The sequence below is a fragment of the Shimia aestuarii genome, assembly GCF_022814865.1.
In the GTDB taxonomy this organism is placed as follows: domain Bacteria; phylum Pseudomonadota; class Alphaproteobacteria; order Rhodobacterales; family Rhodobacteraceae; genus Shimia; species Shimia aestuarii_A.
In genome coordinates this window covers 56,769-114,221 of record NZ_JAKVRD010000009.1, presented here as the reverse complement: position 1 = coordinate 114,221, position 57,453 = coordinate 56,769, and the positions used below count along the sequence as shown (strand labels likewise).

Genomic DNA, 57,453 nt, shown 5'->3' with positions numbered 1-57,453 from the left:
TGGAAACGGCAGAGAATTGGGAAACCGGTGCAATTCCGGTACTGCCCCCGCAACGGTAACGAAGGTCAGGTTTCGACAGTCAACCACTGGAACGAGGATTCCGGGAAGGTGTCGCAACCGGGCGTAGGCCCCTTCCAAGTCCGGAAACCAGCCTCATGCATATGTCAAACCGCGGGTGGCGGTGGGGGCACCTGTTTCGGGCGGCGTCCTCACGCCACCGAATGGCGTCTCCCTGTCATCCGCCCAGAAATCGCCGCGGGGCGCGGCAGGAGAGCCAGAAATGAATTCAGCAACCGAGCTTCTTGCGCGGCGCAGGCCGGGCCATTCCCTTGAACAGGCGTTCTATATCGACCCGGACATCTTCCAACTAGACCTCGAGACCATCCACTATCGCGATTGGCTGTTTGCCATTCCTGCCTGCGAATTGGAAAAGCCGGGCAGCTATGTAACGCACAAAGTGGGTGCCTACAGAGTGATCATCGTGCGCGGTGCGGACAATGAGGTCAGGGCCTTTCACAACACCTGCCGACACCGCGGCTCAGTGATCTGCAAAGCGCGCAAAGGCAACGCTCCCAAACTGGTCTGCCCGAATCACCAATGGACCTACGAACTCGACGGCTCCTTGCTGTGGGCCCGAGATATGGGTTCGGATTTCGACCCGAGCCAGCATGGGTTGAAGACAGTGCATTGCCGTGAACTGGCCGGCTTGGTCTATATCTGCCTTGCAGATGAGGCACCTGATTTCGACACCTTCGCCGAGATCGCGCGCCCCTATCTTGAACCGCACGATCTTGCCAACGCTAAGGTCGCTCATGAAAGCTCAATCATTGAAAAGGGCAACTGGAAACTGGTCTGGGAAAACAACCGAGAATGTTATCATTGCGGCGGCAATCACCCTGCCCTTTGCCGCACCTTCCCGGATGATCCCACTATCACAGGGATTGAAGAGGGTGCGACACCGCCGCACCTAAAGACCCACTTTGATCGTTGCGAGGCCGTGGGTCTACCGTCGCAGTTCTACATGCACGACGACGGCCAGTTCCGCTTGGCACGCATGCCCCTAAAGGAAGGCGCTGAAAGCTATACAATGGATGGGAAGTCGGCTGTACGTCGCTGGCTTGGACGCGCGCCTTTCGCGGATGCAGGCTCTTTGTTGAAGTTCCACTACCCGACAACCTGGAACCACTTCCTTGCCGACCATTCCATCGTTTTCCGCGTGACCCCGATTAGCCCCACGGAAACTGAAGTCACGACCAAATGGTTGGTCCACAAGGACGCAGTCGAAGGTGTGGACTACGATCTGAAACGGCTCACCGAGGTCTGGCAAGCGACGAATGACGAGGACCGTCAGGTGGTCGAGGATAACCAACAAGGCATCGATAGCCCGGCCTATGTTCCCGGTCCCTATTCCGCAATTCAGGAATCCGGCGTTCTACAGTTTGTCGATTGGTATTGCACAACGTTGGCCGAACGCCTGCATTCTGATGCTCTGGCCGCGGAGTAGAAAAATGATCTCATCTTCCTCTTTCTCCTCTGCGCTCTGGCTGGACAACGAGATGCTGGAATGTGTCTCGGTCGTGCCCGAAATGGCGGACACGGCTAGCTTCTCATTTCGTTCGCCTTCCGGAGCACAGTTCTCCTATGATCCGGGTCAGTTTTTGACCCTGGAAATCCCTGCGCCGGAACAGCCAGGTGGCGTTGTGCATCGCACCTATACGATCTCGTCTTCGCCTTCGCGCCCGCGTACGATTACCATCACCGCGAAGGCGCAAACCGATAGTATCGGGACACGCTGGATGCTCGACAACCTGAAACCGGGAATGCGACTCAAGGCTATTGGGCCTGCGGGTTTGTTCTCGAACGCGGACAGTCAGGCAGAGAAATTTCTGTTCCTCTCAGCGGGATCGGGGATCACACCGATGATGTCCATGACCACCTGCATGTGGGATGAAGGGCGCGATCTGGACGTGGTGTTCATCAACTGCGCCAAACGTCCTTCCGAGATTATCTATCGCCAACGCTTGGAACAGATGGCCAGTCGAACCTCCGGCTTGGATCTGAAGTTCGTGGTTGAAGAACCCGATCCCTTCCGCCCTTGGACCGGCTATCAGGGGTTCTTCAATCAACTTATGCTCGGTCTCATGGCGCCGGACTACCTCGAGCGCGAGGTCTACTGCTGCGGCCCTGAGCCATTTATGACGGCGGTGCGCGAGGCTTTGGTAGGGCTCGGGTTCGATATGGAGAACTACCATCAGGAGAGCTTTGGTGCGCCGGTCGAAACTGTCGCGGAACAACCAGAGCTTGACGATGTAATTCCGGATGATGACAGCAAGGCCGAAATCACCTTCAGCAGTTCAGGTGTGACGGCAAAGGTGGTGGAAACCGACACAGTCCTCGCGGCCGCACGTTCGGTCGGGCTGAACATCCCCTCCGGCTGTACGTTCGGGGTCTGTGGCACCTGCAAGATCAAGAAAACCGAAGGCGAGGTCCATATGGTCCACAATGGCGGTATTTCCGAAGACGATATCGAGGCCGGGTATATTCTAGCCTGCTGCTCAAATCCAATCGGCAAGGTCACAGTTGATGTTTAAGAAAGGGGCGCGCAACCTGCGCGTCCCTCCTAGTTTATTGGCACCTTTTAGAAATCCCAATCCTCATCCTCGGTCGCGACCGCCTTACCGATAACATAGGAAGATCCAGACCCAGAGAAGAAGTCATGGTTCTCACTGTCCGGACTCAGAGCCGCCAGGATCGCAGGATTGACCTCAGAGACTTCGGGTGGGAACAACGCTTCAAAACCAAGGTTTTGCAGGGCTTTGTTTGCGTTGTAGTGCAGAAAAACCTTCACATCCTCGGTCAATCCGATCTCGTCATAGAGCTCTTCGGTATATTGGTTCTCAATCCCATAGAGCTCGAACATCAGCGAGAAAGCATAGTCCTTCAACGCCTGTTGTTCTGCGTCGTCCAACTTCTCATAGCCTCGTTGGAATTTGTAACCGATGTAATAACCGTGGACGGCCTCATCGCGAATAATCAAGCGGATCAGATCGGCCGTATTGGTGAGCTTTGCGCGGCTCGACCAATACATCGGCAGATAGAAGCCCGAATAAAACAGGAAACTCTCAAGGAACACCGACGCGATCTTGCGTTTCAAGGGATCATTGCCCGGCGCATAGGTCTCGAGGATTGCCTTTGCCTTGGCTTGCAGGTGCGGGTTTTCCTCGGACCAACGGAATGCCTCGTCAATTTCTTTCGTCGAACACAGCGTCGAAAAGATCGAAGAATAGCTACGGGCGTGTACCGCTTCCATGAAAGCGATATTCGTCAGCACGGCCTCTTCATGTGGCGTGACCGCATCAGGCATCAGCGATGGCGCACCGACCGTATTTTGAATCGTATCAAGAAGCGTCAACCCGGTGAAAACCCGGATCGTCAGCTCCTTCTCGTGATCCGTAAGTGTGGCCCAGCTCGGAATATCGTTGGAAAGCGGGACTTTCTCCGGCAGCCAGAAGTTCACCGTGAGGCGGTTCCACACCTCGAGATCTTTCTCATCGTCGAGGCGGTTCCAGTTGATCGCGCGCGGGATCGTGACGGTTTGCGGCAGGTCTTTCATCATCTCTCTCCAATCACAGGCTACAGGACACGCAGCCCTGAACCTCAGTCCCCTCTAGGGCCTCTTGGCGCAGACGCACGTAGTAAATGGTTTTGATACCCTTCTTCCAGGCATAGATTTGCGCCCTGTTTATATCGCGCGTCGTCGCCTCAGCAGGGAAAAACAAGGTGAGAGACAGCCCTTGATCGACATGTTCCGTGGCCGCTGCGTAAGTATCGATCAAGCGCTCCGGCCCGATCTCATACGCATCCCGGTAGTATTCGAGGTTGTCATTGTTCATGAAGGCGGCAGGGTAATAGACGCGCCCGATCTTGCCCTCTTTGCGGATTTCGATCTTCGAGACGATGGGATGAATCGAAGAGGTCGAGTTGTTGATATAAGAGATCGAGCCCGTGGGCGGTACGGCCTGAAGATTGCGGTTGTATAGCCCGTGCTCCATCACGTCGGCCTTCAATGCCTCCCAATCCGCGCGGGTCGGCAAGGTGATACCCTCGAACAGCCGCTTAACCACATCGTTTTCCGGGAGCCAGTCCTGCGTGGTGTACTTTTCGAAGAACGCGCCCGACGCATAGTCTGATGCCTCAAACCCTGCAAAGCTCCGCCCACGCTCCTGCGCGAGTTCGCAAGAGGTACGAATGGCGTGGTAGGCTACAGCAGCGAAATAGACAGACGTGAACTCAACCCCTTCCGCGCTGCCATAATGGACATGTTCACGCGCGAGGAACCCATGCAGGTTCATCTGCCCAAGGCCAACAGCATGGCTTTCGTCGTTCCCCCGCCGAATAGACGGCACGGAATCGATCGCAGACATCTCCGACACCGCAGTCAGTGCGCGGATCGCAGCGCCAACCGTCTGGCCCAGATCCTTGCCATCCATGGTCTTCGCGATATTGAGAGATCCGAGATTACAGGAGATATCGATGCCGAGCTTGGCGTAGCTCAGGTCATCGTTGAACTCGGACGCTTCGTTCACCTGAAGGATTTCCGAGCACAGGTTCGACATGTTGATCCGACCCGCAATCGGGTTCATCCGGTTCACCGTGTCCTCGAACATCACATAGGGATAACCGCTCTCGAATTGTATCTCCGCGATGGTCTGAAAGAACGCGCGCGCGTTGATCTTCTTCTTGTGGATACGCTTGTCATCCACCATCTCCTCATACTTCTCGGTGATGGAGATTTCGGAGAAAGGCACACCATAGACTTTCTCAACGTCATGCGGCGAGAACAAGTACATGTCAGCGTTCTTCTTGGCGAGTTCAAAGGTGATATCCGGCACCACCACACCGAGAGAGAGCGTCTTGATACGAATTTTTTCGTCTGCGTTCTCGCGCTTGGTGTCGAGGAACCGCATAATATCAGGATGATGGGCATTGAGATACACGGCTCCTGCCCCCTGCCGCGCGCCCAACTGGTTCGCATAGGAAAAGCTATCCTCGAGGAGTTTCATCACCGGGATCACACCGGAGGATTGGTTCTCAATTCCCTTGATCGGAGCGCCATGTTCCCGAATGTTGGTCAGCAGAAGCGCAACACCGCCCCCGCGCTTGGAAAGCTGCAATGCGGAATTGATGCCCCGCCCAATGCTCTCCATGTTGTCTTCGAGCCGCAGAAGGAAACATGAAATCAGCTCGCCGCGCGATGCCTTGCCTGCGTTCAAGAAGGTAGGGGTGGCAGGCTGAAAGCGCCCGGAAAGGATCTCATCCATGAACGACATGGCAAGATCCTCATCACCGCGCGCCAACGCCAACGCGGTCATGACCACCCGGTCTTCATAGCGCTCAAGGAACCGCTGCCCGTCCCGGGTCTTTAGCGTGTAGGAGGTGTAGTATTTGAACGCGCCAAGAAAGGTCGGAAAGCGAAACTTGCGGGCAAACGCGGCCTCCCAGATTTTGCGCATGAAGTTCTTGGAATACTGATCCAGCACCGCCGCTTCGTAGTATCCTTCATCCACCAGATAGCCGAGTTTCTCATCCAAAGAATGGAAGAAAACAGTGTTCTGATTCACATGCTGGAGAAAGTACTGGCGTGCGGCCAATCGATCCGCGTCAAAGCGAATATTTCCCTCTGAGTCATAGAGGTTCAGCATCGCATTCAGCGCGTGGTAGTCCAGCGTATTCAGATCGCTGTCGAGCATAGTTCTTCCCCTAGCGTCACGAGCCCAGCGCGCACGCGGGCAATGTCGGTTTGCGTGCCCGCCAACTCAAAACTGTATAGCTGAGGCACATTGCATTTCTGTGAGATGATGCGACCCGCAAGGGCGTAGGTCGCACCGAAATTTCTGTTTCCGCTGCCGATCACCCCGACAAGCAGGCCGCGTCGCTGCGGGTCATTCAGGAACCGGATCACTTGCTTGGGCACTGCACCACGCCCCTCTCCATCCGCATAGGTCGGGCAGATCAGCACATAAGGCAAAGTGGGTTCCTGTAGCGAGGCCTCTACCTCGACCGGAATTCGTAGGGCCGGCCACTCAAGCTGCGACACGAACCTGTGGGTATTTCCCGATGCCGATGAATAGTAAACAAGCATCGGTGGCCGCTCAGACACCCCCTAGGCCAAACGCGCGATCATGTCGGGACGAAACCCGGACCAATGATCACCGCCCGCGACGACGACTGGCGCCTGTCGATATCCCAGTTCGGTGACATGCGTCATCGCGGCGTCATCCTGCGTCAGATCGACAACGTCGTAGGAAACCCCTTTGGCATCCAGCGCGCGGGTGGTTGCGGTGCACTGCACACATGCGGGTTTGGAATACACAATGATGCTCATCTGTCCTCTCTCTCTTTTTTGTACGAGTCGAGGACGCAGTGCCGGGCATCCGCCCAATGCACGCCCCCGAACCCTCCGTTCGTGGTCATCAAGTCGTGCTTGCGGCAGGTCTCCTGACTCGTGGATTTATGCTTGGCTGGCCTTCCCGAAAGCGTACTTTCAGTGGCGTATTCAACCGCGCTCTCCACTTACAGTTGCGGGGGCAGTGCCGGCTTTGAACCGTCTTCCCTCTTAGCCTCCGATCAGAATCGAAGGAACCGAAGCAACACCATATAGGGGGTGATGGCGGGTTGGTGTCAATATATGGAGGGCGCCCGGCGCAAATTTCTTTCTGCGCTGACGTAGATCAGAGCACTTTCACCTCACGAAAGCGGGCACCCTCCCTCTTGGGATGTTCGATCATTCGGCCTGCGCAGGTGTTCGCAGCACCTATTGCATCTAGGCCGAGAGAAGATCGGCCATCATGTCGCGCATTATGTATTTCTGAGGTTTGCCGGTGATCGTCATGGGGATCTCGTCAACGATGCGAAAGTGCCGCGGAACCTTGTAGTGCGCAATTTGCCCCTTCAACGCCTCGCGAAGTTCCTCTTCGCTCAAATCGGTGCCGGGCTTCGCAATCGCCCAAGCGCAGACTTCCTCGCCAAATTTCTCATCGGGAATCCCGAAGACCTGCACATCACTCACCTTCGGGTGCCGCATCAAGTATTCTTCGATCTCGCGCGGGTAGATGTTCTCTCCGCCCCGAATGATCATGTCTTTCACGCGGCCGACGATGGAGCAGAAGCCCTCTTCGTCGAACACGGCAAGGTCGCCGGTATGCATCCAACCGTCCACGATGCTCTCGCCGGTTTTGTCCGCATCTTCCCAGTAGCCCTTCATGACCGAATAGCCACGGGTGCAAAGTTCGCCCTGGCTGCCGACTGGGACAATCCGGCCCTCCGGATCGACGATCTTGACCTCGAGGTGGGGATGCACGCGCCCAACAGTCTCGCAGCGCTTCTCTGTCGGATCATCCACGAAGCTCTGAAACGAAACGGGCGCGGTTTCCGTCATGCCATAGCAGATCGTCACCTCATCCATGTTCATTTCAGAATTCACGCGCTGCATCACTTCGACAGGGCATGGCGCGCCCGCCATGATGCCTGTGCGCAGATTGGAAAGATCGCGCGGAGTATGATCGAGGTCTTCTAGCATCGCCACAAACATGGTCGGCACCCCATAGACCGCCGTACAACGCTCCTTGGACAGCGCATCAAGCGTCTGCGCCGCATCAAACCCTTCGCTCGGGAAGACCATGGTGGCTCCTTTGCTGACCGCGCCAAGGACGCCCATCACCATACCAAAGCAATGATAGAGCGGCACTGGAATCGCGAGCCGATCCGCCTCGGAGAGGCGAATACGGTCGGTCACGTAGCGAGCGTTGTTGACGATGTTGTAGTGCGACAGCGTCGCACCCTTCGGCATCCCAGTCGTGCCAGACGTGAATTGAATGTTTATCGCGTCATCGGGGTCGAGCGTCTTGTCGATTTCGGGGATGCGGAGTTGCTGAGCCGGGCCGCCTAGTTTCCTCAAATCCTCAAAAGCGTAAGCTCCGGCACCGGGGGTGTCATCCATGATGATGACATTTCTCAAATGCGGCAGTGTCGCTGAACGCAGACGCCCTGGTGCGCAGGTCGCCAATTCAGGGACGAGATTGCGGATCATACCGGCATAGTCGGACGTCTTGAAGGACTTGGCCGCGATAAGGGCTTTGCAGGCCACCTTGTTCAAAGCGTATTCCAACTCCCCCAAGCGATAGGCCGGGTTGATGTTCACAAGGACAAGGCCGACACGGGCAGTCGCGAACTGCGTCAACACCCACTCAAAGCGGTTGGGAGACCAGATCCCGACCCGGTCGCCCTTTTCAAGACCGAGCGCGAGCAGCCCGGAGGCCAACTCATCCACGGCGCGGTCGAGATCGTAATAGCTTAGCCGGATCCCCTGTTCGCAGAAAACGACGGCATCGCGGGGGCCGAACCTAGAAACCGCATCCCGCAAAAGCTGCGGGATGGTGATATAGGCCAATGGCGGGGTCGCCGGACCACGGACATAGGACTGCCCGTCTTGGGGAGCGATGCTGTGCACCGCCGCCCCGCTCTCTGATGACCAATCAGAGATGCGCGTCGCCAGACTTTCGTTCAAGATGGACATGTCGATCCTCCCTTACATGCTGCGCCAATCGCCCGATTTTTCGAAGGCATCCGCTGCTTGGTAGATCTTCATTTCGCCATAGTGTGGACCGACCAACATCATGCCGATGGGCAACCCCTCGCTCAGGCCGCAGGGGATGCTCATAGCAGGTAGACCACCGTTGAACGGTGCGGTGTTGGCGACCATTTCAAAAGCGCGCTGCACATATAGGCTTAGCGAGCAATCGGCGGGCGGATGCGGCTGCGGCTTGATCGGCAAAGTCGGCATCAGCAGAAGGTCGTATTGCTTGAGCGCCGCCATATAGCGGTCGTTGCAAAGCCGCATGATGTTCTGCCCCTTGCCGTAGAAGCGCCCCCGATACTGGCGCTGGAAATATTCCCCGACGAACATACAGGCTTTCAGAGAGTGGCTAAGCTCATCCGCGCGGCCCTGCCATTGCGACATGTGATCGGTCATGGAGGGCAGGAACAGACCTTTGTAGTTGGTGCCCGTCGAATTGCCCCACATCATCCCGTCCTGAAGCCCCTCAAGTGTGATCGCTGTCCAGGCATCCATGGCGGTATAGTGTTCTGGAATCGACACCTCCTCAATGCGCGCGCCCAGCTCGCGAAAGCGGTCAGCTGCCTGCATGACCTTGGCATCCACGTCGGACTCCGAGTTGTCGTGGGCGAACCCTTCCTTGAGGATACCAATACGCAACCCATGCGCTCCACGTCCCAGCGCCTCGGTATAACTATAGAGCGTGGGTTTGTACTGGCGCGGGTCAAGACCGTCCTCACCGGCAAGCACTTCGAGCAGGAGCGCATTATCGGCAACCGTGTTGGTGACCGGGCCGAGGTGGTCAATGGTTTGCTCAATCGGCATCGCACCAGTGTAAGGGACAAGGCCATGGGTGGGTTTCATGCCGTAGACGCCGCAATTCGAAGCCGGAATGCGGATCGAGCCACCCTGATCACCGGCAATGGCCATGTCGACCTCGCCCGACGCGACGAGCGCGGCAGATCCACCAGAAGAACCGCCCGCCATGTAACCACGCTTCCACGGATTATGGATCGGGCCTTTGGCGTTGGTGTGAGACCCACCCGAGAGGCAGAAATTCTCGCAATGTGCCTTGCCTGCGATGACGGCCCCGGCGTCGAGCATCCGGGTGACGATGGTGGCGTCGATTTCGGGCGTATAGCCTTCCATGATGGAGGAACCGTTCATCATCGGCACCCCCGCGAGGCAGATCGTATCCTTTAGCGCAATGCGTTTGCCGCGCAGTTTGCCATCCGGAGCGCCCCGTACTTCGGTCTTTACATACCAGGCATTGAGGGGGTTCTCCGATGGGTTCGGAAAATGACCGGGGCTGCGAGGGTAACGAACCTCGGGCAGGTAATCCGGCATCGCGTCGAGCCGGTCATAGGCCTGCATGTAGGGTTCGATGATCTCGCGGTATTCCTCGAGGTCTGCATCCGAGAGGTTCATTCCGAACCGGCTGGACATGTCGCGCATCTGCGAGAGGGTCGGTCGTCTAATGGTCATGTTGGTCACCACAGTTGCGGCAGCCGGCTCGGTCGCTTGTGCCGCCTGATATTGAGAAGGTGTTGTCGGAGTGGACTTGATTTTCTGAGAGCCCCCTGCCTGGCCACGGGTGGATCGCGCGGCGCCGAAGCCGAGGAACTGATCGACCTTGGCTTGATCCGAGAGATCGACCTTGCTCAACGCGCCGGTGATACGGCCACGCTCAAGAACGAGCACGCGGTCAGAAAGGTCAGCGATAAAATCGAAGTTCTGTTCAACGAGGAGGATGGAAAGGCCACGGCTCTTGCGCAGCGCAAGGAGGGTTTCGCCCATCTCCTCGATGATCGAGGGCTGAATGCCTTCGGTTGGCTCGTCCAACAAGAGGAAGTCCGGATCGCCCATCAGGCAGCGGGCAAGCGCGAGCAGTTGTTGCTCGCCCCCTGAGAGGGCACCTCCATCGCGATCGAGAAGCGGGCGCAGGCGCGGAAAATCCGAGAGCACGGCCTCCATGACATCCTGCTCGGAGGCACCTGCATACTCGTGCCAGGCAAAGCGCAGATTGTCGCGCACCGAAAGCTGAGGGAAGATACCCCGCCCCTGCGGTACATAGCCGAGGCCAAGCCCTGCGCGTTCGAAGGGCGACATGCCGGTGATGTCAGTGGAGTGGAACCGGATCGCCCCAGACCCTGCGGGCAGAAAACCCATGAGCGTCTTCAACAGGGTGGTCTTGCCCATGCCGTTGTGGCCAAGGATGCCCACCACCTCGTTTTCGCCGACGGCGAAGTCGATCCCGTGCAGGATCGGCACTTTGCCATAGCCGCCGGAGAGGCTTTTGACCTTTAGAATCTCTGTCGCGTCTTCCGTCATCTCAGGCCTTCTTTCCAAGATAGACATTGCGAACCGTGGGGTCCGACATGACACGGTCTACGTGATCTTCCATCAACACTTCTCCCTGGTGGAAAACCGTCACCATTTCGGCAATCGAGCGAATGAACTGCATGTCATGCTCGACAATGATGATCGCCGCGGTCTTGTTGAGTTCGTGGATGATGGCCGTCATACGTTCCACGTCCTCGGCGCTCATCCCCGCAGCAGGTTCGTCGAGCAACACCAGCCACGGATCGCCGACCGCCACGAGGCCAAGCTCGACCCGCTGCCGTTCGCCATGGGCGAGACGTCCAAGATCATCCCGTGCGATTGATCCAAGCGCGAGACGATCAATGATTTCCTGCGTCTTCCGGTTAGCGTCTTGCACATCATGAAACCTGCGCGCGGCGAGCCAGATATTCTCGAACACGCTCAGGCTATCCATGACGTTCGGCGTCTGTGTCTTGATGCCAACACCGAGCGAGGCGATTTGATGCGGCATCCATTGGGTCGTTTCGATGCCGCGCATGTAGACTTCGCCCTCGGTCGGGGTCTGTAATCCGGTGACGCATTTGAAGAAGGTGGATTTCCCGGCTCCGTTCGGGCCGATCAGACAGCGCAACTCCCGCGCGCGGAGTTTAAAATCAACATTGTTGGATGCGACCACGCCACCAAAGCGCATCGTGAGGCCATGGGTTTCGAGAACAGTTTCAGCCATTCTGACGCTCCCTGTTTCTCATGCGGCGTTGCTGGTGGATGCGGCCCAGGGGGCGGCGGCCAAAGCTCACCTTCCACAGACCTGCCAACGCCGGGACGACGCCTTTGGGCAGGAAGAGAACGAAAAGGACGAGGATCAGACCGGTGATCAGCGTGTTGTCGATCATGGATTGTTGCCCCAAGAGGAATTTCAGGTAGGCCAGCCCGGCGGCACCAAGGATCGGGCCAAAGCGCGTGCCAAGCCCGCCGACGATGCACCAGATGATGATCTCGGCGGATTGGCCGAGGGAAAACAGGCTCGGGGTGACGATCTCGGCCCAGTTGGCGAAAAGCGCGCCCGCCAGTCCCGCGATGGCTGCGCCGGTCGCGAAGAGAACGGTTTTGCGAATGCGCACGTCATATCCCATGAGGGACATGCGGGTTTCGTTCTCGCGGATGCCAACGGCGATGCGGCCGAAGCTCGATCGCAGCAGGGCGGATACGAGGAAGAACACCAGACCGAGCAGGATTGCACAGACATAGAAATAGCTATCGCCCCAGATGTAGGCATCCGGGCGACCGGGAATGTTCAGGGTCTGGAAGCCGGGGATGCCGTTGAACCCACCAAGACGCGCGTTGCCGATCACGTATTGCGGTCCCGCGGTCGAGTTGATGAACTTGAAAAGGATCAGCGTGACCACCAGCGTAATGACGCCAAGGTAAACGTCGTTCAGCCGTCCATAGAACATCATCGCCCCGAGAAGCGCCGCAAAGAGCCCCGGCACGAGTACGGCGAGGATCATCGGAAGCGTCCTTTCCCCGATATTGATCGCGGCGATGGCATAGGTATAGGCACCCAGACCGAAGAAGGCAGCCTGACCAAAGCAGAGGATTCCGCCGAAGCCCCAAATCAACCCGAGGCTCAGCCCGAGCATTCCATAGACGATCAGGACGGTCAGCGTATAGGTGCCGATGAGGAACGGCATGACCCAGATCAGGACCGCGGTGACGAGGATGGTGGTGATGGCGTCTCTTGAAAGGCTCCCTTGCATCACAGCTTCCCCTTGAAGAATTTGCCGGTAATGCCCTGCGGCAGAAGACGCAGAAGGACGACGGCGGCCACGAGAAGGGCGACTTCGCCGATGACCGGAGAGACGGCGAAGGTGAAGACTTGGTTCACGACACCGAAGATGCCCGCGCTCGAGAAGAGTCCCGCGATGAGGGAGGGACCACCCGCGATCACCGTGATGAAGGCCTTGGCGATATAGGCCCCGCCCGATGTCGGGACGAGGCCGACCAGAGGGGCTAGGACCGCGCCCGCCAGCCCGGAGAGGGCAGAGCCGCAGAAGAAGGTCGCCATGTAGATGCGGTCGGGGCTATAGCCCAGCGCCGCCGCCATGTCGGAGCGTTGCATCGTGCCGCGCGCGATCAGCCCGGCGCGTGTCGCCTTGAGGATCGTCAGCATCCCGATCAGGAGCAGGATGGCGACCACGATGATGAAGAAGTTGTAGCCGTTGATCTGGTAGTTGCCGATGGCAAAACCGGGGATCGGCGTCGAGATGCCGGTCGTCGTATTGCCGAAAATCATGGTGGCAAGGCCGATGAAGAAGAGGCTCAGCCCCCAGGTGGCCAGCATCGTATCGACGAGCCGCCCGTAGAGATGGCGGATCACCAACCGTTCCACCACGAGACCGATCAACCCAACGACGATCGGCGCGATCACAAGCATTGCAATAAAGATGTTCACACCGAGGTTCACGGCGGTGATGGTCGCGTATCCGCCCATCATCATGAACTCGCCATGCGCGAGGTTGATCACTTTCATCATGCCAAAGACAACCGCGAGACCGGCGCTGATGAGGACCAGCGAGGCCACCGCGTAGAGCATTTCGACAAGTATGACGACGGTTAAATCCATGGGAATGAGAGTCCGTTGGAATAGGGGAAGAGCAGCCAAGGTCAGCGGGGCGACGTGGCCGCCCCGCCAAAATCTGTGGGAGGTCAGATTTCGATCTCGTATTGCGTATTGTCGTTCGGATTGGCCTCGAGATCGCAGACGGCCTGGGTGTCGATCGGCTGGCGTTGCGGAAGCGTTTCGACGACTTTCATACCTTGGTTCTCGAACTCCATGAGATGCACGTCGAGAACGGCGTGGTGTGTCTTGGGATCGACCGTGACCTTGCCTGCCGGGCCATTGATCGAAAGGCCCGACTCAAGCGTTTCGATCACGGCGTCGCGTTCGTGCGAGCCCGCTTGCCGGACCGCTTCGGCCCAGGTCAGGATGCCCTGATAGTGCGATACAGAGATCTCGTGGATCAGGTTACTATCGCCATAGGCGGCGGCCCATTTCTCTTTGAAGGCGGCGTTCTCGGGGGTGTCGAGTTCCTGGCTGTAGTTGTAGGCGACCATGATGCCGTTGCCCTCTTCCGGGGTCAGGACCTTGTGCTCGTTGCCGACGCCGAGCGTCGTCGAAGCGAGAGGAATACGGTCCTTCATGCCAGCGGCGGCCCATTGGCGGAAGAACGACAGGTGCGCGCCACCAACAAGGGGGGCAATAACGAGGTCGGGGCCGACCGACTGGATCTTCGCAATAGTCGAGCCAAAGTCGCTCACATCCAGCGGGAAGAAATCGATGCCGACGGTCTCGCCGCCATTGTCGGCCACGAATTTCTGAATCCAACGCGCCGTGATTTGACCATAGTTATAGTCGGCCGCGAGGATGTAGACCTTCTTGCCGGATTTACCCATGGCGTAGGGCACGAGGGCCTCGACCTGTTGGGCCGGGGTGACACCGTTGATAAAGATGTTCCGGTCACAGACACCGCCCTCGTAGAGCACGTTGTAGAAATAGAGCGTCTTGGTCTTGCGCATCGTCTGGCGAATGGCCTCGCGCGAAGCGGAAAGAATACCGCCATGCACGACATCGACCTTGTCCTGGCGGGTCAATTGCTGGCCGTATTGCGAGTAGAGCGCCATGTCCGATTGCGTATCGTAGGCAGAGACCTCGACCTGCTTGCCGAGAAGGCCACCAGAGGCATTGATCTCATCGACGGCGAGGCGCATCGCCATGTCCATCGGTTTGCCATAGGCATCGAAAATACCAGAGGTGTCGAGGATCGACCCCATCTTGATCGTGTCAGCGGCAAGGGCCACTCGGGGCAGTATCGTTGCGCCTGCGAAGGCCGCGGTGCTTGCCAAGAAGTTTCGGCGGTTCAGTGACATTTCATTTTCCTTCCTGTTGTAGGTCCGGTTGGGGTTCTGGACGGTTCGCCCGTCACTTCTCGGTCTTTGGTTTGTCTTTGATACGGTTGGCGTAGTCCGCGGTCCGCCCGGCGAGGTTGGCATCGAAATCAAGCCCGATCTCCTCGCCCATCTGTTTCATCGCAGGCAAGCGCACGGCCATGCCTAGGATCTGGTCCATGGCGGCGCCGAATGCGCCATCAACGCCTTCGCCCGATCCATTAGACACACTGCCCGCGCCGGAAATCTGGTTGATCTTGATCGAGTCGATCTTCTCAACCGGCTTCATCATCTGGGTCATGATCTCTGGGAGGCGATCGAGCTTGCGCTCTTCGAGACGCATCCGGATCACGGCGTCACCAAGCGTATTCTCGGCCTGGTTCAACGCCACACGTCCGGCGGCCTCCGCTTCCATTCGGGCACGCTCAGCCTCGCTGGCCTTGGTCTTCACTGCGGCGTCGGCCTTGGCCTTCTCAAGAAGCGTCTCGACATCGCGCTTGACCTTGGCACCTTCGAGCGAAAGCTCTTTTTCCTGCTTCATGTGGGCGATCTCGCGTTCGCGCTCTGCAATGGCGCGCTCCTTCTGGGCCTGCACACTCTCGGCGGCAAGGATGACCTTTGCCCGCGCCTCTTCTTCTTCGGCGCGTGCTTCGGCTTCTTGGGCACGTTTCTTGGCGATACGGATGTCGTTGTTGATCTTCTCTTCCTCGAGCATCCGAATAGCGGCCATCTCGGCCTTGCGCAGCGCTTCGTCGCTTTCGACCTGCGTTGCCTTCATGCGCTTCTCATTCTCAATCCGGGTTGTCTCGCTGGCGAGCTTGGCTTCATCGCGCGCCCGGTCTTCTCGGGACTTGGCGTCGGCCTCAAGCTTGGCAAGATGCTCTTGAAGGGCGATCTCGGCTTCACGCTCAGCGCGTTGCAGTTCGAGTTGTCGCTGATGCTGGGCAAGGTGGCTTTCGCGCACGGCGACTTCGGCCTCCGTCTCGATGCGAATGCGTTCCTTGCGCTGATCCGCCACCAACTCCGCCAGTTGCCGCATCCCTTGTGCGTTGAAGGCGTTATTCTCGTTCCACTGGCTCAGGTCGCTCTGATCCACGGCGAGGAGGGAGGCCGACACAAGCGTGAGGCCGAACTTGGCCGCCTGAGCCTCAATCGCCTTGGCGACGTCATCGGAGAAACCAGAGCGGTCGAGGTGAATCTCTTCGAGGGTGCGCACCGCGGCGGCCCGTTGGATCGCATCGACAAGAGAGCCGGCAAAGACATCCTTGACCGTGTCGCCGCCACGGGCAATCCGCGATCCCAACGCCTGCGCCGCGGTTGAGATGCCCTCCTTGGTCGGGGCAACGCGAAGCTCGAATTCAAACTGAACATCGGCCCGCATCTTGTCGCGGGTCAGGACGGCATCACGTCCCTCGCGGTTGATACCGAAGGTGAGCGCGCCCATCGAAACTTTCTGCACCTGGTGCAAGATAGGCAGCGACAGGCACCCGCCATCCGTAATGACACGCGATCCGCCAAAACCCGTTCTCACCAGTGCGGTATCGAGAGTGGCTTTTGCATAATAGCGTTGAAGAAACCAAATCGCGACCAACGCGACGATTACCAGCAGAACCAGCAGGACAACCCAAAGCAAGGCATATCTCCCCATGTGACCGATCGTCGGCCAGAGCGGTCCGCGATCCATTCGTTCTGGAAAGCGTGGGAGAATTTGATTTCCATTTCAAGTAAATAATTTGAATTGGAAATCTTTAACGTTTAAATATATGTTTTACAACTCTTTTATAACTTCAAACTGAAGCTCATCCGCCCGCGCAAGATAGATCGGAGCCCGTTCGCTCTTGTTCGATGACGCGCGCTTGCGACCGCTTCTGTGAATCACTGGCAAGGAAGGTGAGACGCTATGTTCGCGCCAAACGGTAGCATGGCCCTGCATCAATCCTGCGAGGAAATGCACCCCTTCGTATGTTGACTGTCCGAGGGCGTTCAGCACAGGGGCCTGATCTCCGTGGACGCGGTAGTATTTTTCCTTGAAGGCGAGGTTCGCATCCGTCGGTAGAGCCCCAAAGTAGGACGATGCCGCGAACAATCTCTTACTGTTCTGTGCACCGCAACCAAGCAACCCGTTCTCTTCGATCGCGCAGGACAATCGCACCATCCGATCGTGCAACTTGGCCTTTCCGAAAGCCCGATTAAAGGCGACAGCATCTTGTCCGACGAGGGAGATCAGCACGGCTTCCGCGCCGGATCGGGAGATCTCCTCGACGAACATACTCATACTCTTGAGGCCAAACGGGAGGTACTTTTCATATGCGAGACCGACCGACATTTCCTGAATCTTGGCCTTGGCATAACTATGCGATGTTCTGGGCCACACGTAGTCATTTCCGATCAAGGCCCAACTGCGCGGGCGATACTCGTTCTGAATATGCTGCATCGATGGGCCGAGTTGCTTTTGCGGTGTTTCACCAATAGCAAACAAACCGTCCGTACGCTCTCCGCCTTCATATAGCGGCGTATAGATGTAGGGGATGCGCTGGCGAACAATCTTGCTGAGACGTTGACGGATCGCGCTGATGTGCATTCCGACAATCGCATCTATGGAATTCGTTTCGATCAGGTCGTTGACGGTCTCTTCGATCGAGATACTCGCCTCCATGGCCGCATCAATCATAATGAGCTGGACCTTGCGGCCATCAATCCCGTTCGCCCTGTTCAATTCCTCGACGGCGACCTGCGCGCTCGAGATACAGGACGGGGCCCAAAGGCCGGCTGCACCACAAAGGGGAATGAGGAGCGCAATGCGATAGGTGCCCTTGCCGCGCAACACTGGATCATCGCGCAGCTCCTCAAGCTCGGTTGGAACAACTGGTAGCGTGTTCAAACTGGTTCAACCCTTCCCTAGCGGATCAGGAACCGCTACATACCAATTGATCTTAGTTTCCAAGTCAAATAAATTCCGAGTATCGTGGAGAAGTGACCACCATGGAATCGAGCGCAAACCCAATCCAGGATTATCTGTCGTATGCTCTGGCTGCGGCACATCGAAAGATGTCCGCCTCCTTGAATGCCCGCCTAAAGGAACACGGCATCCAGATCGAAGCTTGGCGGATTCTCGAAACGCTCGAGACGGACCAACGGCTTACGATGGGGCAGCTCGCAGAGATCGTGCTGATGAATCCCCCTACCCTGACAAAGCTGGTCGACCGCATGGTCTCGGATGGTCTGGTACACCGTCAGGTCGCGCAGGCGGATCATAGACAAATCAATGTGCTCGCCACGGCGCTTGGCAAAAAGCGGATGCTGCAGGTGCGCCAAGAGGTTCAGGACCAAGACGCAGCATTTGAATCTCTGCTCGGCAAAGCTGACGCAGACAAACTCATCGAGCTTCTGCGCGGCATCGCGTAACGAGAACCGGGTGAGCCGCCCGCGCGCTTTTCGTTTCTGAGCACAAAGCACAGTTCGGTCACGGCTAGCCACCTCACCCACGCGTGCGGCGTGACGCGACCCTGCGCAATGCGAGATGAGCCGCTTTCAGAACCTCGACAAACGGGATCTAGTTGCTGTGGAGCGCCTGACCCACGTCGAGGAATTCATCCATGAAAACACTCATCAGCTCCATCCGTGAGGTCACACCCGTCTTGCGAAAGATGCTAGACGTCTGCGCCTTGACTGTGCCTTCCGCAGTGGATCGCGCGACAGCGATCTCCGAAATGCTAAGCCCTTTTAGCATATACATCGCAATATCGCGCTCCGCCGGGCTCAAGGCCCAACCCTCAAACTTCTCGCGCACAAAAGCATCCATCTCGCCGCGTAGAAACTTGAGGGACTCGGCCTTTTCCTTGTTCTGCGCACTCAGCCAGAGCATCCGCTGCACAAGGATCTTGATCGCCACCAAAAGCGCCACCGCCGAGAAGATCTCGAAGGCAAGATGGATCAGGTCGAGCGCATTGGTTCCAGTGTTTGCGATCACCCGATCGTAGATATCGCTTGCCACATCAAACAGGAAAAAGATGACGCTACTGACAAGGAAGAGCGTAACGAGTTTGAGTGTCCTGTCCTTCATGGACCTATCCCTTCGCGCGAAATGCCTTGGGTCTTTGGCATCGGAAATACGACGCCCCAAGAGATGTGCGCCATTCCTTCCCCAGGGGCAAGCAGAACAGGCCGCCCATGGGCGACCTGAGTGGTTTCTTGCCAGTCGGCAAAATCAGACCGTGTTACTGCACGCGCGCCCAATGCCCACCATTGCGACAGATCAGGCCGCCGAGGACACAACCGTTGACGGAAATTCGGTCGCCCGCAAGCTCAACCTTCGACATGTATTCCTTGTCCCGGTCCGGGGCATAGATGCGTCCCTCATATTGACCGCCCTTCGTCTCAGACAGATCCCACACGATCTTGCGGCCAATCGTATCTGGCTGAATGGCGTCACCTTGCGCATTCTCCGCACGTTCAAGCGTGCCGCAGAAGGTCAATCCGCACTGCGCCACGCGGATATAGCCGATATCGCCGTGATCGTCGGGGGCCGTGCGCCAAAGCCCTTCAATCGGGTCGGCGACAGCCGCTCCAGCAGCGAATACCGCCATCAGGATAAGCGAAGTGATACGTGTCATCTGTCTTGTCTCCAGTCTGCTATTGGAAAGTCGCTGCACGGGATCAGAGGTTGCCCATGCCAATGAAAAGTTGGCGATTGTTGTCGACGATGGCGCGGCGGCCATGCATCACGCGGGTATTGTCGAGCACGGCGATATCCCCGTCCTGCCAGTTGATCTCTTGCGTGTAGGTCTCGGCAAGCGAACGAAGCTCTTCGATCTCATCCTGCTCAATGATCTCGTCCGGGCCAAAGCTATACCGCGGCGGCGCATAGTTGTGCGATGGACCAAGCACCGCATTGGCAAAGCCCTGCCCTCCGGAAAGCGACGAGGCCCGCACAGGCGAAACCGTCAGTCGGTAGTTGATACCGCCGTCTTCGAGCAGGTCGAAATCCTGGTTCGGGATTGCTGCGCGGAACTCCTCGATATGGCGCGGCGTGACCTCCTCTGGGCGCGTGATCGCCGGGTGCTCATTCGCAAGATAGCGTTTCCAAAGGTCTTCGGGCAGGTAGCGTTCAACCATCATCGGCTGTTGCCAGCGCGTCTTCTGCGCCTCATCCATAGCCTCATAGACTGCGCGCCCGTCGCACACCGTCGTCTGCGACCCCTCAAAGGCGGCAACGGGGCTATAGAAGGCGACGATGTCGGGGCAGACTGGCGTGTTGCCATTCTCAGTATGAAGCCCGATCGGACCTGTGCCAGCATCGACCTTCTGGGTCTGTGCGTCGCCATATTCCCGCGCCGGATCAAAGGTGATCTTCTTACAAAGCGCCGTAGTCAAAGCGCTGAACGCCGCCATATCTGGATGAAACCCGCGCAATAGGGTCCATCCATCGCGCTCAAGGTCGCCGCGTATCTTCGACAGGACGCCGGCCTCGGTTGGCGATTGTGCGTCATGCTCTGGGCGAATGATATTGTAACTCATAGCTCAGGTTTCTTTCTGTGTGTTGAAGGTATTAAGAGCGGCCTGCGCACGTGGCGTGCCCGCCTTGTGGGTCAATGCGCGATCAATGAGAGATGGGAATAGCGCCTGCACATAGGCAAAGAGGCGTTCGCCAAAGCCGGGATAGACCATGTTCTTGCCCGCCATGACCCCATCCCACGCACGCTTTGCGACATGCTCGGGATTGTCCATCTTCATGCCAAAGGGTTCGACAAGATGGGCAAACTGGCTCTGGGCCGGGGTGCGGGTCGCACGCGGCGCCACGTAGGTGACCGCGATCTTATACTCCGCAAGCTCTCGACGAAGCGCATCCGATAGCCCCCGCAAGGCGAACTTGGTCGCGGAATAGGCCCCGAAATAGGGAAAGCCGATCATCCCGAACATCGATCCAATATTGACGATCCGCCCACGCGCCGACGTCAGGGCGGGCACAAGATCGCGAGTAAGCTGAAGTGTTGCAGTCAGGTTCGTGCCCACCACACGCGACAAATCTTCGTCGCTCATGTCGGTCAACCGCCCGACACAAAGACTCCCGGCGTTGTTCACAAGCAGGTCAAGCCGCGCTCCCACAGCTTCGACAAGCCTCTCACGGTCCTGCGCCCGCGTGATATCGGCGGGTATGAGCATTGTGCGGCCCTGCGCCCTGAGCAGGGCCGCCGTTTCCTCAAGCGGGGCACGGCGGCGACCGACAAGTATAAGATCAAACCCGTTTCGCGCAGCCTCATGCGCAAGCGCTCGCCCGATTCCTGATCCGGCCCCGGTAATCAGGGCAACAGGTCTTGTTGTTGTCATGCGACACACTCCTTGATGTCATAGGAAAGGGGGGCTGCGGGCCAGTTCCTGGAAATCTCGGCAAGCTGGCTCCGGTCTATGCCCCCACCGGGTTTGAGAAGCCCCGGAAGCGAAGCTGGTACGAAGATGACCCGCGCTGGCCGGGCATAGACCGGTAGGTCGGCGAGGCGCTTTGCAACCTCGCCCCGGTCGACCTTCGCCGCCAAAGCGGCAATGATCTCGAGCTGTCCATCCGATGCGAGGCATAGGCCAGACGCGGGAATACGTGGGTCTGCACCGAGACAGGCCTCAACCCATTCAGGGCTGATATTGCGCCCTTCCGGTGTCACAATGAGCCAATCCTTGCGCCCTGCGACGATCAAACGCCCGTCCTCGATCCGGCCAAGGTCGCCAGTATGCCAGTCTCCCGTGACCGATGGCTGGCCAAGATAGCCTTCCATGACTGTCGGCCCGGAAACGACAATCTCGCCATTCTCGATCCGCACGTCGATGCCTTCGAGGCACTGTCCGACGGTACCGGGGCGCATATCCCCGGGCCGGTTCATGGCCACCACAGAACAACACTCCGAAAGCCCGTAACCCTCATAGACGGGAAGCCCCACAGACATCGCTTCGGTCAAAAGCGCAGGCGCAGATCCTGCACCGCCCACCGCGACAAACCGCAGGCTCTCAGGCGCCTTCTTCCCAGTTTCCCGAAGTGCCGCGACAAGCCGGGAAAGGAACGCCGGGACAAGGATCGTGGTCGTCGGATGCGCCACCTCAAAGGCGTCAAGCACCGGCTCCATCGGCCCGCCAAACATGGCCGGAAGCGCCTGAGCGCAGAACCGCACCTGCGCCCCGGCACACAATGGCAGATAGAGACCGGCAATTTGTTCGAGAAGCTGCGCCATAGGCAGTAGCGAAAGATGAACATCTGCCGGGTCCGGCTCGATTGCCCGCTCCAACCCGTTTAGGGCCGCTGCCGTTTGTTTTTCTGCAATGACAACACCCTTGGGCTGCCCCGAGGAACCAGAGGTGAAGATGATCCGCCGCCCCCCCGCTTTTGCGGGCGCCAACCTCACTTTCAAAGGTGGAGCCGCGTCCGGCGCCGCCAGCGTGAGGTTTTCGACGCCCGGAAACGAGGCGCCGACGACACCCTTGATCCCCGCGGCTGTCACGACATGCGCGATCTGCGCCTCGGAAAAGAACGGTGGCAGATGCACCACGGTATGCCCATGATAGCTTAGCGCAAGATCGGCCAACGCCGCATCTAATGGATCCGAACACGCGATCCCAAGCACCTTAGAATCCCCCGCAAGCGCCTCACCGGTCGCGTCCAGGAAAGTCGCCAACATGGCATAGGAAATCCGCCGTTGTCCGTCATCAAGCGCGATACGGCCCGGCGAGACACGCGCGTGTTGTGATACCGCGTCGAAGACATATTGCGTCATCACGCCATCTCCGCCCGCGACAGATCTGCACCCACACTTTGCTCTGGATCTCGAAACGCACAAACCCAAGGGTCATGTGTGTAGTAGGATCCCCATTGCACCGGGTCTGACACCCGTGCGGCATCCGCCTGCGCCAGCAGAATGGGCGAAATCCGCGCCCGTCGGATCAGACGACGCACGTCGTCCGTCGCTGTGAATAGCCCCCAACAAATGCCCCGTGCGCGGCCCCAATCGAACACGGCGCGAAGTGTAGGGTAGGCAGCAAAAGGCGTGGCGCAGGCAAGAGCGCCAACCTCAAGGATTTCGCTAGGGTCCACAGCGCGACCACTGATCCGCCCGATCAACTCTCCGACAGGGGTATCGAGATACTGCTGCGAGAAAAATCCCTCGTCGCTACGCCGGATTCCGGCGGCGCAGGAGATCTCACCATTTGGCGCAAGCGTAACGACCAACCGCGCCGGGCGCGCTTCTCCCTCTGCGCCAAACGTCGCGCGATAGCTACGTTGGATATGCCCTAGGGCATCTTGGTAGAGCGCCTCCCCCTCTGCGTCGCCGTTCTCAACAACGAGTGTTCTCATTTTCCGATCTCCACAACATCGCGGCTGGTCGTGCCTGACATGTGTGAGATTTCGGACCTTTTCGCGGCGCACGCCATTGGACGAAGGTCGCAATCTCCGGGGCATTCGACCCGATACGACGAAAGTTTATTCGCTGCGCAGCGGTGAACTCTTCCGATCACCGGCCGATGGCCGCGCTTGAGTAATCTCTCTCAAGGCGGCATTGTGGACTTGGAATTCCGGCGCGGGTGTCTCTGTGCAGACGGAAGAGCGAACGAAAAGGTGCGAAGTGCTTCAGAGCCATCAACAGATTGCCAAGAATTCTCTGCTTCTGAAGAGCATACCAGAAGCTCTTCAAGAGAAGATTCTGGCCAAGGCCACGCCGGTGGAGATGAAGCGTGGTGCGACGATCTTCTTGCAGGGCGAAGTGTCGAAAGCGATCTATATCGTGCTTGATGGCTGGGTAAAGCTCTATCGGATTACCCCCAATGGTGCCGAGGCCGTTGTCGGCACATTCACCAAAGGCAACAGCTTTGGCGAAGCCGTCGCGTTTCGCAAAGACACCTATCCTGTCTCGGCTGAGACCGCCACGGACTGCACGGTGCTGCGCGTCGATGCAGCCAACATGCTTGCCACCATCTCCGAGGATCCGACTGTGGCCATCGCGATCCTCTCTGCAACGTTCGCACATCTTCACTCGCTCGTGTCTCAGATTGAGGCGCTTCAAGCACGCACCGGCGCGCAACGGGTCGCCGAGTTCCTTGTCGAGCTTTGCGGTGAAGACCAGATGGGCCGCCAGAGTGTTGTTCTGCCCTATGACAAGGTGCTCATCGCAGGCCGCCTAGGCATGAAACCCGAAAGCCTCAGCAGGGCCTTCGGCAAACTCAAGACATGCGGCGTGCGCATCAAGCAGAACCTTGCAGACATCGAGGACATGCAGGCCCTTCGCGATTTCATCGAAGAAGATCCTGCAAGTTCATGGCACACAGCATGAGCGCCCGCCTCGAAACTGCGCTGCGCTTGATTGATGCGGCCAATTCGCAAGACCCGAAACGCGAAAACGGTGAGCCTGCGGAACGTCTCTATGGGCACCGCATGAGCGCCGAGGCTAAACGCCTGTTCCCCGAAGCTTCTGAACATCTACAGATCGCGGCACGTGGACAGCATGTTGAGCGCTGGCTGCTGCCGCGCAGTGACTACCCGCTCGGACGGATCGGCTATTTGGAATGGCGCAAGGAACAAGGCCGTCGGCATGGTGAGCGCATTGCCGGGATCATGCGAGAGGCGGACTACTCGGAAGACGATGCAGCGCGCGTGGCCGCAATGCTACGCAAAGAACGGCTGAAACGCGATCCCGAAGTGCAGGCCCTAGAAGACATCGCCTGTTTCGTGTTCCTGACATGGTACTTTGCCCCGTTCGCTGACACACAATCCGCAGAAGCGCTCGACAAGATCGTGATGCGCACCGCGCGCAAGATGTCCGCCGAGGCGCGCGCGCGGGTCCTCAGGGAATTCGATCTTCCAGAGCAGTTCGCCAAGGCATTCCGAGATCAGGGTCCGGGATAGACACCGATGACCGGCACATGTGCGTGCCAGGCCGTGATCCATATGAGACAAGCCAGCACAAGCCGCGCCAAGGACGGGCCGCTGCGTGGCTTCCAACGCCCCGAAAGAAGCGCTGCTAGGGGCAACACGCTCGTCCGCGCAGCAAGCTCTGCCCATGCGGGTTCTCCCATGTCCTGCCGCCTGCGCCGCTCCACCAGACGCATCCCGACGACGGAGAAAAACGCGAACACGCCGAACAGGAGCACATGCGCCAAGTCGCCATTGGCCCAGATATGCGCCCCCGACCAAAGAAGCAGCGCCCAAAGAAGCGGTTGGCGCGTCACCCCGACGATGCCGGGCCTGACCGGATCAAATCCCGCTCGGCGCCCCTCGAACGCGAAAGGGTTCGCAGCCGCCGTGCCAAAAACGACAAGCAAGATCGAGACGGGCATGACAAGGTTCACGGCCCAACGCGCCATGCTGGTCTGATCCCAAAGCGCCACCACAGGCGCACGGCCCGCCGCCGAAATCACCCAGACCAAAAGAGCAGTGGAAAAAAGGCTAAACGCAAGCATGTAGCCCTTCGCCCCAAGCGCGCTCACAAGGGCCCGCTTGACCCCAAAGGCCGCGGGTATCCGATGCGACGCCATGAAGATCACCATCGAAACCCCGAACTCGATCCACCCCATGCCCTATACTCCTCAACCGCCCGCAACGGCCAAACCCATCGCAAAAACCATGAATAAACCAAGAAAAAGCGCGAATCCACGCAGCCAGCCCGGTGCCCGGGACAAGCCGAGATAAACCCGAAGGATCGCCTGCGCCTTGCCCCAGGCCAGCACGAGGATTGCAAGCGCAACCGCGGGTCCGTTTGCGTCGCTCCAAGCGATCAGCGTAGAGAGCATCGAGAAGGCAATCAAAAGACCCCAGGCAGCAGTCGCACTCATCGCTTCACCCCAAGAGATACATGATGGGAAACAAGAGGACCCAGACCAGGTCCACCATGTGCCAGAACGCCGTCCCCGTTTCGACATTGCGAGGCGTTGCCTTCCATCCGACGAGACCAAGGATCACGATCCCGGCCACGACATGAACCGCATGAAATCCGGTCAGGAGGTAGTAGAAGGTAAAGAAAGGATGGGTCTCGAAAGTGATCCCAGCCGCCTCCTTGGCAGCGTATTCCACCCCCTTGATCCACAAGAACGCCACCCCCAAAAGGGCGGCCGCGACAAGGTAGAACCGCGTGCGCAAGACGTTGCCTCTCTCGACGGCCTTGACAGCAAGCGCCGCAAGCCAGCCCGAAGTTACCAGAACGACCGTATTCACCCCTGCCCCTGTTCGGTGCAGGTGGGCTTGGGCCTCCATGAAACCGACCGGGTCAGTCAGCCGGACACCAAGAAACGCGAGCAACCCCGCCCCAAAGACCAAGAGCTCGGAGATGATGAGAACCCACATCATCAAATCGCCCGGGAGGGCATCTAGCCCGCTTCCCGTCTCTTGCGTGGCAGTCTCGCTCATCCGCGCCCCACGATCTCGCTATAGATTTTCGGCAACGCCTCGACAAGCTTGTCAGGGTTGGGAACAAGTGCAAAACCGCCCCGCCCAAAAATCCGCGGAAACCAAGATTTGCCATTGCGATCCACGGTCACCCCGAACACCGCATGTCCCGCGCGTCTCGCCTCCTGAACAGCCATGCGGCTGTCTTCGATGCCGTGACGCCCTTCATAGTGGTCAAGATCGTTTGGCTTGCCATCGGTGATGATGAGCAATAAGCGCCGCCGCCGCGCCTGCCGGGACAACTCGGCGGAACTATGGCGTATCGCGGCCCCCAAACGGGTATAGAACCCCGGCGTCAGCGCGCCGATCCGCGCTTCGACATCGGCCGACATCGGCTCATGGAGCGCCTTGACCTGTTGCAGAAACACGCGCTGGCGTTTCAGCGACGAGAAGGCATTGATCTCACAATCGTCGCCACAAGCCTCGATCCCCCAAGCAAAAGCGGCAAGCGCCTCGCGCTCCACGTCGATCACGGACCGTCCCCCATGCCCGTGTCCCGGGATCGCCGCTTCGGTCGAACGCGACACATCGAGTAAGAGCGAAATGGCAAGGTCGCGCGCCTCGTTGCGGGTCTGCCGCCAAACCCGGTCTGATCCCTCACCGCTCGCCAAAAGGTCAACCCGCGAGCGCACCGCGCGCTCCATATCTAACTCGTCACCATCCGGGTGTCCGACCGTCGAGATGCGGCCGGGCCGCAAAGCCTCAAACCGCCGCCTGACGGCATGGATACGCGCAACAGCGTGCGGATCGCTGCGAAAGGCCGGGACATCGACCCCGGCCTCGGCCCGCCGGACAAGGACGCGCGTATGGTTCGGCATGTAGCGCCCTTTCCTCACATCCCATTCCGGGTAGGTATGTGTGTCCGAGAGGGTTTCACGGTCAACATCCTCAGGCGCGAGGTCGAGGTGCAGCTTGAGCTTGGTCGCCGGGGCGCGGCTCATCTGCCCGAGACCGATCTCATCCTGGTCATCTGCGGCCTTCTTGGCGTCGTCATTGTCGTCTTCCTCGATCCTGCGGTTGAGATTGACAAACTCGGCAAAGCTCAGGATCGCTTCAAACTTGTGCAGGATGAAGCTGTCATTGCGCTCGATCTGGTCGGCCTTGCGGCGCTTGGCGCGTTTGGCCGTGGTGCCGTCGCCCTCTTCCGGCGTGCCTTCCGTCTCGCAGGTCTCGACAGCCGTCGCCTCGGAGCGCCCCATTTCACGCAGAACCGGCCAAAGGGCCACCGGTCGAAACGGGCGGTAGCCGCGGGGGGCGGTGAAATACTCGGTCTTTCCGGTCCTGATCGCCTCAAAAAGCACCTGTTCGCGATCATCAAGCGCGCGCACGTCGCCAAGCATCCGGCGGATCACCGCCTCGACCGCGTTCTCCCAGAGGGGGAGCGCCGGTGTCTGGCGCAAGGCCAGGCTCGCCGCACAGAGATCATTGTAAAGGCCCTTGAAACCGGGCGCGGCCTCTAGGGCGGCTTCGACCATCTTCATGACGCGCCAAAGCGCTTTGAGATCGGCCTGCAACGGGTCATCTGGCAAGTCTTCGGCCACAGGCGCCTGCGACACGATCGCCACAAGCCAAACGTAGAGCGCGGCATTCGCCTCGCGCGCAGGAAAAACCGCCAGGCTCTCTGGCAGGCGCAGAGCCGCTCCGTCAAAGCTTGTCTGCGGCACGGCTTCGGCCCATGTCCCGAGCCGTCGGCGCAAAGAGAGCCGGTGCTGGCTCACCTCATCTGCGACGGCTTTGATCTCGACGGCGGGATCGCCGCCAAGTCCCCTGAATAAGATCGCCAGCCGTCCGCCGACCTCGGAAAGGCCGACCCGGGCTCCGTCGTGGACATCAGGTGCGTCCAGACGGCTGGCATATCGATGCCAAAGTTTCCCGACAGTTTCCTCGGGTTCCCACGGTTCGATTTCGATCTCGTGTCCCACGTGCCTCACCCAAAGATCGCGGTGACAAGATCGAGGAGCCCACGTTTCACGTCCCGGTCATCGCTGAGCGGTTCGATCATCGCGACGTTGATGGCGCGTTCGACGGGCATACCCTGCCGGATCAGTGTGGCGGCATAGATGACGAGGCGTGTCGACACCCCCTCTTCGAGGTCTTGCCCCGTCAGGTCGCGCAACTTGCCTGCAAGACGCACGAGCGGCGCAACACGGTCCTCCGACAAGCCGGATTCGCGCGCCACCACCGCAGTCTCGTGGGCCGGTGCCGGGAAATCGAATTCGACCGACACAAAACGCTGGCGCGTCGATGGCTTCAGAGTCTTGAGGATATTCTGGTATCCCGGGTTGTAAGACGCCACGAGCATGAATCCGTCCCCCGCCTCGAGCTCCTCACCGGTGCGGTCGATGGGCAGGATGCGGCGATCATCCGTCAGCGGGTGCAGGACAACCGTGACGTCTTTGCGCGCCTCGACGACCTCGTCGAGGTAACAGATCGCTCCCTCACGCACAGCGCGGGTCAGCGGTCCGTCGACCCAGACTGTATCTCCCCCCTTGAGTAGGTAGCGCCCGATCAGATCCGCCGCGGACAGGTCGTCATGGCAGGCAACCGTATAGAGCGGGCGACCAAGCCTAGCGGCCATATGCGCAACGAAACGCGTCTTGCCGCATCCGGTCGGCCCCTTGAGCAAGAGCGGAAGCCTGTTCTCGTAGGCGACCTCGAAGACCGCGCATTCGTCGGCCTGCGGCTGGTAGAAGGGGGCGCCATGCGCCGCCCCCTCCGCTTGTTTGTTGAATGATCCGTCCATATCCATCACTCCGCTGGGGTGCTTGCCGGTTTGCCGGGCGCGATGATCTCGGCTTTTCGGCTGGCCAGCATGGCATAAATGAACAATGCGGCACCAATCACGACCGCGACACCGGATCCGAAACGCATCACGTAGAAGATCCAAAGCTGGTCCTGCACGTCCATGTAGTACTCGCCATTGACGCGTTGCAGATGCGTCTGAACAGTACCGGCAAAGGTCAGGGTGAAGGTCATGAAGACCATACCGCCCGACATGAGCCAGAAGGACGCCATGTTGAGCACCTGGTTATAGGGATCACGCCCTTTTAGCACCGGAAGCGCATAGCTGATGATGGCGAGGTTCAGGGCCACATAGGCACCGAAGAATGCAAGGTGGCCATGCGCAGCCGTAATCTGTGTGCCGTGGGTGTAGAAGTTCACGCCGTGCAGCGTATGCAGGAAGCCCCAGACGCCTGCGCCAAAGAAAGCCAGCGTCGCGCAACCGAGCGACCACAAAAGGGCTGCCTTGTTCGGGTGGTCCCGACGCCCTTTCCAGACCATGATGAAGGCGAATGCCATCATGCCGAAGAACGGGATGACTTCGAGCGTCGAGAAGATCGACCCGATCCACTGCCAGTAACCGGGTGTACCGATCCAGTAATAGTGGTGGCCGGTGCCGAGGATGCCCGAGAAGAGCGCCGTGGCAACGATGACATAAAGCCATTTCTCGATGACCTCACGGTCAACCCCGGTCAACTTGAGCATCAGGAAGGCGAGGATCGAGGCCATCACCAACTCCCAGGTCGCCTCGACCCAGAGATGCACGATGTACCACCAGTATTGCTTGTCGAGCGCAAGGTTCGCCGGGTTATAGAAGGAAAACAGGAACAACAGCGACAAGAGCCAAAGCCCCAGAAGCAGGATGTTGGTGATCGCGGTTTTCTTGCCTTTGAGCACCGTCATCGAGATGTTGTAGAGGAAGATCAGCGCCGCAACGACGATCCCCGCCTTGACCCAGCGCGGCTGTTCGATGAACTCGCGCCCCTCGTTGCCGAGAAGGAAATTCCCGTCAAATAGATTGAAGAGATAGGTCACAACAACACCGGCGGTGCCGAGAACGAGAATGCCGAGCTGAAGATAGGCCAGTTTCGGCGAGTGAATCTCGCGCTCGCTTTCTTCCGGCACAAGGTAATAGGCCGCGCCGAAGAAGCCGAGAAGCAACCAGACGACAAGGCTGTTGGTATGCAGCATGCGCGCGATATTGAACGGCAGGATCTCGGACAGGAAGTTCCCGTCCACATAGATCCACCCCATGACGAGGCCGATGGACACCTGAACCGCGAAGAGGATCATCGCGACCAGGAAATACGCATAGGCGATTTTCTGTGTTTGATATTTCATTGTCGTTTCTCCTCAACCCGCATCATTCGGGGGCCAGTCCTGCGCACGGATCGTGTTCGTCCAGAGCAGGAAGTCCGCCAATTCGCGGTATTCCTCGTCCGTTAGGTTGAAGTTGGGCATCTGGCGGCGCCCCTCGATGCCGGTCGGCATCGCATCCATCCAGCCCTTGAGCATGTCGAACGCGCCTTCGGGATCATCCTCGACCCCCCAACGCGTCATGACATTGGCAAGCTCCGGCGCGAAATAGGCCCCTTCCCCGAGAAGCGTGTGGCAATTGATACAGGCGTGTTTTTCCCAGATGTGTTTCCCCGCCGCGACGCTCTCGGTCAGCGTCGCCTTGTTCGTCGAGGTCGTGACGATGTAGCGGTGTGAATGGGCGGATAGCCCGATGAATATGAGTATAAAGAACAGGGAACCGCCATAAAAGATATTGCGGGCCATGCTCTTGGTCATGACTTCGCGCATTGCGAGTGTCCTTCCCTTGGCAGTTGTTGACTGGCCCGAACCTGTCTTTCCGCCCCGAGTCGCTCCTTAACGAAAGTCAATTGCAGAGCGGAATAGCAGCGCTCAGTCGAGGAAAGCGATTTGCACATCATTCAAACGGGACAGGCAGGCGGCAATCTCCTCCCGGTCCATCAGGCAGAACGCCGTTGCGAGCCCATCCGCCAGCACCGCCTCGCGGGCGGATACGGCAACGGTGTCCCATTTCGGGTGCCGGCCCTGCGGATGCATGATGTGATACGCCTTCTGCCTGCCGACCCGCGTAGCCCCCGGCGAGGACGTCGCGAGGCCCCGATTGCTCAAGGGCAGCGTGGCGACCAAGGCCCCGTTCGCCCGCGCGATTCCAACCTCCCAGAGCCTGCCATCCGCAGCGCACCCAAGCGCATGGATCTCGCCCATATCGACAAAGGCATCTTCAATCCCCGAGGATTGCAGCAGTGTCGCGATGCGATCCGCGGCATATCCTTGTGCAATGCCATTGAAGGTGAGGCTCATACCCGGACGCAACCGGATGCGCTCTCTTGAGAATGCCACTTTGTGCCAGCCGGTCTTCTCCCGTGCCGCCACGACATCGCCCCCCGCCTCATAGGCCTGCCAAAGCACCTGAACTGTCGGATCAAAGACCCCATTTGTCGCGCGATGCAAACGATCGGTCCACTCGAAAAGCTCAAGCATGTCAGGCGTGGGATTCCGGAGGATCCCGGTCTCGTTGAGCCGTCGCAATTCTGAAGGTTGATAGAGCGAGACCTGCGTCGCAATGCGGCCGATCTCACGCTTCACATCTTTCCACAGCCTGCGCCTCTGCGCGGCAGGCATGTCCACGACCTCGATCCAAAGATCCGCTCCGAATGCGCGCCCGCGCCAACGCGCCACGTGACTTTCCGCAGACGCGCGAACACCCCATGGCGCCGCGAGGGCACTGGCAGATAGGCCAAGGAAAAGCCGACGCGAAACCTTCAAGAACGCCTCCTATCAACGGTCGAGCCGCGGCCCGAGCAGGACCGGCAGGTAGCTCACGCTGAAGAGTGTGAATGCCAGGATCCAAAGCCCGCCGGAGGTCAGGACCCCTGCATAGTAGAACTCGGGAAGGGCCGATCCGACAAACCGCGCCAATGCGGCAAGCGGTAATAGTGCATAGGCCAAGACCACTTCGCTGCGCACCTTGAGCGCGCGACCTGTATGCCCAAGCGCCGCCCGTGTCATGACCGAAAGGGTCATCCCGCCAATGCCACCGATCGCCAGGACATGCAGTGCGGCGACTTCCGACCCGGCTCCAAGCGTCGCCAGACCGAAAAGAATGAGACCAAGTGCGTTCATGAAATAGGACAGGTGGAGCGCCCACAGGATCGGCTCGCGTAGCGCCCAGCGCCCCTGCCAGCCGGTCAGCCTTGCAAGCCCCAGCCCGCCCGCCACGATCAGAACGGATGCCCAGATCTCCTCCGGCACTCCGAGCAAGAGCCCCGCCGGCGAAAGGAGCGCCGCAACCGTCGCCACGCGCGCGAGCCAGTCAGGTTCGCCCGGAAGGCCCTGCTCCCGCCCGCTACGCAGCATCGCGTTGCGGGTAAAGGCTGGCGTCACGCGTCCACCGAGGATCAGGATCAGCCCCGACAGGGACACAAGCCCGATCCGCACTCCGATCCAGGCACCATCGTCGATCACGCCGCCCCATTCGAGATGCATCATCAGATTGCCACTCCAGAAGAAGAGGATCACGAGGAAAAGGATAAGCTGCTGTGGCTTGGGACGTTTGAGCAGCAATTGCAGAATACGGATGGCAAGGACAGGCAGGAACGCTAGATCGCAAAGAGCAACAAGCCACTCAGGCAAGGCACCCGACCAGAACACGACCAGCCGACCACCGAGCCAAAACGCCGACAGGGTCGCGAAGAATGGCACTGACCCGAGCTTGGCCCCGGTCCAGTTCGGCGCCGCCGTCAGAAGGAAACCCGCCACAACCGCTCCGCCGTAGCCAAAGACCATCTCATGCGCGTGCCATAGATGCGGTGCCATGAAGAAAGGCATCTCGCTGACCATGCCGCCCGCCGCATGGATGGCAAGCCATCCCTCCCAGACGATCATGCTAAGAACCGCGAAGATCCCTGCCGCGAGAAAGAAGATACGGAACCCGGCTGTGAAGAGGCGCCCAAAACCCGTCATGTCTTTCTCCTGTAGTTCGCTCTGGGGACTGTGCTCACTCTCTCTTCGCAGCTGCGGCTGCTTCACTCCTTAACGAAAGTCAAATGCCGCAGATTAGGGCCTAGCCCTATGCGTTCCCGCCGCCGCTGCGCGCTCGTCGCTTGAGGATCGGGCATTGTGTGCTGTCATTCATGATCACCTGGCAGCGCAGGCACAGGACGCACTCATTGGGGTTGATCCGTCCCACAGAATCGATCGCGCCAACCGTGCATTTGGTCTCACACATTCGGCATTCCCGCCCGCATTGAGGGCGCCGATGCAGCCAGTCAAAGATCTTGAGCTTCGACGGTATCGCCAGACCTGCACCGAGCGGGCAAAGGTACCGGCAATAGAACCGTTCGATGAACAGCCCGGCGACAAGGAGCGCCACGACGAACAGGACAAACGGCCATGCACGCATCATGCGCATGGAGATTGCCGTCTTGAACGGCTCGACCTCGGCAAGCACAAGCGCATCGTGCATGGAATAAAACGAGAGCGCCACTATGGCGACAAAGGCCGTATATTTCAGGATCCAGAGCCGCTCATGCAGAGCCTGCGGCACGGCAATCTGCCGGATTCCCAGTCGAACCGCGAGATCGTTGAGAAGCTCCTGCAAGGCGCCAAACGGGCATAGCCAGCCACAATAGATCCCACGCCCCCAAAACAGGACGCCCAGCGCGACGAACCCCCAGAGCAGGAAGATCACCGGCTCGATCAGGAAGGTTTCCCACCGGAATCCCCCAAACAGGGATTGCAGGAACGCGACGACCTGAACAACACTCAGCTGCCCATTCAATCCCCACCCAAGAACGAGGAGTGTGCAAGACAGGAACGCGATCCGCCCATAGCGCCATAGCTTTGGCCGCCGCACAAGCCATTCCTGCGCCAGCATGACAAGGCCAAGCGCGCTGAGCATTGCACTCACGAGGATAATTTCGGCGCGGCTGTCCCGCCAGGCGCTGATCCAGAGCGGCGAGTGCTCAGGTGGCGGACTGGTCTGGAAGAATTTAGGAAGTACGTAATCCGCCCCGACCTGCAACGCCACCTCGCCACCTGTTTCCGCCGGGCGAGTCGCACGCACCTCCACCCTGATCGGTTTCAAAGGATCGACCGTTGCCGGAAGTCGGAAAAGGCTGATCTCCTTCACCTCCGGCGCGCCATCTGCGCGGAGCCGTTTGACCATGTGATACCTGTCCTCGGTCGGCTGAAACCGTGTCTCACCCTGCGTGATCGTCAGTCGGTCAAAGACCCCGCTGCGTCGCCAGGCGGTCCCTCGGTGCGAATAGAGACCCGAGGAGATCACCACGAGCGCCGTTTCACCAAGCCCGAGATTTCCTACCGCGCTAGTAAAGACCTGCTGGCCGAGCAGGTTCTGTCCGACGCTCGGCGTATCGACCAACCCGGCCCAGAGCTGTAGAAAATCCCCTGGCCCGCTCTCGACAGGTACCTTCGCCCCCTCAAAGGCGACCGATGCCTCCGCCATTGTCACCCGCGCCTCGGCAAGCGCACCCGCCTTGACCAACTCCGCCCAGCCCATTTCTGCATAGGTCAGCCGATCAATTCCCGCTCCCACGGAAATGAGGCCGCGTCCTGCGGCCAGGGTGCGCGCCGTGCGCAGGATACCGTCCCGTATGACACCCGTGGAAACCGTGGCGCGGCTTATCACATCGGGCAGGGCCTCCTGACTTTCCTCGAAGGCGCGGCGCAGATCATGGCCGTTGAAATGCGAGACATAGGTCTCAATATCCTCATCCGATATCCCGAGCGTCAGGACAGGTTCGCTGTGGCGCAACAGGATCGCGCCAAGGATCGTTGCTTGCGGAGAAATCGCCACCACGACATCCAAGGGCCGCCCCGAATAGCCGACGGACTCCGCCACCTCCCATGTAGACGCCATATAGGCGATCACACGCTCACCCGAGGCTACGGTCCATCCGGGAACCCCATCCTCTACACGGGTCACGGAGAAAGGCGCATGGACGCCAAGCATGGCCCCGATCTGCGCCTCGGAAAGCGTCAGTTCGGGAATGCCATCCGGGCCGGCCCATGCGCCTGAGGGCATTTCGAGACCGGCAACCGCCAAAACCAACAAGGATAGGACAGAGCGAAGAAAGGGCCGCATGGCAGGCTCCCGTGGCATGTCAAGAAACGCCTCCTTGGGCGCTGCCACACCCTGCGACCGACGGTGCCCCTCCAGCCTTAACAAAAGTCAAGGCTCTTCACGAACGCGTGATTCATACTTGGACATGCCTCACCAGCGGAACGGAGAAACCCAATGAGAATCCGACAAATTCCAGCCAGACGAGCACTTCTTTCAAGTGCAGCCATGGCTATGGCCCTACTTGCCTCGCCTGTCGCAGCCGAGGAAAAGCCCACCGAACATGCTGACGGCCCCGCCGCAGCCTATGAACCTTCGATGACCACGCTCGCGGAAATCGCAGTTGAGATTCCGGGCCGCAAAGAGGGCGACCCGGTCATGACCCAGGAAGAATTCCAGACCGGCACCAAGATCTACTTCGAACGCTGCGCCGGCTGCCATGGTGTGCTGCGCAAAGGCGCGACGGGCAAACCCCTGACCACCGACATCACGCGGGACAATGGCTATGACTACCTGCATAGCTTCATCACCTACGGCTCGCCCGCCGGCATGCCCAACTGGGGCACATCCGGAGAACTGACCGAGGACGAGATCGACCTGATGGCGCGCTACCTACTGCTGGAGCCGCCCGCGCCGCCTGAATACGGCATGGCCGAGATGCGCGAGAGCTGGAACGTTGTCGTCGCTCCCGAAGACCGTCCGACCGAGAAGATGAACGACATCGACATCGACAACCTGATGTCCGTGACCCTCCGCGACTCCGGTCAGATCGCCTTGATCGACGGTGCGAACTACAAGATACACGCCGTGCTCGATACCGGCTATGCCGTTCATATCAGCCGGATTTCCGCCTCCGGCCGATATCTCTTCGTGATCGGCCGCGATGCCAAGGTCAACATGATCGACCTTTGGATGGAAGAACCGGCAACCGTGGCCGAGATCAAGGTCGGCATGGAGGCGCGCTCCGTCGAGACCTCGAAAATGGAAGGCTGGGAAGACAAGTACGCGATTGCCGGCTCCTACTGGCCGCCGCAATACGTAATCATGGACGGCGACACGCTCGAGCCGCTCAAGATCAAATCGACCCGCGGCATGATCTATGACGAGCAGTCCTACCACCCGGAGCCGCGCGTTGCCGCGATCCTCTCGAGCCACTACCGGCCCGAGTTCATCGTCAACGTCAAGGAAACCGGCAAGATTCTCCTGGTCGACTACACTGATCTCGAGAACCTCAAGACGACCGAAATCGAAGCCGAGCGTTTCCTCCATGATGGCGGCCTCGACTCGACCCATCGTTACTTCATCACGGCCGCCAACGCCCGTAACAAGCTGGTGGTGATCGACACCAAGGAAGGCAAGCTCACCGCCATCACGGATACCGGCGGCGCGACCCCGCATCCGGGCCGTGGTGCGAATTTCGTGCATCCCGATCACGGGCCGGTTTGGGCCACGTCCCACCTTGGCGACGACTCGGTTGCCCTGATCGGTACCGACCCGGAAGGTCACGCCGACAAGGCCTGGGAAATCGTCGAGAGCTTCTATGCCCTCGGGGGTGGCTCGCTCTTCATCAAGACCCACCCGGTCTCGGACAACCTCTATGTCGACGCGCCGCTGAACCCGGATGCAGAGATCTCGGCCTCCGTCGCTGTGTTCAAGATCTCCGACATGAAGGCTGGCGTGGAACCGGAATACACCACCCTGCCGATCGGCGAGTGGGCCGGGATCGCGGATGGCCAGCCACGTGTGGTGCAGCCTGAATTCAACAAGGATGGCAGCGAAGTGTGGTTCTCCGTCTGGAACGCCAAGGACAAGGTCTCGGCCATTGTCGTGGTCGATGACAAGACGCTTGAGCTGAAGGAAGTAATCAAGGACGAGCGCCTGATTACACCGACTGGCAAGTTCAACGTCTACAACACCCGTGGCGACGTTTACTGACGCCACCGCGCGGGAAGGGGGTCCCCCTTCCCGCACTTCCCCTCCCTGAGATAGCCAAGAAAGCCAGAGCCATGAAAGATCTCACCAAGGGCAAAGTCTTCCTCATCGGCGCAGGGCCGGGCGACCCCGACCTGCTGACCCTCAAAGCGGTGAAAGCACTCAATACCGCCGATGTGGTGGTCTATGACCGCCTTGTTTCGCCTGAAATCATGGCCCTCGTGCCCAAGGGCACACGCCGGATCGACGTCGGCAAGCAACCTAAATGCCACAAGGTACCCCAGGAAGGTATCAACGCGCTTCTGGTGGACCTCGCGGCCAAGGGGCTTTGCGTCGCACGCCTGAAGGGAGGTGACCCGCTGATTTTCGGACGCGGCAGCGAAGAGGCCGAAGACCTCCGCCTCGCCGGTGTTCCCTATGAGTACGTGCCCGGCATCACCTCGGCCCAGGGGGCCGCCACATCGACAGGCGTCCCGCTGACCCACCGGGGGCTTGCAACTGGTGTGCGCTATGTCACCGGCCACCGGGCCAAGGATGCCTCGCTCGATCTCGACTGGCCTTCCCTTGCCAGCGAAGACACAACCCTTGTGGTCTACATGGGGGCGATGAATATCGGGGATATCTCCCGCAAGCTGCGCAAGAACGGCCTGCCCGAGTCCCTACCTGTCATGGCCATCGCCTCGGCCACGACGCCGCGCGAAGCCCGCCTAGTCTCGACCCTCGACAAGATTGCTGACGACATGGCTACAAGCGATCTTACGGCTCCTGTGCTCTTTATCATCGGACACGTGGTCTCGCTCTATGGCACTGTCGCTGCCGGACATCGCTGCCCCGAACTGGTTGCTGCCTATGCCTGACCTGCGCGCATGTCTGATCTTCGGCCTCGCGACCCTGACAGTCTCAGGGAGTGCTCAAGCCGAGGGCATCTCCGCGCCCCGCGCGGACGAACTGGAACATATGCTGATCCAGGATTGCGGCTCGTGCCATGGGCTAACAATGAAGGGCGGGTTGGGAAGCCCGCTGACCCCCGAGGCCCTCGACGGCGCTGATGCCGACACGCTGGCCTTTATCATCCTCGAAGGTGTGCCCGACACGGCGATGCCAGCTTGGCGCCCGCTGTTGAGCGATAACGAAGCCCTTTGGATTGCGAACTACCTTCTCAAGACGGAGCAGAAAGAATGAAACGTCTCCTCGCGGCTACCGCCCTCGCCCTCCTGCCCCTCACCGCACAGTCCCAGGATGCCAGCTATGCGACGGGCGATCTGGGGCTTGTCGTCGAACGGGCAACCGGTTCTGTCCTGCTGGTCGATCGCTCGGACCACGCGGCCATCGCACAGATCAAGGGCCTTGGCGACCTGTCTCATGCCTCGATGACCTATAGCCCTGACGAGCGTTTCGCCTATGTGTTCGGACGCGATGGCGGCCTGACCAAGGTGGACCTGCTCAAGCGCGAGGTCGTTGCCCGCACGATTCAGGCCGGCAACTCCATTGGCGGCGCAATCTCTGACGACGGAACGCTTGTCGCCGTCTCCAACTACACCCCCGGCGGCGTCAAGGTGTTTGACGCGGACACGCTCGCACTCGTGGCCGACATCCCAGCCGAGGGCAAGACCATCGGCCTCGCAGACCTGCCGGGCCGCCGCTTCATCTGGACAGTTTGGGACAGCGGCAAGGCCTTCCTTGGCGATTTCTCGGGCGCCGCCCCAATCGTCACCAACCTCGGTGAAGTGGGCAAGAACCCCTTCGACGCAGTGGTGACCGACGATGGCCATACCTACCTGATCGGCCTATTCGGCGAAAAAGGTGTCACCGCCATCGACCTCTGGGACGAGCTCCCAACCCCGCGGAAATTCCTCGAAGACTACGGCAAGATCGAAGACGATATGCCGGTTTACAAGATGCCCCACCTTCAGGGATGGGCCTTTACCGAGGGCCAGTTCGTCCTGCCGGCGGTCGGTCGTCATGAGCTTCTCTGGGTCGATCGCGATACGCTCAAGGAAACCGCGCGCACAAAGGTCCACGGCCAGCCCGTCTTCATCATCGCACAACCTGCCTCGCCCTATGTCTGGGTGAATTTCGCCACGCCCCGCAACGGCGTCGTGCAGGTCATCGACAGCCGCACGCATAGCGTTGTCAAGACCCTCGAACCCGGCAAGGCGATCCTACACATGGAATTCGCTCCGCGTGGCGCCGAGGCCTGGGTGTCTTCGCGCGACGACGACAAGATCATCGTCTACGATACGCATAGTTTCGAAGTCAAAGCCGAGATAGATGCCCAATCCCCGTCCGGCATTTTCTTCACCGCCCGCGCTCATCAACCTGGACTTTGAACCATGTTCTCCCGGCTCGACACGCTTGATCAAGCTCTTCTCGATGGGTTCCAGCGCGAGTTCCCAATCGAGACACGCCCCTTCGCCCGGATGGCCCGCACGTTGGGTGCCTTTGAGGACGACGTGCTGATCCGGTTGCGCCGGCTTCAGGAGGCCGGACGCATCGCCCGTGTGGGGGGCACCGTGCGCCCCAATACCGCTGGTGCGTCCACCTTGGCGGCCATCGCTGTCCCCGAGAGCCGTATTGACGCGGTCGCCGCTCAGGTCGGGGCAGAGCCGGGCGTCAATCATTCCTACCTGCGCGAGGACAGGGTCAATCTCTGGTTCGTAGCGACAGCCCCGGACAAGGCCGCCCTCACCGAAAGCCTCGATCGCATTCGCGCGACCACCGGGCTTGAGGTCCTTGACCTGCGCCTCGTGCGCCCCTTCAATATCGACCTTGGGTTTTCTCTAAGCGGGCAAGCCCGTACTCTGATGCCAACAGGCACACCGGATCTGAACGCCCTTCTAGAAAGCGACCGCCCCATTCTCCACGCCCTGAGCCAGGGCCTGGCCCTAGTGCCACGACCCTTCGAGGACGTTGCACAGAAACTCGCTCGAAGTGAGGCAGAGATCCTTGCGCGCATCCGTGCCCTAGAGACGGCCGGCATCCTGACGCGGATCGGCGTGATCGTGCGTCACCGCGCCATCGGTTGGACAGCGAACGCAATGGTCGTCTGGGATATTCCCGAAGAGCGCATTGCCGAGGCCGGAACCGCATTGGCCCGCCACCCTGGCGTGACCCTGTGCTACCAACGCAAGACCGTGCCGGGGGTCTGGCCCTATCGGCTCTATTCCATGATCCACGCCCGCGACCGGGAGGAGGCCGAGACCATCCTGCAAGGCGCCCGCGCCCTGCCGCCTCTTCGTGGGGTTGACCACAAGGCGCTCTTTTCCCTGCGCTGCTTCAAGCAAAAAGGCGCGACGCTCGCGCGCGCTGACGGCAAGGCGGCGTGAGCAATGCGACGCAACCCCCTTCCCCAAGACACGCTCGACGCCACGGACCGCGCGATCCTCAATACGCTGCAAGAGGGTTTCCCGCTCTCGCCGCGCCCCTTCGCGGAAGCTGCCGCGCCTCTTGGCATTTCCGAAACCGATCTCATAAACCGCATTGCGCGTCTGCGCGAAATCGGCGCGATTACCCGCTTTGGTCCCTTCATGGATGCCGCTGCTATGGGCGGCGCCTTCTGCCTCTGCGCCATGCAGGTACCGGACGAGAGATTCGAAGAGGTCATGACTTTGGTCAATGCCCTGCCCGAGGTGGCGCATAATTATGAACGCGTCCACAAGCTCAACATGTGGTTCGTCCTCGCCTGCGACAGGGCCGACGAAATCCACGAGTCAGCGGACCGGATCGAAGCGCTCACCGGCCTCACCGTGCGGCGTTTTCCGAAACTGAAAGAGTTCTTTATCGGCTTCAAGGTCACGGCATGAGCATCGACCAGACAGACCGGCGCCTCCTGATCGCCACCGAAAGCGGGCTTCCCCTCTCGCCAACGCCCTATGCCGAGGTCGCGGCATGGCTTGACCTTGACGAAGCTGAGGTGATCTCTCGCCTGCGCCGGATGCAGGACAGCGGCATCATCCGCCGCATCGCGATCGCCCCCAACCACTATGCGCTCGGCTTGGTCGCCAACGGCATGAGCGTCTGGGACGTAATCGACACAGCGGCTGAGACCCTTGGGGAGCAAATCGGTGCGCTCGATTTCGTGAGCCATTGCTATCTACGCCCACGCTCCCTGCCCGACTGGCCCTACAATCTGTTCGCCATGATCCACGGCCCCGACCGGGAGACGGTCGAAACCTACCGCGAGGAGATCAAAGCCCTTCTCGGCTCGGCCTGCCGCAAAAACGACATTCTCTATTCGAAACGCATCCTCAAGAAAACCGGGATGCGCCTCAAGAAAGGAGCGTAGCGATGTTCCGTTTGACGCAATACATGCACGAACTGACAAACCCCACCCCGGTCCGGCATCGCGTCGCGACCGGATCGGTCAAACCGGTGGTGATCTGGAACCTGACCCGGCGCTGCAACCTGCGCTGCCGTCACTGCTACACCTCCTCCGCCGACGTCACTTTCCCCGGCGAACTCAACCGTGAGCAGGCGCTCGCGGTGGTTGATGACCTGCACGCCTTCCAGATCCCTGCCCTGATCCTTTCGGGAGGCGAACCGCTCTCGAGCCCGTTCTTTTTCGACGTGGCCGAGCGCGCGAAATCGCTGGGCTTTCGCCACCTTGCGCTCTCCTCCAACGGGACCAAGATCGTCGGCGACACCGCCCGCCGTGTCGCGGATCTCGGTTTTGACTATGTCGGTATCTCGCTGGACGGGATCGGCGACATGAACGATTGGTTCCGTGGCAAGGAAGGGGCTTTTGACGAGGCGTTGGCAGGTGTGCGCGAAGCCAAGAAACGCGGCATCAAAGTGGGGTTGCGCTTTACCATCACCGAAGACAACGCCCATATGCTTCAGGATATGCTCGACCTCTGCGATAGCGAGGGCGTGGACAAGTTCTACCTCTCGCATCTCGTCTATGCCGGGCGTGGTGACAAACACCGCGGCGACGATACAGAACGCGCCCGAACCCGGCACGCCATGGAACTACTGATCGACCGCGCCTGGGTTGCCGTGGCCGAAGATGAACCGCTTGAAATCGTGACCGGAAACAATGATGCTGATGCCGTGTATTTCATGAAATGGGTGCGTCGCAACTTCGACGAGGCCCGCGCCGACCATGTCGAGGCACATCTCAAGGCATGGGGCGGAAATTCCTCGGGCCTGGGCGTCGCCAATATCGCACCGCTCGGGACTGTCCACCCCGACACCTACTGGTCCGACTACACGATCGGCGACGTGAAATCCCGCCCATTCTCGGACATATGGACCGGGGACGACAAGATGCTCGCCACTCTGCGCCAGCGCCCTCGCCCCCTTAAGGGCCGCTGCGGGGCCTGCGCTTTCAAGGACGTCTGCGGCGGCAATACCCGTATCCGCGCCCTTCAAATCACGGGCGACCCATGGGCCGAAGATCCGGCCTGCTATCTCTCGAATGCCGAGATCGGTATCGACGAGAGTGATCGCCTGAATGTGACCCCTTTCCGAGGCAAGAGCCGTGACCCTGAGCATGTCTTCTTCTAAACCGTTGCGCGCGCTGGCACTGACTCTCGCGCTGACCGCATCCCCCCTTGTCGCCGACCCTGAGGGGGCGGGGATATACCGTGATCTGTGCGCCTCCTGCCACGCTGAAACACGTCTCGGCGGCACCGGCCCCGCCCTGATCCCGGAGGCGCTCAAACGGCTGCGCGGCGCCAAACTGACCGACATCATCGCCAATGGTCGCGTCGCCACCCAGATGCCCGCCTTCGCACAGACCCTTTCCGAGGAGGAGATCGCAGCGGTCGCAGCCTATATCGCGACCCCTTTGTCCACACCACCGATCTGGACAACAAAAGAGATCGACGCCACCCGTGAAATGAACCCCGACTATGTCGCGGCGACGTCCCCATCCTTCTCCGTGGACCCGATGAACATCACGCTGGTGGTGGAGACCGGCGACCACCACGTGAGCGTGCTCGACGGCGATACCTTCGATGTGCTCGACCGCTTTCCAACACCCTTCGCCGTCCATGGTGGCCCGAAATTCAGCCCCGACGGGCGCTATGTCTTTATCATGTCCCGCGATGGCTGGGTGCAGAAATATGACATCTGGTCCCTGCAAGAGGTCGGTCGCGTCCGCGCCGGTATAAATAGCCGCAACATCGCAATGAGCGCAGACGGCAAATGGCTCGCGGTTGCAAACTACCTGCCGCATAGCATCACCATCCTGTCGACCACAGACCTCAGCGTGGCACAGCTCCGCACCGTGACCGCCCATGACGGCCGCGAAAGCCGCGTCTCAGCGGTTTACCAGGCCCCGCAACGTCAGAGTTTCATCCTCGCTCTGAAGGATGCTCCGGAGATCTGGGAAATCGCCACGGCCGAAGACGGCGGCCCTTTCTTCGACGGTTTCGTTCATAGCCACCAGAAAGACATGAAAGAGTCCCTCGGCGCCGAAGAAGGCCTCTTCGCGCGGCGTCGGATCAAGGTCTCGGAACCGCTCGACGACTTCTTCTTCACCCCCGACTACCGCAATCTCATCGGTGCGAACCGCGACGGCGACAAGGGGGTCGTGGTCAATCTCGACGTCGGACGAGAGATCGCGGAATTGCCGCTTCCCGGCATGCCGCATCTCGGCTCGGGAATCAGTTGGGACAGCAACGGCCGCAAAGTCATGGCAACACCGCACCTGCGCGAAGGCCGGCTAAGCGTGATCGACACTGCAAACTGGTCCCTGATCAAAACCATCGACACAGATGGCCCTGGCTTCTTTCTGCGCAGCCATGAAAACACGCCCTATGTCTGGGCCGATGTATTCTTTGGACCGAACCGCGACAAACTGCATGTAATTGACAAGGACAGCCTGGAGATCATCCGCACGCTTGATCCTGCGCCGGGCAAGACCGTCGCCCATATCGAGTTTACCCGCGATGGGCGCCATGCCCTCGTGTCGATCTGGGAGGATGACGGGGCGGTGATCGTCTACGACGCGGAAACCCTCGAGGAAATCCGGCGGTTGCCCATGCGCAAGCCCTCCGGGAAATACAACGTCTGGAACAAGATCACCTTCTCCGACGGCACAAGCCACTAACCACGGGGAGAGCGCCGCATGAAAAACCTCTTTGCACCGACGAACCTGCGCCTTTGGCTACTGCTCTACCCGTTCACCGCGGCTGCGGTGGCCATCAACCTGTTTCTCTTGTTCCTCATGCTTCAGGTCTTTGGCGTCAGCGTGCTTGCCCCGCTTCACGCACTCCTCGCCGCGGTTCCGCTCGGGGTGCCTGCGAATAGCATGGTGGCTGCCTGGGTCACACGGTTGATCAACGAGGCCGAGGGGCGTTCACAAGGCTGACAAGGGCTGAACCGTCAGGCCGCCCCCGACCAGTCCGCACCGCACTCTCCCGTCAGGAAGCCATCGGCAAGCGCCCCGTCCGGGACCAGCGCCAGAAGCGCCTTTGCAAACGCGTCTTTATCTTCGCGCCCATCTAGCACCCGCGCATAGCCCTCGCAAATCTCACCGAAATGGCGCGATTGCGGCGAAAGCCGCAAAGCGCTCACCCCCACGTCTCGTAGGAGATCGTATTGACGCGCCATGCTCATCGTCGCATGAGACAAGGTCTGCACACCGTTGGCGACAAGGAATTTCTGCGCATCCAGCGTGTCGACATCCCGGCCGTCCGGATCCTCGCCACATACGAACTGACAGTTGTCCTTGATCCGGTCATGCAGGCGCGCATGATAGCACCGGGCTGAGATCGCCAAAGGCGCGCGCCCATGCCCCCATACCTCGATTGCCACGCCGCTCTCCCGTCCAACCTCGGCAAGTCGCTGCACCGAGTCGATCGGCAACTCCGGCGGAAGGCAAATCCGCTGCGCACCCTTGTCGGCGAGCCATCGCAACGTCCCTTCATTGTAGACATTGACCAACGGCCCGACCCAGAAGCCCTGCCCGTCCGGCAGGTGCTGCAAGGCAGAGAGGTCATTGATCTCGACCGTGACGCCCGCATCAAAGAGATCAGCGGTCTGTTTGCGTTCCCGCTTCAGGGTCACGAGCGCCAGCGTCGTCAGCGCCACATCCTTGCCCGCCGCCATCATCGTCTCCACCGCTTCCGGGAAGGCGTTTGCCACGAACGGCAATCGCTTGGAGCACACCAATTCGCCAATCACCACGCGCGCAACCGGCGCCTTTGCCAGTTTTTCATAGAAGCCTCGTGTGGTCTCCAAATCCCAGAAAAACGGGTTCGCTCCAACCGTGAGGTCCATTTTCTGCTCCATGTCCTACCTCCAGACCTTGGCATAGGCGCCCGTCGTGACCGCCTGACCCTCGCTCAATGTCGCCAGGATACCGTCCGGCATCGGCTGTCCCTGCGCCTCGGCCTCGACAGCGGCCCGGAAGGCCCGCACAACCTTCTCGACATAAGACCGGCTGCGCTGTCGTCCCTCGATCTTGAGAGCCGTCACTCCCGCCTTCGCGAGCTCGGGGATCAATCTCGTCGCATCAAGGCTTGTGGGGTCTTCGAACACATGCCCGGTCTGATCGCGTGAGGTGAAACACCCTTTGCAAAGGGTCGGATATGGGGCCGATTGATCTTTTGCGGTGCGATGGATCGTGAACCCACCAAGCCGCGCTACAAGGTCTCCCGACTCTTGCGAATAGGCCACATGGCTCGCCGGTGAGCAGACACCGTTCATGTTCGGCGACCGCCCCGTGGCATAGGAGGAAAGCGAACACCGCCCCTCCGCCATGACGCAAAGCCCCCCGAACACGAAAACCTCTGTCTCGACATCGATCTCGGCATTGATCGCTCGGATCTCCGCCACCGTGAGCACGCGCGGCAACACCACACGGCGCACACCAAAGCTTTCCGCATAGAAATTGATCGCATCCGGGTTGGCCGCCGCCGCCTGTACCGACAGATGCCGCCGAAGCTGCGGATGGTGCTCGGCCGTATATGCCAAGAGCCCGAGGTCGGCGAGGATCACCGCATCCGCCCCCAGCGCCGCCGCATCCGCAATCGCGCGGTGCCAGACCTCCTCGCCACCAGCACGCGGGAACGTATTGATCGCCACGAGCACCTTCGCTCCATGGCCATGTGCAAAGATGATCGCCTCGCCAAGTTCCTTGCGGCTGAAGTTCAGGCCGGGAAAGTTCCGCGCATTGGTTTCGTCGGCGAAACCGCAGTATATTGTATGCGCCCCGGCCTTCACCGCCGTGCGCAATGCCGCCGGGGTGCCGGCGGGACAGACAAGTTCCATCATGAATAGAAATCCATCGTCATCTGGTGTCGGTTGAGCGGCAACCCGGTCATTCGTTCCGCCACGCCAAAGGCACGGCGAACGAGCGCTCGCGAGGTCTCGCCAAGGCCGAGCTCTTCGACGAGATCGAGCTCGGCGTCGTCTATTGCATTGCGCAAAGCGAGCACCGCGCTGGTGTCTCCCTCTACCATTAGGTCTCGCGAAAAGAACAGCGCGTCGCCATCCCAAGTGCCATGCATCATTCCAAGGAACCCCGCGACAGGGCCCCGGATCGTCGCGTCTGCGCCCCGGATCGCGTTCCGACGCCGCGCCCGCATGGTCGGCGCGCCGTTTCCAAGATCGAGGACGAGCACGAAAGGCTGGTCCATCATATCAAGCTCGAAACATGCGCCGGCATAGTCCCCCAGGCGGCCAAACAAATCCGGATGCCGCACCGCGACCCGTCTGGCAAGTCGCGTCAGAAGGATCGACACCGGCCCCAATGGCAACGGTCGCATGGCAGTCTGGAGCGCCTTCGGTATCACTGGTAGCTCGTCACTCATGGCATCCCCTCTTTGGCTCTGCGTCGAGGAGTAGACCGTCAAATCGCCGCGATGATTGACGAAAGTCAAAAGCTCCGCCTGTTGCCACTGATAGACACGCTGCATCACCAGCCGCGGAGCCTTACATGAGGACATTGCCTGTATTTCCTGACCTGCGTTCGTTCCTTGCTTGGGCGCAGGAGGAACGTCAGGTTCTGCATATCCGCGAACCGGTGAACCTGCGGCATGAAATGGCCGCGATCCAACAGCAGATGCTGCGCGCGGATGGGCCGGTCTTGCGCTTTGACAAAGCAATGCAGGGCGCGGCAGCGTCCTCCATTCCTGTCGTCGCAAATCTATTCGGCACATCCGAGCGGGTCGCGGCGGGGCTCGGTGTAGCTCCGTCCGCGATCTCGGATCTTGGGGCATTTCTCGCCGAATTGCGTGCCCCCGCTCCGATACGGGGCCTCAAGGACGCCATGTCACGCTGGCCGACTTTGCGCACCGCGCTGACGACCCGCCCCAACATCATGAAACGCCCGCCAGTGCAGCAGATCGAGGCCGCCCCGGACCTGGGAGCCCTACCAATTCAAACGCCTTGGCCTGAAGACGCGGGCCCTCTCATCACATGGCCGGTCGTCAACACCCGACCGCATGGCTCTGATCCGGCTCAGGCCGCCGACTACAACCTCGGCGTCTATCGTGCGCAAGTGCTCGGTCCCGACAGGCTCATCCTGCGCTGGCTCGCCCATCGTGGCGGGGCGGCCCATGCGCGGACATGGCACATGCGCGATGAACCAATGCCCGTGGCAATCGCGCTCGGCGCCGACCCTGCCACGCTCCTGTCCGCGGCCCTCCCCCTTCCGGAACAGATCTCCGAAATGGCCTTCAGTGGAGTCCTGCGCGGCGCACGAAGCGAACTGGCCCATGCCAAGACCGTGCCGCTTCTCGTCCCGGCCCGCGCCGAGATCGTGATCGAAGGCTGGGTTCATCCGGGCGACACGGCACCCGAAGGCCCTTTCGGGGACCACACGGGCTACTACAACGCGGTCGAGCCCTTCCCCGTGATGCGGGTCTCGACGATCACACATCGCAAGGACCCGCTCTATCTCACGACGATGACCGGTCGCCCCCCTGACGAACCCTCGGTCATTGGCGAAGTGTTCAATACCCTCGCCCTGCCCGTCATTCGCGCCCAGATTCCCGAAATTCGCGATCTCTGGCTGCCGCCTGCCGCCTGCTCCTATCGCATGGCCGTGATCGCCATCAACAAACGTTACGCCGGTCAGGCTCGGCGCGTCATGATGGCGCTTTGGGGGATGCTGGCGCAGTTCAGCTATACCAAGACGATCATCGTCGTGGATGACGATATCGACGTGCGCTCATGGGATAACATCGCCTGGGCCATGGCGACACGCATGGACCCCGCCCGCGATGTCATGGTGCTCAAGGATACGCCGATGGACTATCTTGATTTCGCTTCTGCCAAAGAGGGTCTTTGCGGGAAACTCGGCATCGACGCCACCAACAAGATCGGCAGTGAGACCCGCCGCAGCTGGGGCGAAGTGATGACCCATGATCCAGCCCATCTCGATCGCGCCGACGCCCTCGTCTCGGAATGGCAAAGGGATCAGCATGGATAAGCCAAATGTCGTCCTTGGCCTAGCCGGCGCATCCGGCGCTCTGCTCGGTCTGGAGGTTGCCCGACACCTGTCGCGCCTCGAAATCACTTTTGACCTCACCGTCTCGACCATGGCCGAACGCACCCTCGCGCTCGAAGTCGGGCCGAACGCCCATGACGAGTTGCAGAACCTCGCGGAGAGGACGCATCCAATTGCCGATCTCGGTGCCAGGATCGCTTCCGGCTCGTCGCCCTTTGCGGGCATGATCGTGGCCCCCTGCTCAATGCGCAGCCTGGCCGCCATTGCCACAGGTCTGGACGACACGCTCCTCACCCGCGCCGCCTCGGTTCAACTGAAGGAACGCCGCCCGCTGGTTCTTCTGGCGCGCGAAGCCCCCCTCACGCTTGCCCATCTGCGTAACATGACATCCGCTACAGAGATGGGAGCGACGATCCTCCCGCCCGTCCCGGCCTTCTACCTGTGCCCTGAAACCACCGGAGAGATCGCCCGGCAGATCGCGGCGCGCGCCGTCGACCTCCTGCAGCTTCGCCCGATGTCGGCGCAGGCATGGCAAGGCTAAGCACGCTCCGGCGCGGCATGCCCGACTGAAGACCGCACCAGCACCACCACACCTGCAAGGAGCCCTACGAAAATGGCGATAGCCACGGACGAACTTTGTGGGTGCTGGGAAAAAGTCCCGACCTGATAGGCCATCACCGCACCGCCATAGGCCAGAAGCGTGGACCATAGCGCCGAGATGCTCGCCCAAAGCCCGCCAATCTCTCGACAGATCGTCGATAGCGCCGCCACACAAGGCACATAGAGCAGGATGAGCACCATATATGCGAACGCCCCTGCCGCCCCATCGAACCGCCCGCGAAGCTCGGTGAAAAGGGAGGCCTCGACCTCTTGCGCGCTGGCTGCTTCCGCAAAGCTCTCGATCGGTCCGAGATCAAGCCCCAGAGGGTCCGCCAGCGTGGCTATTAGCCCCGCACCCGCACCTGCCAGATCGCGCATAGCGCCCTGCGCCGTCGAGACTGGGTCGGGCGCCTCTCGAGCACTCTCACCTTCTGACACATAAAGCGCCTGGAGCGTGCCGACGACGGTTTCCTTTGCAAAGATCCCCGTCACGAGTCCAACCGCCGCCGGCCAGTTCTCCTGCTCAATACCCATCGGCCCGAGCACCGGCGTCACGACCCGCGCCGATAGTGCCAGGATTGAGCGGCCATTGCCCTCGTTGCCGATGGAACCGTCCGGCGCGAAGGAATTGAGCAAGGAGAGCAAGGTCACGACAATCGCAATCGTCCTGCCCGCCTCGCTCAGAAATTGCTTGAGTCTCACCCAGCAAAGTCGAAGCCCCTGCCCGATGGCCGGCGCCTGATAGACCGGAAGCTCGATGGCAAGCGGTCTCGGCGAGACCGGCAACAAGCGCGGCGCAAGGATCCATCCCGTGAACAATGCCACCGCGACACCAAGCAGGTAGAGCACAAAGACAATGTTCTGTCCCGATGTCGGGAAGAACGCCGCCGCGAAGAGCGCATAGACCGGGAGCCGCGCTCCGCAGGACATGAACGGCGCCATGAGCGCGGTCATGATCCGTTCGGACCGGGTATCAAGCGCCCGCGTCGCAAGGATGGCTGGGATCGTGCAACCAAACCCGAGGATCAAAGGCAGGAATGCACGCCCCGAAAGGCCAAGCCGCCGCATCATCCGATCCGCGACTACTGCGGCGCGGGTCATGTATCCGCTTTCCTCAAGCAGGATTTGGCAGAAGAACAGGAACCCCACGACGGGCGCAAAAGTCGCCACCGTCTGTAGCCCCGTGCCCACTGCACCAAGGGCAACCGACAGGAAACCGCCCTCTATCCCGAGGCGAAACAGCAATAGCGCGGGCGCATCGACAAATGCTGCCTGCGCAAGGCCGTCAAACAGGTCGATGAACACCGCTGCAAGGTTGATGGAGACGAAGAACACAAGGTACATCACCGTCAGGAAAACAAGCATCCCCCAGCGCTGAGACAAAGCGATCCGGTCAATCCGGTCCGACCAGAACCGACGCCCCACGGGCGGCGGCATATCGAGCGTTGCCACAAGCGCCCCAGCCCGCGCCAAGGGCGCCTCCACAAGCGCCGCGTCCAAAACAAGCCCATCCCGCTTCTCTGCCGCATCACACAACCTGTCCCGCAGCGCGCGCAAGTCCGGCGTCGCGAGGTCCGAGGCCAGCTTGTCCCGTTCGAGCAAACGCCGCGCCGCGGCACTTGGGTTCACCGACAGCAAGCTGTCCCCTCCCTCAAGTGCTCGCACCAGCGCCGCGCTCTCTTCTACGGCGCCTTCCGGGGTGCCTGAAACCTGTGGCGGAAAAAGGAGCAGCATCTCCAGCGCTTTGCGCATTTCGACCATGTCGCCCTGACGGCGTGAGGACACGGTAAGAACCTGGATGCCAAGCGACCGCTCAAGCCTATGTCGCGCCGCTTCTATCACCGCCGGATCCCAATAGTCCGCCTTGGTCAGCACCGCGAGGACCGGAAGCCCGCAATCCATCGCCTGCAAGAGCATAGACAGCCCGCGATGCGGCGCCGACAGGTCGACAGCCACGAGGATGAGATCGCATTTCGTGGTCAGGATTGCCTCGCGCGTGACCCGCTCGTCCATGCGCTCCGCCGAAGGTGACGAAAGGCTTGAAACCCCGGGCAGGTCGACGATCTCCGCATCCACTGTTCCAAGGCGCACGCATCCGGCCTTGCGATCCACCGTTACGCCGGGCCAGTTCCCGATGGTTTGGTTGGAAAAGGTAAGACGATTGAACAGGGTGGACTTCCCGGAATTCGGCGGACCGAGAAGATAGACCCGACGCACCTCCGCCCCCGGCAAGGCGACCCCGCAGGCTCCTGCCTCCTTAAGGGCACATGAGCCGCAACTCATGAGCGAGTTGCCCCGCAGCTTGGGCAGCTACGCAAAGAGATCGTACGTGCGAGATCCGCACCGACAGCGGCCCGGATCTGTCCACACGCCAAGACACAATGGCGCTTGTCGCAGACCGATACGACCTGCACTTCCTGATCCGGCGCCAAACCTGCCGCCAAGAGCTCAAGCCTGCTTTCGAGCGTATCGCCAAGCGAGTGGATCAAACACCGCATGCCGACGCGCGCCGCGACGAGCGGAAAGACATCTTCGACCGGACCGGCCTCAAGGTTGGGAGAAATTTCCGACATGGGGGACTCCTGATTCCCTCACACCATAATGCCGATTGTTTTTATCGGAATTGACAGAAGTCAAACGCGACCATCCCTTTCCGCAACGAACCGTCAGTCGCCGCGTGGCCGGAATCGGAGCCAAATCCCATCCCGACCCCGCACCGTGAGCTGTGCAACGGGGACGGGCTCCCGTCCCTCGACGAGTTCGACACGGTAGCGTTGCAAGATCATCGACAGGATCAACTGCCCCTCCATCATCGCGAAAGCCGATCCCGGACAAACGCGCGGCCCCTCCGAGAAAGGCAGATAGGCTTGTCGCGCGCTGGCCCTGCCCTCTTGGCTGTCCCAGCGGGTGGGATCGAAACTGTCTGGCCTGTCCCAAAGCCGCTCATGCCGATGCAGGTGCCACGGGCTTATGATCACCTGCGCACCCCTTGGAACCTTCCGCCCCCGAAAGACCTCTTCCTGCGCCGCTTCCCGAAGGTACATCGGCACCGGCGGATAGAGACGCAACGCCTCCCGGAAAACCGCCCGCGACAGGCGCAACTTGCTCCCTGCCGAGAAATAGATCTTCTCAGGATCAATCGTGGCTTCCGCCTCCTGCGCCACCTTTTCCTGCCACTCCGGGAAAAGCGCCATCAAGTAAAGCGCCCACCCCAGTGCCGCAGCCGAGGTCTCGTGGCCCGCCAACAGGAAAATACCAACCTGATCGACCATCTCCTGCGCCGTAAAAACCCGCCCATCTTCCGCGTCAGGTGTCGTCATGATCCGCGTCGCGAGATCATCCGGCGCGCGGCCCTCTGCGATCTCCTGCGCCCGCGTCGCGACAAGCGCCTCGACCAAGGCTCGGATCTGTTTGGCCGTGCGGCGCGCCTTGCGCCCCCGCCAGCGCGGAAACCAGGCCGGCAAGGGCAAGAGCGAGCCGCTATTGAGAAGCGGCCGCGCGGCCTGATGCGCCCGGAACGCCCTAAAAACTGATTGGGCGGTGTCGTTCTCGACCGGGATTGAAAACATGGCCCGAAAGATCACGTCGAGCGCGACATGCGAGGTGACCGTCTCGACATCGACAGGCCGACCATCCGCGACCGGCCCAAGCCGCTCGACCGCGGCGGCGGCAGCATCCCACATGACCGGGAACACCTCTCGCACCCGGCCACTTTCGAACGCAGGATCTATGATCCGTCGCTGCCGTTCCCATTCCTTGCCATTCGTGATGAAGACGGAATGCCCAAGAAGCGGGACGAGCCCCTCAAAGAGCCGGTTGGACTTTGGAAAATCCTCCGATCGCCGCGACAGGACAAGATCAACAAGCTCGGGATCATTGCACAGGAAAGACGTAAAGAACGGCGTGCGAAACTCCGCCATCCAAGCGCGATAGAGCCGCGCCGGCTGCGCCGACAGGATATCCTGCCGAAACCTCCAAAGATAGGAAAGTAGTGAAACCCGCTCGGGACGTGAGGCGGGTTTCACTGGCTCGGGTCTAGGATAATGCGGACAACTCATGAAGGCCTCAGTTCCACCTTTCCAGTCTCGTAGAGGCCCTCACCGCCCACATATGAACTTACGCTAACTGAGTCGCGCCGCCCTCAACTTGACTTTCGTCAATGGACCATGTGATGCAATAAGTTAGTGATTACTCACTAATGGAGAACCTATGCCGGGACATCGAAAATCCGCACCTGTCAATCTCGGAGTAAAATTGGGCCAGGCGCCGGTGTAAAACTGGGCCATGTTGGTTGAGTGATGCGGCGCCTTGGCGTGCGTGCTTTCAATATAGCTGACGCATGCCAAGGCGCACTGGCCGCAGGCCAGTTCTGATCAATTTTTGGTTTTGGATTTTCGGCTTTCGCGCAGGCGGAAGCTCTCGCCGTTCATCTCCAGAATGTGGACGTGGTGTGTGAGGCGGTCGAGGATGGCACCGGTCAGGCGTTCTGTTCCGAAGGTTTCCGTCCATTCGTCGAACGGCAGGTTGGAGGTGATGATGATCGATCCGCGTTCGTAGCGTTGGCTGATGACTTCGAACAGCAATTCCGCACCTGTCTTGGACAGCGGCACAAAGCCAAGTTCGTCGATGATGAGCAGATCCTGAGCCGCGAGCTGTTTCTGCAAGCGTTGCAGGCGGCGTTCATCGACGGCTTCGATCAGCTCATGCACCAGAGCTGCCGCTGTCACAAACCTGACCCGCATACCTTTCTGGCAGGCGGCCAGGCCCAATCCCAGGGCTGCGTGAGTCTTTCCGGTACCGGATGGGCCGAGGGCGATTATGTTCTCGCGGCGTGTCACGAACTCACACCGGGCCAGCTCCATCACAAGCATTTTGTTCAGCGAGGGGATTGCCTTGAAGTCGAAGCTATCGAGGCTCTTGGTTGCCGGGAACTTTGCTGCTTTGATCCGACGCTCGATCATCCGGCGCTCGCGTTCGATCAATTCCAATTCGCATACCCGGAGCAGATATTGGACATGGTCCTTGCCCTCGGCAGCACATTGCCGGGCAAGCTTGTCGTATTCGCTTAGGAAGGTCGGCAGCCTCAGCTTCTTGAGGTGATGTGCGAGCAAAACCTGTGGGGCATCTGTCATGTTGTCACCCCAGACATCAGTACTTTGTAGCTTGCCGCCTTTGTTGTCTCGACTTGGGCTGCTGGCAGGAAGGGATAGACATCCAGATCCAGTTTAGGCGGGCGGCGCTCAATCCGGCACAGCACCAGGTGCTTGATTGCGTCATAGCCAATTGCGCCGAGATCAAGGGCCTGGCGCACCGCGCCATGGACATGATCCATCTCGAAGGTCTCTAACAGCCGTAAGACCTGAACATACTCGCGCTTACCCGGTTTACCCATTCTGGCCTCCAGCAACCGGCGCAACGTGGCAAATGCATCTGGCAAGTCCCAGCCTTGCAAAGGCGCAGCCTGATCCAGGGCACCGACCTTCCGCTCCAACAGCGGCAGGAAATGCACCGGGTCGAAGATCATATCGGCCTTGTCATAGGATCGCTGATGCCGGGCGATCACATCCGGGCCGCAGCCGATCACAACCTCATGGACATATCCACGAACCTGAACTTCGTGATGAGCGAACGCCACGGGCACAGAATAATCATTGCTCCGATAGCGCACCATCGAGATCGACGTCGCCCGCGTACTGACCTTCTCGCAGGCGTCATAGGGTGTGGGCGGCAGTGCCATCAGCGCATCCAGATCACGTAACATGCGCTCGCCGATCATCTCGGAATGGCCGCGCACAATGTCGTTCTGACGCCGCAGGCATTGGCCTTCCAGCCAGGCATTCAGCGCGTCGAAGTCCTCGAACCGCGGCGCGGGAACCATAAAGTTCCGCCGCCCATACCCAACAGCCCCTTCCACATGCCCTTTATCATTGCCCTTTGCAGGGCGCCCAAACTTGTCGTCAAACAGATAGTGAGATTGCAGCTCGGCGAAGGTGCGGGTCCGCTCACGTGTGCCGTCACCGCAAATCTTGGCGACCGCAATAGTCGTATTGTCATAGAGCATCGACAACGGCACGCCGCCAAAGAACGCAAAGGCAGCGTTGTGGCCATCGCAAAAGGCTTCCGTGGTCTCCGCAGGATAGGCCTTTATGAAGACCGCATCCGAATGCGGCAGCGCCATTGCGAAGTAGTGCAGCTTGCATTCGACCCCACCGATCACGCCCAGAGCCTCGCCAAAATCCACTTGTGCATGACCCGGGGCGTGGCTGAGCGGCACAAATACTTCTTTCGAGCGCCGCTTCTTCTCGCGGACGTAATCCGTGACGATGGTAATGCCGCCCGTGAACCCGTGCTCGTCGCGCAGCCGGGCATGAATGTGCTTGGCCGTATGACGCTGTTTTTTGATCCTGGCTTTATCGTCTTCCAGAATTTGATCGATGATTGGAATGAACGGATCAAGCTTCGGTCGCGCTGGCGGAGTGCGCCGCCGATATCCAGGCGGTACCGAATGCTGCAAAATCTTCGACACAGTCTTGCGATCAATCCCGAAATGCCGTGCTGCCGCACGCTCGCTCATACCCTCAACATGGCACGCCCGGCGCACCCGATTATAAAGTTCCACAGAATACATCTCCCCGCCTTCAGATCGTTGCCTCAGGCGTAAAGTGGCGGAATTTTACTCCGCTACGATCAGGAAATCTGACCGCTTCTGTGGCCCATTTTGTCTCCGGGATTCACAAAACCCCGACACAAAGGCAAACGCAACCATCGCCCGATCCCGGCGCTGCGTGAGCGTTCTTGCAGGCATGCCATCGACCATGGCCCATGCCTCGTCCAAGGACGGGTAGATTTTCTGGCGCTCTTTGAGGCCAACCCCAGATGTCGCGCGCGGCAAAGCAAAGTAGTCGGGAATGCTCGCGCTCAGACGCCGATACCCAGTTTGACCTCTAAGCCACTTGAAGAACGCACTGAGATGAGACGCGCGGTGGCGCACGGTCGAGCTGCTGAGACCACCGCTTTCCTTGGGGCGCTTGTGTAGTTCAACCAAATGATCACGGTACGCCCCAGCCCGTTTGGTCGTGACTTTGTCAAAGCTCTCGCCACCGATGAACTCTTCAAACTCGCGAATGCTCACAAGGTAAGCCTGTTGCGTTTTCTCGCTAAATCGCCCCGCATAGATCTGCCACTCGTGAATAATTCGATCGTTGCTTGTGAACCACGCCACATCCTGACCCCCTTTATCCTTCCCAATACGAGCCGGGAGTGCCGCCTGATATTCGTCTATCTCGGAAAGCTCGGTGTTGGTATCGAGGCATTCCTGCACCTTGGTGCATTCCGTCGCACCCAGGAACTTCAGCACCCTTGCCCCACAGTCGCAACACGTCGCATGAGCAAACGTTCGACGGCCCTCCACGATCTCCAAACGCACAGATCGGACGTCAGGAAACACAGCAGCCCCGCATCCCACGCATTTGAACTCCCCAAATCGCAAGCCCCTCCGTGCGCGCGCCACTCTGGCATCATGAAACCGCTTAAGCTCAGTCCCGCGGAACAGCTGCGGAAAACTATCGTCAGAAGGGCGCAACCCTTCGCGCACCCAATTTGACACAGTGTTGCGGCAAACATCGTACAACACCTGCACTTCATTGACGGTATAGACCCTGTTTAACGACAGGCAGACGTTTCGATATGACCGGCTCATACCGCGCCCTCCGAACCAGAGTCTCTCGAAGACGCTTCCTGCAACTCCAGCTCATAGGCAATGAGGTCAGACAGCAACCACCGCGTGGTTCCAGGACTGATCACAACTGGTTTTGGAAACCGCGCGCTGCTTTTTGCCCAGCGCCAAACCGTTTGCCGGGAGACGCCGAACCGGGCCGCAACAACGCGATCACATAGATATCGCTCATCTTCGGGAAGAATAGGCACGGAACGCTTCCGATGCCCCCTCAACGCTTGCTTTCTAGAGGTCTTCGCGCTCAGGGGCGCTGCCGCTTCTCGTGGCGGCTCCCCCTCGAGGAAAAGATCACGTATCGCTTTTGTAGTCTTGGGTGCTTTGGACATGCCAAAACCCTCCTTCGGAATGAGGGTTTCACGACACGTCTTGCATCTAGAAACGTATGTTACTGATGGTCGGAATCAGGCCTGTTGCCATGACGCGACTGATCCAATCGGATCAAGAACCAATGAACCTTGTCGTTACTGTTCGGTCAATAGAGAATCTGACAACGACCAAACCGCGTGGGGCTGAATGTGGGGCCAAACGATAGCGCTACACAAAAATAATTAAATATCAACAACATAAACAAAATAGTGGCGGAGGAGGT

The 57,453-nt window shown here is 59.9% G+C and carries 54 protein-coding genes, 1 tRNA gene and 2 riboswitches (2 of these 57 running past the window's edge); of the genes, 17 read left to right on the top strand and 38 right to left on the bottom strand.

What is annotated here, in order from left to right; genetic code table 11:
• Window positions 1-170: riboswitch (cobalamin riboswitch) on the top strand (it extends 34 nt beyond the left edge of the window).
• Window positions 171-280: 110 nt separating this feature from the next.
• Complete coding sequence (locus MK745_RS11185) at window positions 281-1,504, top strand: aromatic ring-hydroxylating oxygenase subunit alpha (RefSeq protein WP_243613375.1); 1,224 nt, start codon at window positions 281-283, stop codon at window positions 1,502-1,504.
• Between the two features lie 4 nt (window positions 1,505-1,508).
• Window positions 1,509-2,591, top strand: coding sequence for a hybrid-cluster NAD(P)-dependent oxidoreductase (locus tag MK745_RS11180; RefSeq protein ID WP_243613374.1), 1,083 nt, complete (start codon window positions 1,509-1,511; stop codon window positions 2,589-2,591).
• Between the two features lie 47 nt (window positions 2,592-2,638).
• Here the strand turns inward: MK745_RS11180 and nrdF are convergent, their stop codons facing one another.
• The 12 genes from nrdF to MK745_RS11120 form a co-directional block, all read right to left on the bottom strand.
• Entirely contained in the window at window positions 2,639-3,613 is a 975-nt protein-coding gene (nrdF, locus tag MK745_RS11175) for a class 1b ribonucleoside-diphosphate reductase subunit beta (protein WP_243613373.1), read from the bottom strand.
• 13 nt (window positions 3,614-3,626) lie between these two features.
• Entirely contained in the window at window positions 3,627-5,750 is a 2,124-nt protein-coding gene (gene nrdE / locus MK745_RS11170) for a class 1b ribonucleoside-diphosphate reductase subunit alpha (RefSeq protein WP_243613372.1), read from the bottom strand.
• Window positions 5,732-6,142 (bottom strand): class Ib ribonucleoside-diphosphate reductase assembly flavoprotein NrdI, encoded by a 411-nt coding sequence (gene nrdI, locus MK745_RS11165; RefSeq protein ID WP_243613371.1) that lies wholly within the window; start codon window positions 6,140-6,142, stop codon window positions 5,732-5,734. Before nrdI ends, nrdE begins: the two co-directional genes overlap by 19 nt.
• Before the next feature lie 21 nt (window positions 6,143-6,163).
• The gene (gene nrdH, locus MK745_RS11160) at window positions 6,164-6,385 is read right to left on the bottom strand and encodes a glutaredoxin-like protein NrdH (RefSeq protein WP_243613370.1); all 222 of its coding nucleotides are present in this window, start codon (window positions 6,383-6,385) and stop codon (window positions 6,164-6,166) included.
• Window positions 6,386-6,471: 86 nt separating this feature from the next.
• Window positions 6,472-6,662, bottom strand: a riboswitch (cobalamin riboswitch).
• 161 nt (window positions 6,663-6,823) lie between these two features.
• Window positions 6,824-8,575: an AMP-binding protein gene (locus tag MK745_RS11155; protein ID WP_243613369.1), complete on the bottom strand. Its 1,752-nt coding sequence runs from the start codon at window positions 8,573-8,575 to the stop codon at window positions 6,824-6,826.
• A 12-nt stretch (window positions 8,576-8,587) separates the two neighbouring features.
• Window positions 8,588-10,945, bottom strand: a complete 2,358-nt coding sequence (locus MK745_RS11150) for an amidase (protein WP_243613368.1) — start codon at window positions 10,943-10,945, stop codon at window positions 8,588-8,590.
• 1 nt (window position 10,946) lies between these two features.
• Entirely contained in the window at window positions 10,947-11,663 is a 717-nt protein-coding gene (locus tag MK745_RS11145) for an ABC transporter ATP-binding protein (RefSeq protein WP_243613367.1), read from the bottom strand.
• Window positions 11,656-12,693, bottom strand: a complete 1,038-nt coding sequence (locus MK745_RS11140; protein ID WP_243613366.1) for a branched-chain amino acid ABC transporter permease — start codon at window positions 12,691-12,693, stop codon at window positions 11,656-11,658. The genes MK745_RS11145 and MK745_RS11140 overlap by 8 nt, the downstream gene beginning before the upstream one ends.
• Window positions 12,693-13,559 (bottom strand): branched-chain amino acid ABC transporter permease, encoded by an 867-nt coding sequence (locus tag MK745_RS11135; protein WP_243613365.1) that lies wholly within the window; start codon window positions 13,557-13,559, stop codon window positions 12,693-12,695. Before MK745_RS11135 ends, MK745_RS11140 begins: the two co-directional genes overlap by 1 nt.
• A gap of 83 nt (window positions 13,560-13,642) precedes the next feature.
• Window positions 13,643-14,863: an urea ABC transporter substrate-binding protein gene (locus MK745_RS11130; protein WP_243613364.1), complete on the bottom strand. Its 1,221-nt coding sequence runs from the start codon at window positions 14,861-14,863 to the stop codon at window positions 13,643-13,645.
• 52 nt (window positions 14,864-14,915) lie between these two features.
• Window positions 14,916-16,514, bottom strand: coding sequence for a flotillin family protein (locus MK745_RS11125; RefSeq protein ID WP_243613363.1), 1,599 nt, complete (start codon window positions 16,512-16,514; stop codon window positions 14,916-14,918).
• 135 nt (window positions 16,515-16,649) lie between these two features.
• Window positions 16,650-17,708, bottom strand: coding sequence for a substrate-binding domain-containing protein (locus MK745_RS11120; RefSeq protein ID WP_243613362.1), 1,059 nt, complete (start codon window positions 17,706-17,708; stop codon window positions 16,650-16,652).
• A 155-nt stretch (window positions 17,709-17,863) separates the two neighbouring features.
• Between MK745_RS11120 and MK745_RS11115 the strand changes: the two genes are divergently transcribed.
• On the top strand, window positions 17,864-18,286 hold the full coding sequence (locus MK745_RS11115) for a MarR family winged helix-turn-helix transcriptional regulator (protein ID WP_243613361.1): 423 nt from the start codon (window positions 17,864-17,866) through the stop codon (window positions 18,284-18,286).
• Between the two features lie 148 nt (window positions 18,287-18,434).
• On the opposite strand, the gene MK745_RS11110 is transcribed toward MK745_RS11115, so the two are convergent.
• The 6 genes from MK745_RS11110 to MK745_RS11085 form a co-directional block, all read right to left on the bottom strand.
• Window positions 18,435-18,944, bottom strand: coding sequence for a helix-turn-helix transcriptional regulator (locus tag MK745_RS11110; RefSeq protein WP_243613360.1), 510 nt, complete (start codon window positions 18,942-18,944; stop codon window positions 18,435-18,437).
• Window positions 18,945-19,098: 154 nt separating this feature from the next.
• Window positions 19,099-19,494 (bottom strand): DUF2147 domain-containing protein, encoded by a 396-nt coding sequence (locus MK745_RS11105; protein WP_243613359.1) that lies wholly within the window; start codon window positions 19,492-19,494, stop codon window positions 19,099-19,101.
• A gap of 43 nt (window positions 19,495-19,537) precedes the next feature.
• On the bottom strand, window positions 19,538-20,398 hold the full coding sequence (locus tag MK745_RS11100) for a TauD/TfdA family dioxygenase (protein ID WP_243613358.1): 861 nt from the start codon (window positions 20,396-20,398) through the stop codon (window positions 19,538-19,540).
• 3 nt (window positions 20,399-20,401) lie between these two features.
• Window positions 20,402-21,208 (bottom strand): SDR family NAD(P)-dependent oxidoreductase, encoded by an 807-nt coding sequence (locus MK745_RS11095; RefSeq protein ID WP_243613357.1) that lies wholly within the window; start codon window positions 21,206-21,208, stop codon window positions 20,402-20,404.
• On the bottom strand, window positions 21,205-22,638 hold the full coding sequence (locus MK745_RS11090) for an AMP-binding protein (protein ID WP_243613356.1): 1,434 nt from the start codon (window positions 22,636-22,638) through the stop codon (window positions 21,205-21,207). The genes MK745_RS11095 and MK745_RS11090 overlap by 4 nt, the downstream gene beginning before the upstream one ends.
• Window positions 22,638-23,216: a thermostable hemolysin gene (locus tag MK745_RS11085; protein WP_243613355.1), complete on the bottom strand. Its 579-nt coding sequence runs from the start codon at window positions 23,214-23,216 to the stop codon at window positions 22,638-22,640. The genes MK745_RS11090 and MK745_RS11085 overlap by 1 nt, the downstream gene beginning before the upstream one ends.
• 268 nt (window positions 23,217-23,484) lie before the next feature.
• On the opposite strand from MK745_RS11085, the gene MK745_RS11080 reads away from it, so the two are divergent.
• Window positions 23,485-24,189 (top strand): Crp/Fnr family transcriptional regulator, encoded by a 705-nt coding sequence (locus tag MK745_RS11080; RefSeq protein WP_243613354.1) that lies wholly within the window; start codon window positions 23,485-23,487, stop codon window positions 24,187-24,189.
• Window positions 24,174-24,761: a DUF4202 domain-containing protein gene (locus MK745_RS11075; RefSeq protein WP_243613353.1), complete on the top strand. Its 588-nt coding sequence runs from the start codon at window positions 24,174-24,176 to the stop codon at window positions 24,759-24,761. Before MK745_RS11080 ends, MK745_RS11075 begins: the two co-directional genes overlap by 16 nt.
• Here MK745_RS11075 and MK745_RS11070 read toward each other — a convergent pair.
• From MK745_RS11070 to MK745_RS11025, 10 genes are all read right to left on the bottom strand, one after another.
• The gene (locus MK745_RS11070; RefSeq protein WP_243613352.1) at window positions 24,746-25,429 is read right to left on the bottom strand and encodes an NnrU family protein; all 684 of its coding nucleotides are present in this window, start codon (window positions 25,427-25,429) and stop codon (window positions 24,746-24,748) included. The two genes, MK745_RS11075 and MK745_RS11070, sit on opposite strands and share 16 nt — an antisense overlap.
• Before the next feature lie 12 nt (window positions 25,430-25,441).
• Window positions 25,442-25,687 carry a cytochrome C oxidase subunit IV family protein gene (locus MK745_RS11065; protein ID WP_243613351.1) on the bottom strand — a complete coding sequence of 82 codons (246 nt, stop codon included), beginning with the start codon at window positions 25,685-25,687 and terminating at the stop codon, window positions 25,442-25,444.
• A gap of 4 nt (window positions 25,688-25,691) precedes the next feature.
• Window positions 25,692-26,258: a cytochrome c oxidase subunit 3 gene (locus tag MK745_RS11060; RefSeq protein WP_243613350.1), complete on the bottom strand. Its 567-nt coding sequence runs from the start codon at window positions 26,256-26,258 to the stop codon at window positions 25,692-25,694.
• Window positions 26,255-28,219, bottom strand: coding sequence for a nitric oxide reductase activation protein NorD (locus tag MK745_RS11055; RefSeq protein ID WP_243613349.1), 1,965 nt, complete (start codon window positions 28,217-28,219; stop codon window positions 26,255-26,257). Before MK745_RS11055 ends, MK745_RS11060 begins: the two co-directional genes overlap by 4 nt.
• A 5-nt stretch (window positions 28,220-28,224) precedes the next feature.
• Window positions 28,225-29,046 (bottom strand): CbbQ/NirQ/NorQ/GpvN family protein, encoded by an 822-nt coding sequence (locus tag MK745_RS11050; protein ID WP_243613348.1) that lies wholly within the window; start codon window positions 29,044-29,046, stop codon window positions 28,225-28,227.
• Complete coding sequence (locus MK745_RS11045; protein WP_243613347.1) at window positions 29,046-30,419, bottom strand: cbb3-type cytochrome c oxidase subunit I; 1,374 nt, start codon at window positions 30,417-30,419, stop codon at window positions 29,046-29,048. The genes MK745_RS11050 and MK745_RS11045 overlap by 1 nt, the downstream gene beginning before the upstream one ends.
• A 12-nt stretch (window positions 30,420-30,431) precedes the next feature.
• Window positions 30,432-30,884, bottom strand: a complete 453-nt coding sequence (locus MK745_RS11040) for a c-type cytochrome (RefSeq protein ID WP_243613346.1) — start codon at window positions 30,882-30,884, stop codon at window positions 30,432-30,434.
• A gap of 102 nt (window positions 30,885-30,986) precedes the next feature.
• Window positions 30,987-31,793, bottom strand: coding sequence for an FAD:protein FMN transferase (locus tag MK745_RS11035; RefSeq protein ID WP_243613345.1), 807 nt, complete (start codon window positions 31,791-31,793; stop codon window positions 30,987-30,989).
• 99 nt (window positions 31,794-31,892) lie between these two features.
• Window positions 31,893-33,077, bottom strand: coding sequence for an NnrS family protein (locus MK745_RS11030; RefSeq protein ID WP_243613344.1), 1,185 nt, complete (start codon window positions 33,075-33,077; stop codon window positions 31,893-31,895).
• A 106-nt stretch (window positions 33,078-33,183) separates the two neighbouring features.
• Entirely contained in the window at window positions 33,184-35,220 is a 2,037-nt protein-coding gene (locus MK745_RS11025) for a NosR/NirI family protein (protein ID WP_243613343.1), read from the bottom strand.
• Between the two features lie 204 nt (window positions 35,221-35,424).
• Between MK745_RS11025 and MK745_RS11020 the strand changes: the two genes are divergently transcribed.
• The 10 genes from MK745_RS11020 (at window position 35,425) to MK745_RS10975 (ending at window position 44,443) form a co-directional block, all read left to right on the top strand.
• On the top strand, window positions 35,425-37,131 hold the full coding sequence (locus MK745_RS11020) for a cytochrome D1 domain-containing protein (RefSeq protein ID WP_431978970.1): 1,707 nt from the start codon (window positions 35,425-35,427) through the stop codon (window positions 37,129-37,131).
• Window positions 37,132-37,202: 71 nt separating this feature from the next.
• Window positions 37,203-37,985 (top strand): uroporphyrinogen-III C-methyltransferase, encoded by a 783-nt coding sequence (cobA, locus tag MK745_RS11015; protein ID WP_243613341.1) that lies wholly within the window; start codon window positions 37,203-37,205, stop codon window positions 37,983-37,985.
• On the top strand, window positions 37,978-38,310 hold the full coding sequence (locus MK745_RS11010) for a c-type cytochrome (RefSeq protein WP_243613340.1): 333 nt from the start codon (window positions 37,978-37,980) through the stop codon (window positions 38,308-38,310). Before cobA ends, MK745_RS11010 begins: the two co-directional genes overlap by 8 nt.
• On the top strand, window positions 38,307-39,458 hold the full coding sequence (locus tag MK745_RS11005) for a cytochrome D1 domain-containing protein (RefSeq protein WP_243613339.1): 1,152 nt from the start codon (window positions 38,307-38,309) through the stop codon (window positions 39,456-39,458). Before MK745_RS11010 ends, MK745_RS11005 begins: the two co-directional genes overlap by 4 nt.
• A 3-nt stretch (window positions 39,459-39,461) precedes the next feature.
• Window positions 39,462-40,454: a siroheme decarboxylase subunit beta gene (ahbB, locus tag MK745_RS11000; RefSeq protein WP_243613338.1), complete on the top strand. Its 993-nt coding sequence runs from the start codon at window positions 39,462-39,464 to the stop codon at window positions 40,452-40,454.
• 3 nt (window positions 40,455-40,457) lie between these two features.
• Window positions 40,458-40,931, top strand: a complete 474-nt coding sequence (locus tag MK745_RS10995; RefSeq protein ID WP_243613337.1) for an Lrp/AsnC family transcriptional regulator — start codon at window positions 40,458-40,460, stop codon at window positions 40,929-40,931.
• Window positions 40,928-41,413, top strand: coding sequence for a siroheme decarboxylase subunit beta (gene ahbB, locus MK745_RS10990; protein WP_243613336.1), 486 nt, complete (start codon window positions 40,928-40,930; stop codon window positions 41,411-41,413). Before MK745_RS10995 ends, ahbB (MK745_RS10990) begins: the two co-directional genes overlap by 4 nt.
• Before the next feature lie 2 nt (window positions 41,414-41,415).
• A complete protein-coding gene (gene nirJ, locus MK745_RS10985; RefSeq protein ID WP_243613335.1) occupies window positions 41,416-42,633 on the top strand; it encodes a heme d1 biosynthesis radical SAM protein NirJ in 1,218 nt (405 codons plus the stop codon).
• Complete coding sequence (locus MK745_RS10980) at window positions 42,620-44,182, top strand: nitrite reductase (RefSeq protein WP_243613334.1); 1,563 nt, start codon at window positions 42,620-42,622, stop codon at window positions 44,180-44,182. The genes nirJ and MK745_RS10980 overlap by 14 nt, the downstream gene beginning before the upstream one ends.
• A gap of 18 nt (window positions 44,183-44,200) precedes the next feature.
• The gene (locus MK745_RS10975) at window positions 44,201-44,443 is read left to right on the top strand and encodes a hypothetical protein (RefSeq protein ID WP_243613333.1); all 243 of its coding nucleotides are present in this window, start codon (window positions 44,201-44,203) and stop codon (window positions 44,441-44,443) included.
• Window positions 44,444-44,457: 14 nt separating this feature from the next.
• Here MK745_RS10975 and ubiV read toward each other — a convergent pair whose 3' ends face one another.
• Genes ubiV through ubiT form a run of 3 tightly spaced genes read right to left on the bottom strand, consistent with a single transcriptional unit; the run spans window position 44,458 to window position 47,024 of the window.
• The gene (ubiV, locus tag MK745_RS10970) at window positions 44,458-45,354 is read right to left on the bottom strand and encodes a ubiquinone anaerobic biosynthesis protein UbiV (RefSeq protein WP_243613401.1); all 897 of its coding nucleotides are present in this window, start codon (window positions 45,352-45,354) and stop codon (window positions 44,458-44,460) included.
• A gap of 15 nt (window positions 45,355-45,369) precedes the next feature.
• On the bottom strand, window positions 45,370-46,347 hold the full coding sequence (ubiU, locus tag MK745_RS10965; protein ID WP_243613400.1) for a ubiquinone anaerobic biosynthesis protein UbiU: 978 nt from the start codon (window positions 46,345-46,347) through the stop codon (window positions 45,370-45,372).
• The gene (ubiT, locus tag MK745_RS10960) at window positions 46,347-47,024 is read right to left on the bottom strand and encodes a ubiquinone anaerobic biosynthesis accessory factor UbiT (protein ID WP_243613332.1); all 678 of its coding nucleotides are present in this window, start codon (window positions 47,022-47,024) and stop codon (window positions 46,347-46,349) included. The genes ubiU and ubiT overlap by 1 nt, the downstream gene beginning before the upstream one ends.
• Between ubiT and MK745_RS10955 the strand changes: the two genes are divergently transcribed.
• Window positions 47,015-48,511 carry a UbiD family decarboxylase gene (locus tag MK745_RS10955; RefSeq protein ID WP_243613331.1) on the top strand — a complete coding sequence of 499 codons (1,497 nt, stop codon included), beginning with the start codon at window positions 47,015-47,017 and terminating at the stop codon, window positions 48,509-48,511. The two genes, ubiT and MK745_RS10955, sit on opposite strands and share 10 nt — an antisense overlap.
• The gene (locus MK745_RS10950; protein WP_243613330.1) at window positions 48,504-49,070 is read left to right on the top strand and encodes a UbiX family flavin prenyltransferase; all 567 of its coding nucleotides are present in this window, start codon (window positions 48,504-48,506) and stop codon (window positions 49,068-49,070) included. Before MK745_RS10955 ends, MK745_RS10950 begins: the two co-directional genes overlap by 8 nt.
• On the opposite strand, the gene feoB is transcribed toward MK745_RS10950, so the two are convergent.
• The 7 genes from feoB to MK745_RS10915 form a co-directional block, all read right to left on the bottom strand.
• A complete protein-coding gene (gene feoB / locus MK745_RS10945) occupies window positions 49,067-51,412 on the bottom strand; it encodes a ferrous iron transport protein B (RefSeq protein ID WP_243613329.1) in 2,346 nt (781 codons plus the stop codon). The genes MK745_RS10950 and feoB overlap by 4 nt on opposite strands.
• Window positions 51,409-51,702 carry a FeoA domain-containing protein gene (locus MK745_RS10940; protein ID WP_243613328.1) on the bottom strand — a complete coding sequence of 98 codons (294 nt, stop codon included), beginning with the start codon at window positions 51,700-51,702 and terminating at the stop codon, window positions 51,409-51,411. Before MK745_RS10940 ends, feoB begins: the two co-directional genes overlap by 4 nt.
• A gap of 93 nt (window positions 51,703-51,795) precedes the next feature.
• Complete coding sequence (locus MK745_RS10935) at window positions 51,796-53,187, bottom strand: cytochrome P450 (RefSeq protein WP_243613327.1); 1,392 nt, start codon at window positions 53,185-53,187, stop codon at window positions 51,796-51,798.
• 315 nt (window positions 53,188-53,502) lie between these two features.
• Window positions 53,503-54,261, bottom strand: a complete 759-nt coding sequence (istB, locus tag MK745_RS10930) for an IS21-like element helper ATPase IstB (protein WP_243613326.1) — start codon at window positions 54,259-54,261, stop codon at window positions 53,503-53,505.
• Entirely contained in the window at window positions 54,258-55,757 is a 1,500-nt protein-coding gene (gene istA, locus MK745_RS10925) for an IS21 family transposase (RefSeq protein ID WP_243613325.1), read from the bottom strand. The genes istB and istA overlap by 4 nt, the downstream gene beginning before the upstream one ends.
• A 45-nt stretch (window positions 55,758-55,802) precedes the next feature.
• On the bottom strand, window positions 55,803-56,828 hold the full coding sequence (locus MK745_RS10920) for a phage integrase N-terminal SAM-like domain-containing protein (protein ID WP_243613324.1): 1,026 nt from the start codon (window positions 56,826-56,828) through the stop codon (window positions 55,803-55,805).
• A gap of 612 nt (window positions 56,829-57,440) precedes the next feature.
• Window positions 57,441-57,453: transfer RNA gene (locus MK745_RS10915), tRNA-Ser, on the bottom strand (it continues 77 nt past the right edge of the window).

Coding starts and splice junctions, on each gene's coding strand:
- MK745_RS11185 (WP_243613375.1), top strand. CDS start 281: ATGAATTCAGCAACCGAGCTTCTTGCGCGGCGCAGGCCGGGCCATTCC.
- MK745_RS11180 (WP_243613374.1), top strand. CDS start 1,509: ATGATCTCATCTTCCTCTTTCTCCTCTGCGCTCTGGCTGGACAACGAG.
- nrdF (WP_243613373.1), bottom strand. CDS start 3,613: ATGAAAGACCTGCCGCAAACCGTCACGATCCCGCGCGCGATCAACTGG.
- nrdE (WP_243613372.1), bottom strand. CDS start 5,750: ATGCTCGACAGCGATCTGAATACGCTGGACTACCACGCGCTGAATGCG.
- nrdI (WP_243613371.1), bottom strand. CDS start 6,142: ATGCTTGTTTACTATTCATCGGCATCGGGAAATACCCACAGGTTCGTG.
- nrdH (WP_243613370.1), bottom strand. CDS start 6,385: ATGAGCATCATTGTGTATTCCAAACCCGCATGTGTGCAGTGCACCGCA.
- MK745_RS11155 (WP_243613369.1), bottom strand. CDS start 8,575: ATGTCCATCTTGAACGAAAGTCTGGCGACGCGCATCTCTGATTGGTCA.
- MK745_RS11150 (WP_243613368.1), bottom strand. CDS start 10,945: ATGACGGAAGACGCGACAGAGATTCTAAAGGTCAAAAGCCTCTCCGGC.
- MK745_RS11145 (WP_243613367.1), bottom strand. CDS start 11,663: ATGGCTGAAACTGTTCTCGAAACCCATGGCCTCACGATGCGCTTTGGT.
- MK745_RS11140 (WP_243613366.1), bottom strand. CDS start 12,693: ATGCAAGGGAGCCTTTCAAGAGACGCCATCACCACCATCCTCGTCACC.
- MK745_RS11135 (WP_243613365.1), bottom strand. CDS start 13,559: ATGGATTTAACCGTCGTCATACTTGTCGAAATGCTCTACGCGGTGGCC.
- MK745_RS11130 (WP_243613364.1), bottom strand. CDS start 14,863: ATGTCACTGAACCGCCGAAACTTCTTGGCAAGCACCGCGGCCTTCGCA.
- MK745_RS11115 (WP_243613361.1), top strand. CDS start 17,864: ATGGAATCGAGCGCAAACCCAATCCAGGATTATCTGTCGTATGCTCTG.
- MK745_RS11110 (WP_243613360.1), bottom strand. CDS start 18,944: ATGAAGGACAGGACACTCAAACTCGTTACGCTCTTCCTTGTCAGTAGC.
- MK745_RS11105 (WP_243613359.1), bottom strand. CDS start 19,494: ATGACACGTATCACTTCGCTTATCCTGATGGCGGTATTCGCTGCTGGA.
- MK745_RS11100 (WP_243613358.1), bottom strand. CDS start 20,398: ATGAGTTACAATATCATTCGCCCAGAGCATGACGCACAATCGCCAACC.
- MK745_RS11095 (WP_243613357.1), bottom strand. CDS start 21,208: ATGACAACAACAAGACCTGTTGCCCTGATTACCGGGGCCGGATCAGGA.
- MK745_RS11090 (WP_243613356.1), bottom strand. CDS start 22,638: ATGACGCAATATGTCTTCGACGCGGTATCACAACACGCGCGTGTCTCG.
- MK745_RS11085 (WP_243613355.1), bottom strand. CDS start 23,216: ATGAGAACACTCGTTGTTGAGAACGGCGACGCAGAGGGGGAGGCGCTC.
- MK745_RS11075 (WP_243613353.1), top strand. CDS start 24,174: ATGGCACACAGCATGAGCGCCCGCCTCGAAACTGCGCTGCGCTTGATT.
- MK745_RS11070 (WP_243613352.1), bottom strand. CDS start 25,429: ATGGGGTGGATCGAGTTCGGGGTTTCGATGGTGATCTTCATGGCGTCG.
- MK745_RS11065 (WP_243613351.1), bottom strand. CDS start 25,687: ATGAGTGCGACTGCTGCCTGGGGTCTTTTGATTGCCTTCTCGATGCTC.
- MK745_RS11060 (WP_243613350.1), bottom strand. CDS start 26,258: ATGAGCGAGACTGCCACGCAAGAGACGGGAAGCGGGCTAGATGCCCTC.
- MK745_RS11050 (WP_243613348.1), bottom strand. CDS start 29,046: ATGGATATGGACGGATCATTCAACAAACAAGCGGAGGGGGCGGCGCAT.
- MK745_RS11045 (WP_243613347.1), bottom strand. CDS start 30,419: ATGAAATATCAAACACAGAAAATCGCCTATGCGTATTTCCTGGTCGCG.
- MK745_RS11040 (WP_243613346.1), bottom strand. CDS start 30,884: ATGCGCGAAGTCATGACCAAGAGCATGGCCCGCAATATCTTTTATGGC.
- MK745_RS11030 (WP_243613344.1), bottom strand. CDS start 33,077: ATGACGGGTTTTGGGCGCCTCTTCACAGCCGGGTTCCGTATCTTCTTT.
- MK745_RS11025 (WP_243613343.1), bottom strand. CDS start 35,220: ATGCGGCCCTTTCTTCGCTCTGTCCTATCCTTGTTGGTTTTGGCGGTT.
- MK745_RS11020 (WP_431978970.1), top strand. CDS start 35,425: ATGGCTATGGCCCTACTTGCCTCGCCTGTCGCAGCCGAGGAAAAGCCC.
- cobA (WP_243613341.1), top strand. CDS start 37,203: ATGAAAGATCTCACCAAGGGCAAAGTCTTCCTCATCGGCGCAGGGCCG.
- MK745_RS11010 (WP_243613340.1), top strand. CDS start 37,978: ATGCCTGACCTGCGCGCATGTCTGATCTTCGGCCTCGCGACCCTGACA.
- MK745_RS11005 (WP_243613339.1), top strand. CDS start 38,307: ATGAAACGTCTCCTCGCGGCTACCGCCCTCGCCCTCCTGCCCCTCACC.
- ahbB (WP_243613338.1), top strand. CDS start 39,462: ATGTTCTCCCGGCTCGACACGCTTGATCAAGCTCTTCTCGATGGGTTC.
- MK745_RS10995 (WP_243613337.1), top strand. CDS start 40,458: ATGCGACGCAACCCCCTTCCCCAAGACACGCTCGACGCCACGGACCGC.
- ahbB (WP_243613336.1), top strand. CDS start 40,928: ATGAGCATCGACCAGACAGACCGGCGCCTCCTGATCGCCACCGAAAGC.
- nirJ (WP_243613335.1), top strand. CDS start 41,416: ATGTTCCGTTTGACGCAATACATGCACGAACTGACAAACCCCACCCCG.
- MK745_RS10980 (WP_243613334.1), top strand. CDS start 42,620: ATGTCTTCTTCTAAACCGTTGCGCGCGCTGGCACTGACTCTCGCGCTG.
- MK745_RS10975 (WP_243613333.1), top strand. CDS start 44,201: ATGAAAAACCTCTTTGCACCGACGAACCTGCGCCTTTGGCTACTGCTC.
- ubiV (WP_243613401.1), bottom strand. CDS start 45,354: ATGGACCTCACGGTTGGAGCGAACCCGTTTTTCTGGGATTTGGAGACC.
- ubiU (WP_243613400.1), bottom strand. CDS start 46,347: ATGGAACTTGTCTGTCCCGCCGGCACCCCGGCGGCATTGCGCACGGCG.
- MK745_RS10955 (WP_243613331.1), top strand. CDS start 47,015: ATGAGGACATTGCCTGTATTTCCTGACCTGCGTTCGTTCCTTGCTTGG.
- ubiT (WP_243613332.1), bottom strand. CDS start 47,024: ATGTCCTCATGTAAGGCTCCGCGGCTGGTGATGCAGCGTGTCTATCAG.
- MK745_RS10950 (WP_243613330.1), top strand. CDS start 48,504: ATGGATAAGCCAAATGTCGTCCTTGGCCTAGCCGGCGCATCCGGCGCT.
- feoB (WP_243613329.1), bottom strand. CDS start 51,412: ATGAGTTGCGGCTCATGTGCCCTTAAGGAGGCAGGAGCCTGCGGGGTC.
- MK745_RS10940 (WP_243613328.1), bottom strand. CDS start 51,702: ATGTCGGAAATTTCTCCCAACCTTGAGGCCGGTCCGGTCGAAGATGTC.
- MK745_RS10935 (WP_243613327.1), bottom strand. CDS start 53,187: ATGAGTTGTCCGCATTATCCTAGACCCGAGCCAGTGAAACCCGCCTCA.
- istB (WP_243613326.1), bottom strand. CDS start 54,261: ATGACAGATGCCCCACAGGTTTTGCTCGCACATCACCTCAAGAAGCTG.
- istA (WP_243613325.1), bottom strand. CDS start 55,757: ATGTATTCTGTGGAACTTTATAATCGGGTGCGCCGGGCGTGCCATGTT.
- MK745_RS10920 (WP_243613324.1), bottom strand. CDS start 56,828: ATGAGCCGGTCATATCGAAACGTCTGCCTGTCGTTAAACAGGGTCTAT.